This is a genomic window from Massilia sp. LjRoot122 (assembly GCF_964252725.1).
Classification (GTDB): Bacteria; Pseudomonadota; Gammaproteobacteria; order Burkholderiales; family Burkholderiaceae_D; genus Telluria.
The window spans coordinates 168748-225232 of sequence record NZ_CAXUPB020000001.1 but is presented as its reverse complement, the minus strand read 5'-3'; the positions used below and the strand labels follow the sequence as shown (position 1 = coordinate 225232).

The 56485-nt window shown below is 64.9% G+C and carries 48 protein-coding genes, 2 tRNA genes and 2 pseudogenes (2 of these 52 running past the window's edge); 21 read left to right on the top strand and 31 right to left on the bottom strand.

Annotated features, from left to right (window positions below; genetic code table 11):
* From ACSQ25_RS01015 to folE, 3 genes and pseudogenes are all read right to left on the bottom strand, one after another.
* A protein-coding gene (locus tag ACSQ25_RS01015; RefSeq protein WP_436103866.1) for a phosphatase PAP2 family protein crosses the window boundary here: on the bottom strand, nucleotides 1-149 show its start. Its footprint begins 460 nt before the window's first position; only the first 149 of its 609 coding nucleotides appear in the window; its start codon is at nucleotides 147-149; the stop codon falls past the left edge of the window.
* 174 nt (nucleotides 150-323) lie between these two features.
* A pseudogene (locus ACSQ25_RS01010) lies at nucleotides 324-599 on the bottom strand (transposase); the annotation flags it as partial.
* 105 nt (nucleotides 600-704) lie between these two features.
* Nucleotides 705-1271 carry a GTP cyclohydrolase I FolE gene (gene folE, locus ACSQ25_RS01005; RefSeq protein ID WP_436103865.1) on the bottom strand — a complete coding sequence of 189 codons (567 nt, stop codon included), beginning with the start codon at nucleotides 1269-1271 and terminating at the stop codon, nucleotides 705-707.
* Between the two features lie 144 nt (nucleotides 1272-1415).
* Between folE and ACSQ25_RS01000 the strand changes: the two genes are divergently transcribed.
* Nucleotides 1416-2279, top strand: coding sequence for a hypothetical protein (locus ACSQ25_RS01000; protein ID WP_436103864.1), 864 nt, complete (start codon nucleotides 1416-1418; stop codon nucleotides 2277-2279).
* A 3-nt stretch (nucleotides 2280-2282) separates the two neighbouring features.
* Here the strand turns inward: ACSQ25_RS01000 and nudC are convergent, their stop codons facing one another.
* On the bottom strand, nucleotides 2283-3104 hold the full coding sequence (nudC, locus tag ACSQ25_RS00995) for an NAD(+) diphosphatase (RefSeq protein WP_436103863.1): 822 nt from the start codon (nucleotides 3102-3104) through the stop codon (nucleotides 2283-2285).
* Between the two features lie 119 nt (nucleotides 3105-3223).
* Here nudC and ACSQ25_RS00990 point away from each other — a divergent pair.
* The 3 genes and pseudogenes from ACSQ25_RS00990 to ACSQ25_RS00980 all read left to right on the top strand — a co-directional run.
* Nucleotides 3224-3469, top strand: a pseudogene (locus ACSQ25_RS00990) (MerR family DNA-binding transcriptional regulator); the annotation flags it as partial.
* An 87-nt stretch (nucleotides 3470-3556) separates the two neighbouring features.
* Nucleotides 3557-4150: an RNA-guided endonuclease InsQ/TnpB family protein gene (locus ACSQ25_RS00985; protein ID WP_436108005.1), complete on the top strand. Its 594-nt coding sequence runs from the start codon at nucleotides 3557-3559 to the stop codon at nucleotides 4148-4150.
* 523 nt (nucleotides 4151-4673) lie between these two features.
* Nucleotides 4674-5726, top strand: coding sequence for a glycosyltransferase family 9 protein (locus tag ACSQ25_RS00980; protein WP_436103862.1), 1053 nt, complete (start codon nucleotides 4674-4676; stop codon nucleotides 5724-5726).
* Here the strand turns inward: ACSQ25_RS00980 and ACSQ25_RS00975 are convergent.
* The 5 genes from ACSQ25_RS00975 to ACSQ25_RS00955 form a co-directional block, all read right to left on the bottom strand.
* Nucleotides 5717-6841, bottom strand: coding sequence for a glycosyltransferase family 9 protein (locus ACSQ25_RS00975; RefSeq protein ID WP_436103861.1), 1125 nt, complete (start codon nucleotides 6839-6841; stop codon nucleotides 5717-5719). The genes ACSQ25_RS00980 and ACSQ25_RS00975 overlap by 10 nt on opposite strands.
* Nucleotides 6838-7683 carry a glycosyltransferase family 2 protein gene (locus tag ACSQ25_RS00970; RefSeq protein WP_436103860.1) on the bottom strand — a complete coding sequence of 282 codons (846 nt, stop codon included), beginning with the start codon at nucleotides 7681-7683 and terminating at the stop codon, nucleotides 6838-6840. The genes ACSQ25_RS00975 and ACSQ25_RS00970 overlap by 4 nt, the downstream gene beginning before the upstream one ends.
* Nucleotides 7684-8310: a DUF4254 domain-containing protein gene (locus tag ACSQ25_RS00965; protein WP_436103859.1), complete on the bottom strand. Its 627-nt coding sequence runs from the start codon at nucleotides 8308-8310 to the stop codon at nucleotides 7684-7686. It lies immediately after the preceding gene.
* Nucleotides 8311-8491: 181 nt separating this feature from the next.
* Nucleotides 8492-9646 (bottom strand): MFS transporter, encoded by a 1155-nt coding sequence (locus tag ACSQ25_RS00960; RefSeq protein ID WP_436103858.1) that lies wholly within the window; start codon nucleotides 9644-9646, stop codon nucleotides 8492-8494.
* Nucleotides 9647-10140: 494 nt separating this feature from the next.
* Entirely contained in the window at nucleotides 10141-10566 is a 426-nt protein-coding gene (locus tag ACSQ25_RS00955; RefSeq protein ID WP_436103857.1) for an organic hydroperoxide resistance protein, read from the bottom strand.
* Between the two features lie 177 nt (nucleotides 10567-10743).
* On the opposite strand from ACSQ25_RS00955, the gene ACSQ25_RS00950 reads away from it, so the two are divergent.
* Nucleotides 10744-11742: a Gfo/Idh/MocA family protein gene (locus ACSQ25_RS00950; protein WP_436103856.1), complete on the top strand. Its 999-nt coding sequence runs from the start codon at nucleotides 10744-10746 to the stop codon at nucleotides 11740-11742.
* A gap of 28 nt (nucleotides 11743-11770) precedes the next feature.
* On the opposite strand, the gene ACSQ25_RS00945 is transcribed toward ACSQ25_RS00950, so the two are convergent.
* The 4 genes from ACSQ25_RS00945 to ACSQ25_RS00930 all read right to left on the bottom strand — a co-directional run bounded on the left by ACSQ25_RS00945 (nucleotide 11771) and on the right by ACSQ25_RS00930 (nucleotide 17958).
* Complete coding sequence (locus ACSQ25_RS00945; protein ID WP_436103855.1) at nucleotides 11771-12613, bottom strand: hypothetical protein; 843 nt, start codon at nucleotides 12611-12613, stop codon at nucleotides 11771-11773.
* The gene (locus ACSQ25_RS00940; protein ID WP_436103854.1) at nucleotides 12610-14133 is read right to left on the bottom strand and encodes a hypothetical protein; all 1524 of its coding nucleotides are present in this window, start codon (nucleotides 14131-14133) and stop codon (nucleotides 12610-12612) included. Before ACSQ25_RS00940 ends, ACSQ25_RS00945 begins: the two co-directional genes overlap by 4 nt.
* A 77-nt stretch (nucleotides 14134-14210) precedes the next feature.
* Nucleotides 14211-15824 (bottom strand): OmpA family protein, encoded by a 1614-nt coding sequence (locus tag ACSQ25_RS00935; protein WP_436103853.1) that lies wholly within the window; start codon nucleotides 15822-15824, stop codon nucleotides 14211-14213.
* 367 nt (nucleotides 15825-16191) lie between these two features.
* Nucleotides 16192-17958, bottom strand: coding sequence for an ABC transporter ATP-binding protein (locus tag ACSQ25_RS00930; RefSeq protein ID WP_436103852.1), 1767 nt, complete (start codon nucleotides 17956-17958; stop codon nucleotides 16192-16194).
* 154 nt (nucleotides 17959-18112) lie between these two features.
* Between ACSQ25_RS00930 and ACSQ25_RS00925 the strand changes: the two genes are divergently transcribed.
* The 6 genes from ACSQ25_RS00925 to mnhG are packed head-to-tail and all read left to right on the top strand — an operon-like array spanning nucleotide 18113 to nucleotide 24178.
* Nucleotides 18113-21037 carry a monovalent cation/H+ antiporter subunit A gene (locus ACSQ25_RS00925; protein WP_436103851.1) on the top strand — a complete coding sequence of 975 codons (2925 nt, stop codon included), beginning with the start codon at nucleotides 18113-18115 and terminating at the stop codon, nucleotides 21035-21037.
* Complete coding sequence (locus ACSQ25_RS00920) at nucleotides 21037-21381, top strand: Na+/H+ antiporter subunit C (protein ID WP_436103850.1); 345 nt, start codon at nucleotides 21037-21039, stop codon at nucleotides 21379-21381. Before ACSQ25_RS00925 ends, ACSQ25_RS00920 begins: the two co-directional genes overlap by 1 nt.
* Nucleotides 21378-22991, top strand: a complete 1614-nt coding sequence (locus ACSQ25_RS00915) for a monovalent cation/H+ antiporter subunit D (protein ID WP_436103849.1) — start codon at nucleotides 21378-21380, stop codon at nucleotides 22989-22991. Before ACSQ25_RS00920 ends, ACSQ25_RS00915 begins: the two co-directional genes overlap by 4 nt.
* On the top strand, nucleotides 22988-23506 hold the full coding sequence (locus tag ACSQ25_RS00910) for a Na+/H+ antiporter subunit E (protein WP_436103848.1): 519 nt from the start codon (nucleotides 22988-22990) through the stop codon (nucleotides 23504-23506). The genes ACSQ25_RS00915 and ACSQ25_RS00910 overlap by 4 nt, the downstream gene beginning before the upstream one ends.
* Nucleotides 23490-23768, top strand: coding sequence for a K+/H+ antiporter subunit F (locus tag ACSQ25_RS00905; protein WP_436103847.1), 279 nt, complete (start codon nucleotides 23490-23492; stop codon nucleotides 23766-23768). Before ACSQ25_RS00910 ends, ACSQ25_RS00905 begins: the two co-directional genes overlap by 17 nt.
* Nucleotides 23765-24178, top strand: coding sequence for a monovalent cation/H(+) antiporter subunit G (gene mnhG / locus ACSQ25_RS00900; RefSeq protein WP_436103846.1), 414 nt, complete (start codon nucleotides 23765-23767; stop codon nucleotides 24176-24178). The genes ACSQ25_RS00905 and mnhG overlap by 4 nt, the downstream gene beginning before the upstream one ends.
* 3 nt (nucleotides 24179-24181) lie before the next feature.
* Here mnhG and ACSQ25_RS00895 read toward each other — a convergent pair whose 3' ends face one another.
* The 3 genes from ACSQ25_RS00895 to ACSQ25_RS00885 form a co-directional block, all read right to left on the bottom strand.
* The gene (locus ACSQ25_RS00895) at nucleotides 24182-25471 is read right to left on the bottom strand and encodes a type II toxin-antitoxin system HipA family toxin (RefSeq protein WP_436103845.1); all 1290 of its coding nucleotides are present in this window, start codon (nucleotides 25469-25471) and stop codon (nucleotides 24182-24184) included.
* Nucleotides 25472-25473: 2 nt separating this feature from the next.
* Complete coding sequence (locus ACSQ25_RS00890) at nucleotides 25474-25722, bottom strand: type II toxin-antitoxin system Y4mF family antitoxin (protein WP_436103844.1); 249 nt, start codon at nucleotides 25720-25722, stop codon at nucleotides 25474-25476.
* Nucleotides 25723-25872: 150 nt separating this feature from the next.
* Nucleotides 25873-26820, bottom strand: a complete 948-nt coding sequence (locus ACSQ25_RS00885; protein ID WP_436103843.1) for a LysR family transcriptional regulator — start codon at nucleotides 26818-26820, stop codon at nucleotides 25873-25875.
* 105 nt (nucleotides 26821-26925) lie between these two features.
* On the opposite strand from ACSQ25_RS00885, the gene ACSQ25_RS00880 reads away from it, so the two are divergent.
* Nucleotides 26926-27669: an SDR family oxidoreductase gene (locus tag ACSQ25_RS00880; protein WP_436103842.1), complete on the top strand. Its 744-nt coding sequence runs from the start codon at nucleotides 26926-26928 to the stop codon at nucleotides 27667-27669.
* Between the two features lie 77 nt (nucleotides 27670-27746).
* Here ACSQ25_RS00880 and ssb read toward each other — a convergent pair whose 3' ends face one another.
* On the bottom strand, nucleotides 27747-28244 hold the full coding sequence (gene ssb / locus ACSQ25_RS00875) for a single-stranded DNA-binding protein (RefSeq protein ID WP_436103841.1): 498 nt from the start codon (nucleotides 28242-28244) through the stop codon (nucleotides 27747-27749).
* A gap of 437 nt (nucleotides 28245-28681) precedes the next feature.
* Between ssb and uvrA the strand changes: the two genes are divergently transcribed.
* Both uvrA and ACSQ25_RS00865 read left to right on the top strand, forming a co-directional pair.
* A complete protein-coding gene (gene uvrA / locus ACSQ25_RS00870) occupies nucleotides 28682-31531 on the top strand; it encodes an excinuclease ABC subunit UvrA (protein WP_436103840.1) in 2850 nt (949 codons plus the stop codon).
* Between the two features lie 100 nt (nucleotides 31532-31631).
* The gene (locus ACSQ25_RS00865; RefSeq protein ID WP_436103839.1) at nucleotides 31632-32087 is read left to right on the top strand and encodes a DUF2214 family protein; all 456 of its coding nucleotides are present in this window, start codon (nucleotides 31632-31634) and stop codon (nucleotides 32085-32087) included.
* Here ACSQ25_RS00865 and ACSQ25_RS00860 read toward each other — a convergent pair.
* Both ACSQ25_RS00860 and ACSQ25_RS00855 read right to left on the bottom strand, forming a co-directional pair.
* Nucleotides 32084-32899 (bottom strand): lipid-binding SYLF domain-containing protein, encoded by an 816-nt coding sequence (locus tag ACSQ25_RS00860; RefSeq protein WP_436103838.1) that lies wholly within the window; start codon nucleotides 32897-32899, stop codon nucleotides 32084-32086. The genes ACSQ25_RS00865 and ACSQ25_RS00860 overlap by 4 nt on opposite strands.
* Nucleotides 32900-33070: 171 nt before the next feature.
* Nucleotides 33071-34933, bottom strand: a complete 1863-nt coding sequence (locus ACSQ25_RS00855) for a phosphoenolpyruvate carboxykinase (GTP) (RefSeq protein ID WP_436103837.1) — start codon at nucleotides 34931-34933, stop codon at nucleotides 33071-33073.
* 340 nt (nucleotides 34934-35273) lie between these two features.
* Here ACSQ25_RS00855 and ACSQ25_RS00850 point away from each other — a divergent pair, with 340 nt between their 5' ends.
* The gene (locus ACSQ25_RS00850; RefSeq protein ID WP_436103836.1) at nucleotides 35274-36266 is read left to right on the top strand and encodes a D-2-hydroxyacid dehydrogenase family protein; all 993 of its coding nucleotides are present in this window, start codon (nucleotides 35274-35276) and stop codon (nucleotides 36264-36266) included.
* Here ACSQ25_RS00850 and ACSQ25_RS00845 read toward each other — a convergent pair.
* Nucleotides 36263-37027: an L-asparaginase gene (locus tag ACSQ25_RS00845; protein ID WP_436103835.1), complete on the bottom strand. Its 765-nt coding sequence runs from the start codon at nucleotides 37025-37027 to the stop codon at nucleotides 36263-36265. The two genes, ACSQ25_RS00850 and ACSQ25_RS00845, sit on opposite strands and share 4 nt — an antisense overlap.
* Before the next feature lie 137 nt (nucleotides 37028-37164).
* Here ACSQ25_RS00845 and ACSQ25_RS00840 point away from each other — a divergent pair, with 137 nt between their 5' ends.
* Nucleotides 37165-37650: an asparaginase domain-containing protein gene (locus ACSQ25_RS00840; protein WP_436103834.1), complete on the top strand. Its 486-nt coding sequence runs from the start codon at nucleotides 37165-37167 to the stop codon at nucleotides 37648-37650.
* 82 nt (nucleotides 37651-37732) lie between these two features.
* Nucleotides 37733-39346, top strand: coding sequence for a catalase (locus ACSQ25_RS00835; protein ID WP_436103833.1), 1614 nt, complete (start codon nucleotides 37733-37735; stop codon nucleotides 39344-39346).
* Nucleotides 39347-39519: 173 nt separating this feature from the next.
* Here ACSQ25_RS00835 and ACSQ25_RS00830 read toward each other — a convergent pair whose 3' ends face one another.
* The 5 genes from ACSQ25_RS00830 to ACSQ25_RS00810 form a co-directional block, all read right to left on the bottom strand.
* Entirely contained in the window at nucleotides 39520-40416 is an 897-nt protein-coding gene (locus ACSQ25_RS00830) for a recombination-associated protein RdgC (protein WP_436103832.1), read from the bottom strand.
* Nucleotides 40417-40504: 88 nt separating this feature from the next.
* Entirely contained in the window at nucleotides 40505-41617 is a 1113-nt protein-coding gene (gene dinB / locus ACSQ25_RS00825; RefSeq protein ID WP_436103831.1) for a DNA polymerase IV, read from the bottom strand.
* A gap of 144 nt (nucleotides 41618-41761) precedes the next feature.
* Complete coding sequence (locus ACSQ25_RS00820; RefSeq protein WP_436103830.1) at nucleotides 41762-43546, bottom strand: S8 family peptidase; 1785 nt, start codon at nucleotides 43544-43546, stop codon at nucleotides 41762-41764.
* Between the two features lie 358 nt (nucleotides 43547-43904).
* A complete protein-coding gene (locus tag ACSQ25_RS00815) occupies nucleotides 43905-46109 on the bottom strand; it encodes a TonB-dependent receptor (RefSeq protein ID WP_436103829.1) in 2205 nt (734 codons plus the stop codon).
* 194 nt (nucleotides 46110-46303) lie between these two features.
* Nucleotides 46304-47575, bottom strand: a complete 1272-nt coding sequence (locus ACSQ25_RS00810) for a glycerate kinase type-2 family protein (RefSeq protein WP_436103828.1) — start codon at nucleotides 47573-47575, stop codon at nucleotides 46304-46306.
* Between the two features lie 190 nt (nucleotides 47576-47765).
* Here ACSQ25_RS00810 and ACSQ25_RS00805 point away from each other — a divergent pair.
* A tRNA-Val gene (locus ACSQ25_RS00805) sits at nucleotides 47766-47841 on the top strand.
* Nucleotides 47842-47882: 41 nt separating this feature from the next.
* Nucleotides 47883-47959, top strand: a tRNA-Asp gene (locus tag ACSQ25_RS00800).
* Between the two features lie 167 nt (nucleotides 47960-48126).
* On the opposite strand, the gene ACSQ25_RS00795 is transcribed toward ACSQ25_RS00800, so the two are convergent.
* Entirely contained in the window at nucleotides 48127-49281 is a 1155-nt protein-coding gene (locus ACSQ25_RS00795) for a GGDEF domain-containing protein (RefSeq protein ID WP_436103827.1), read from the bottom strand.
* Between the two features lie 252 nt (nucleotides 49282-49533).
* Between ACSQ25_RS00795 and ACSQ25_RS00790 the strand changes: the two genes are divergently transcribed.
* Nucleotides 49534-50019 (top strand): cyclic nucleotide-binding domain-containing protein, encoded by a 486-nt coding sequence (locus ACSQ25_RS00790; protein WP_436103826.1) that lies wholly within the window; start codon nucleotides 49534-49536, stop codon nucleotides 50017-50019.
* Entirely contained in the window at nucleotides 50016-51179 is a 1164-nt protein-coding gene (locus tag ACSQ25_RS00785; RefSeq protein WP_436103825.1) for an AI-2E family transporter, read from the top strand. The genes ACSQ25_RS00790 and ACSQ25_RS00785 overlap by 4 nt, the downstream gene beginning before the upstream one ends.
* A 33-nt stretch (nucleotides 51180-51212) precedes the next feature.
* Here the strand turns inward: ACSQ25_RS00785 and ACSQ25_RS00780 are convergent, their stop codons facing one another.
* The 5 genes from ACSQ25_RS00780 to ACSQ25_RS00760 all read right to left on the bottom strand — a co-directional run.
* Entirely contained in the window at nucleotides 51213-53453 is a 2241-nt protein-coding gene (locus tag ACSQ25_RS00780; RefSeq protein ID WP_436103824.1) for a YgiQ family radical SAM protein, read from the bottom strand.
* A 91-nt stretch (nucleotides 53454-53544) separates the two neighbouring features.
* A complete protein-coding gene (locus ACSQ25_RS00775) occupies nucleotides 53545-53847 on the bottom strand; it encodes a DUF4404 family protein (RefSeq protein ID WP_436103823.1) in 303 nt (100 codons plus the stop codon).
* Nucleotides 53848-53857: 10 nt separating this feature from the next.
* Nucleotides 53858-54070 (bottom strand): VF530 family DNA-binding protein, encoded by a 213-nt coding sequence (locus tag ACSQ25_RS00770; RefSeq protein ID WP_027866485.1) that lies wholly within the window; start codon nucleotides 54068-54070, stop codon nucleotides 53858-53860.
* Between the two features lie 81 nt (nucleotides 54071-54151).
* Nucleotides 54152-56278, bottom strand: a complete 2127-nt coding sequence (locus ACSQ25_RS00765) for a M3 family metallopeptidase (RefSeq protein ID WP_436103822.1) — start codon at nucleotides 56276-56278, stop codon at nucleotides 54152-54154.
* 33 nt (nucleotides 56279-56311) lie between these two features.
* On the bottom strand, nucleotides 56312-56485 hold the 3' end of the coding sequence (locus ACSQ25_RS00760) for a M3 family metallopeptidase (RefSeq protein WP_436103821.1). 1938 nt of this gene lie beyond the right edge of the window; only the last 174 of its 2112 coding nucleotides appear in the window; its start codon lies off the right edge, out of view; it ends in the stop codon at nucleotides 56312-56314.

The following is a 56485-nucleotide window of genomic DNA, read 5'->3' as shown; positions in this document are numbered from 1 at the left end:
GTGCCGCCGATCCACAGCATGACGAGGGACAGCGGCATCACGAAGATCAGCCACTGCGCGGCAAATATTGCGCCCAGCAATTGCCAGCCGGTCAATCCGGCATGGGCGTTGAGGGCGGAAAACAGGATGAGGTTGAGATGCTCGAACATGGCGCCGGCTCGAAGATAAAATATTGACAATTTTTCTTAGAGTAGCCGAGTCCGGATGGCGCACTTTTCAAGAAGTGCAACAGATTGTGACAATGTGTGCGCGATGTCGCACATAACTGCGACAGCTCAACGTCGGTTGAGCAAACGCCGCAATTGCGTCAGTTCCATCTCGCGCCCCGATTTCTCGAGCGCGCTTTCGAGCAGGGTCTGGTCGCCGTCGCGCAGCATGGTCCACTGCGTGAAATATTCGTGCACGGTACGCCAGGGCGGGAAACCCGGCGGCATGCTGCGCCAGGTGGCGCCGGTATGGAGAAAATAGAGGACGGCGCAGAACACGTCGTACAAGTCGTGCTTGCGCGGGCGGGTCTTGCGACGCGCCGCTTCCAGCATGCTGCGCACAGGCTCGAACTGTTCGCGAGAAATATCGCTGGGATAAGCCGGACGTTCCATGGCGCGCCCTCCGAAAATTACTTGGAGATCGGCGATCCGGAACAGGTTCCAAGGCGAGCCCGGCCACGAGGGCCGGCCGGAGGTCCGACTGTTACCAGCTTAGTCCTAGTCGCGCGCCAAAGCGAGGAATTCCGTGCGTAAGGCCAGGTTCGGCTGCAGTTCACCCAGCATGGCCGAGGTGATGGTCTCTTCGCCGATGGCGCGGATGCCACGGCTTTCCATGCACAGGTGGCGGCATTTCACCACCACGCCGACCGCCTTCGGTTCCAGCACTTCCATCAGCGCGTTGGCGATCTGGATCGTCATGCGTTCCTGCACCTGCAGGCGCTTGGAGAAGATGTCGACCAGGCGGGTCAGCTTCGAGAGGCCGACGATCTTCCCGTTCGGCAGGTAGCCGACGGTGGCCTTGCCGAAGAAGGGCGCCAGGTGGTGCTCGCAATGGCTGTAGACCGGGATGTTGCGCACCACGATCAGTTCGTTGTATTCCTCGGCGCCGTCCTCGAAGGCCTTGAGCACTTCGACCGGATCCTGGGCGTAGCCCGAGGTCCAGTGTTTCCAGGCTTTCGCCACGCGGTGCGGCGTTTCCTGCAGGCCCGGACGGTCGGGATCTTCGCCCAGGCTGGCCAGCAGGCGGCGCCAGTCTTGTTCGGTGAAAGCTTCTTTGTCAGACATGGTGAACCTTAAAAAATCGATTGCCGCAAGTATATAGAAAATGCGTGCAGGGCAGCGGCCACTGCCGGTTTATTGAGCAAAGTTAATGTGTCGACCTTGGGCCAGGCGTAGCGTCGAAGGTGGTTCCTCGCCTGGGAGATCGCCATGTTCGGCAGCACCGTCCTCGAAGTCGCCATCGGTTTGACGTTTTGCTACGGCATCCTGGCGCTGGTCGTCAGTACCGTGCAGGAAGCGCTGGCGGCGGCGTTCAGCCTGCGCGCCAACATGCTGCTCGACGCCGTCAAGCGCATGCTGGACGACCCGCGCTGCGAAGCGCTGGCGCAGAGCCTGTATGACCACCCACTGGTCAATCCTCACGGCGGCGGCAAGGCCCGGCGCCCCCTGTCCGTCAAACCATCCTACATCGAACCCGCCCACTTCGCGATCGCGCTGCTCGATTCGCTGCGCAGCAACCCGGCCATTCCGCTGCAGGCCGCAATCGACGCCCTGCCCGACGAGCAGGTGAAACGCGTGCTGCTGGCGCTGCACCGCCAGGCCGGCGGCGACCTGCAGCGTTTCCAGGACGGTATCGCCGGCTGGTTCAACAGCGCGATGGAGCGCCTGTCCGGCGTCTACAAGCGGCGCCAGCTGCTGATCTCCTTCCTGCTGGCCCTGCTGCTGACGATCATGCTGAATATCGACAGCATCCACCTGTTCCAGACCCTGTGGCAAAACCCGACGCTGGCGGCGCAGATCCAGGCGGCCCCCAGCGCGCTCGACGCCGAAGCGCTGCGCCAGCTGTGGGCGATGCCGATCGGCTGGAGCAGCTTCCCGCCGCAGCTCGATTCCGCCTTCGCGCTGCAGGTGGCCGGCTGGCTGATCACCGCCGGCACCACGCTGTTCGGCGCACCCTTCTGGTTCGACCTGCTGCAGCGTGCGATCCAGCTGCGTAGTACCGGGGCCAAGCCCCAGTCCCAGCCGCAGCCAGCTACCCGCAGCGCGCGGGACAGTGTGCCGGCCCAGACCTGAACGCTATCGTCCCGGTGGGCGGTGCGCGTCCACCAGCACGCTCGACACTGAAATGTGCGGCACCCGTTCGGGCCACTCGTCATCCGGCCCGAACCAGCGCGCTTCCGAAATCTCAGATGCATCGACCCGGATCTCGCCGTCCAGGTAGTCGGCCGTGAACGCCAGCATCAGCGAATGCGGGAAGGGCCAGGACTGGCTGGCGAAATAGCGCAGGTTCTGTACCCGCAATCCCACTTCCTCATATACCTCGCGGTGGATCGCCTCCTCCACCGACTCGCCCGCCTCCAGGAAGCCGGCCAGCGGCACGAAGCGTTTGGTGGGCGAAGCGACGTGCATCGCCAGCAGCACGCTGTCGCCCTTCTTGATCAGCACCATCATGGCCGGTGAGATGCGCGGATAGGCCATGTGCCCGCACTGCACGCACTTGTAGCAGCGCTCGCCGGCGGCGAGCACGGTGCCGCTGCCGCAGGCGCCGCAGAAGCGGTGGGTGCGCGCCCATTCGGCGACCTGGGCGGCGCGCGCCGCCAGTCCCAGCAGCGCTTCATCCATGTCCGCGAACAGCGCGCGCAGGCCGCGCAGGGCATAGCCCGGCGGCAGTGCGGGTTCGCTGTCGAACCAGCCGGTCTCGCAATAGCGTTCGCCATGCAGGCCGAGCGGCTGCAGGCGGGCGCGGTCCACCTCCAGCCGCTCCAGGGTCGCGGCGTCGGGCAGGGCGAGGTCGTGTTCGCGCACCAGCAGCCTGCCGCCGTGGAACAGGAAGCTCAGGGGCGCGGGATCGGGACGGGGTGCGAACAGCGGCGTGAAGGAAGCAGGTGTCTGGAGCATGGTCGGCCAGTAGGCAGGCGGGGCAATGCCTCGATCATACCGTCTTTCCAGGTGTCGCTCTTGCGCCCCGGTTAAGGCTTCGTCGCGGCCTGCCGGCAAGTCGCAAACGGCGTGAACCAATGCTGCTCATCAGGCTCCAAGTTGAGCCCTTCGCGGCATTGACTCGGATTCAGGAGCTCGACTCTAGCCGAACCAAATGTGAGCTGAAGTGTCCAAATATCATCATGAAAAGCACGATAGGGATCGGACAGGCCGCGAGGCTGGTGGGGGCCACGATGAAGACGCTGCAGCGTTGGGACCGGGATGGGCGGCTCGTCCCGGCAGCGCGCACCGCCAGCAACCGGCGTCGTTACACCGAGAGCCAGCTGCGTGCGTTCCTGCGCCTCGCACCGCCAGCGACACCGCGCCGGACAGTCGCCTACTGCCGGATCCCGAAGGGCGCGCGGCTACCTGTGTCGAACAACCAAACCAGGGCAATCCAGGCACTGGCGCACCTGCACGCGCGCATCGCGCGGGTGCGCCACGATTTCCTCTACAAGCTCACCACCCGTCTCTGCCGCGAAAACCAAGCGGTCGTGATCGAGGACCTGAACGTGAAGGGCATGCTGGCTAATGTCCGCCTGTCGCGCGCGATCGCCGACGTCGGTTTCTACGAAATCCGGCGCCAGCTGCAGTACAAGGCGCTGCGCTTCGGCACGGAGCTGGTGCTGGCGGACCGCTGGTACCCGTCCAGCAAGCTGTGCTCCAGGTGTGGCACGAAAAACGCCGGTCTCGCCCTCGGCCAGCGCAGCTGGACCTGCGGCGGGTACGACGCCGACCACGACCGCGACCTGAACGCCGCGATCAATCTGCAACGGCTCGCCACCGGCGCCCTCGCGGCGGCAAGGGCGCTACCCGTGGCGAGCCAGGCGGTAACGCCCGGCACTGCCGCCGGCCTGGTGCCGGCGGGAGGCGGGAAAGTCACGCCTGTCAGGTACGAGCTCGGTCAGCAGGACGGCTCGGGGCAGGAAGAGAACGGTGCACATTTGTGTCCACGTTTTCGATAGCAGAAGACGATGAACGACACTCCGATTATGCTTGCCATTAACCGGACCCAGGACGCCAGCATCTGCCTGATGCATGGTTCGCACTTGGCCTGGGCCATCCAGAAAGAACGCTTTACCCGCCGTAAGCACCACTGGGGCAAGCCCGGCGACCTGCGCGAGCACTACCTGCCGCGCCTGCCCGGCCTCGAGCGCCCGGTCGACATCGTGGTCGAGTGCTTCTCGGACGACGAAGAAATCCGCGGCCTGCCCGTCTACGAAGAAGAAGAACTGGCCGCCACGCTGACGCTGTCGCACGGGAGCCGGGCGCACGCATCTCGCACCACCTCGCGCACCTGTACAGCGCGTTCCGGCGGATGCCCCTGCATGCACTGGCGATCCCGCCCTTCCTGGTCACCAAGCGCAGCGAACCGGAGCTGCCGGTATGAGCTGGCGCCGGGACGATTGACTTATCCAATCCGGCTCTGCACCCGCCAAGTGTCCCTGGATCATAGAGCCTGCACGAAGCTAGACTATTGGAGAGCACATGAACCGGCGTTCGTTCCTGTACCGTCACGCTATTCGCAGCGTCATCGTATTCCGTGCCCTGCAACTGGGGGACATGCTCTGTGCGGTGCCCGCATTGCGCGCACTGCGCGCTGCCTTGCCGGATGCCCTGGTCGTCCTCACAGGCTTGCCATGGGCGGCGCAGTTCGCCCGGCGCTTCGACGCCTACGTCAACGAATTCATTCCCTTTCCGGGACATCCGCTGCTGCCGGAACAGGCAGTCCACCACGACGGGCTGCCTTCCTACTACGCAGCCATCTGCGATCGGGGCTTCGACCTGGCGCTGCAGCTGCATGGCAGCGGCGACGTGACGAACCATATCGTGGCCGGGTTCGGCGCCCGCGCGATGGCCGGCTTCACGCGCGGCGAAGCGAGCCAGACCGACCGGACACTGCTCCTGCCCTATCCCGAAGCAGGCGCGGAGCAGGAAAGACTCTTGACCCTGCTGGACCGGCTGGGCGCACCGGACGCGGGCACCCAGCTCGAGTTCCCGGTGCGGCGCGAGGACATCGACGAACTCGAAGCCAGCAATGCCGCGCCCGATCTCGAACCCGGCAACTACATCTGCATCCATCCCGGTGCACGTACGCGCGACAAGTGCTGGCCGCCGGAGCGGTTTGCCGAAGTGGCGGACCAGCTCAAGCAGGAATTCGGACTCGACACCGTGCTGACCGGTTCGGCTGCCGAAGCACCGCTGGCGCGTGCGGTGGCGCAGCACATGCGCACGCCGGCGATCGAAGCGGCGGCGCCGATCTCGATCGGTGCGATGGCGGCACTGATGAGCCGAGCCCGGCTGCTGATCTGCAACGATACCGGCGTGTCGCACATTGCAGCCGGCCTGGGACTCAGCAGCGTGGTGGTGTTCAGCAAGGCCGACATCGCCCGCTGGGCTCCGCTCGACCGGCAGCGCCACCGCTGCATCTGGGACCCTGCCGCCGAACGTGCCGCCGTGGTGCTCCAGCATGCACGCGCCCTGCTCACCGGAACGGCGCCGAGCGGGCAGCGCGCGGCGGGGATGTGGCCTTACTGGTGATCGACGCAGTGCTGCTGCGTGCGCAGCTGCGACAGCGCAAGACCAAGCACCTCGTCGACCGGGATGTCATCCACGAAGCTTTCCTGGTGCGGACACCGCGAGGCGCGGTTGTCGGCGCCGCACACGGGGCAGCTGACTTGTGCCGAGACGGCCGCCCGCAGCAAGCCGGGCCGCAAGGGTGCGCCGTCGACCAGGTTCGTATGCCAGAAGATGCCGACTGCCGGCGTGCCGATCGCCAGGGCCAGGTGCAGCGGCCCGGTATCGTTGGACACCACCAGCGCAGAACGCTCGAGCACGCCGCACAGGCCACCCAGACCCAGTTTCCCTGCAAGATTGAGGGCGGGGTGGCGCATGCCGTCGACGATACGCCGCACGAGACCGGCTTCCTGCGCCGTACCGTTGACGGCGACGAGCGCACCGGCCGCGGCAAGCGCATCGCCGAGCGCGGCGAACCGGCCTGCCGGCCAGCACCGGCGCGGATCGGACGATCCCGGCTGGAGCAGCACCAATGGGCGGGAAGGCTTGGACGGCTGGCCAGGCTGCGCCGCAGCCGGGTCCGGCGGGAGCTCCTGCGCCGCAGCCGCCCGGTCGGCCGGCGTGAGCTCCAGTTCACGCGGCAGCCATGGCGGCGTGCCCCCTGCCAGCGCGGCGATCTCCAGCAGGGCCAGCCGCCGGTTGCCCGGCTCGACATGCGGCACCCAGCGCTCGAGGGCCGGTGCGCCGTCCGCGCGGGCGCCGATGACCAGGCGCGCGCCGAGGCGCCCGGTAAAGGGATTCGAGTGCCGTCCCCCGCCATACATTTGCGCCACGATGTCGAAGCGCTCATCCCGCATGCGCTCGACGAAACGCTCGACCGCGCTGCCGTCGGCAGGCCTGTCCACCGGTGCGCCCACGCCGGGCACCGGCGGCATGACGACGACACGGTCGACCGGTCCCGGCCGTCCTTCCAAAAAATCTGCATGCCAGGCCTTGCCAAGGAAGACCAGTTCGGCATCGGGATAGGCATGCTTCAGCGCATGCAAGGCCGGGAGGGCAAAGACGAAATCACCTACCGCGTTCGGCCGCAGGACGGCGATCTTCGCCACCCCATCGAGGCGCGCTGCCGCCGGACTCATGGCCGCGCCTGTCCCTGCCCCGGCGGGTCGCCGTGCGGCAGCAGGGCCCAGGGTGCATCGACCTCACGCGCCTTCAGCGTGGTCGGCAACTCCATGTGATAAGCGCCCGAAGGCAGCATGCCGCAACCGCCGAAGCGCTCCATCACGCGTAACTGGGCGAGCACGTCTTCGCCGCAATGGCCCGGCGGCAGGGCCGGCCAGAAATCGAAGCCGCCCGCGGCGCGCAGCCTGGCGGTATCGAACATCACGCAACCGCCGACCCAGGCCACCCGGTAGGCGCGTGACTGCCCGGGAGGGACAGCCAGGCGCCGCTGCAGGTGGAACAGGTTGGCCGCGCTATGCAGGTGATGGCGTGCCCAGGCGCCACTGCCCGGCAAGACGGTTTCCGGCTCGACCCGGCCTTCCCAGAAGGTGAGCGCCTCCTGCGCCGGCCTGTGCTGCCCCAGGTAGCTCAGGCCGTGTACTGCGCTGCCCACGAAACCGCAGCCGTGCCGCACCAGCAGGCCATGCAGGCGCCCGATCAGATCCGGCTCGAGGATGACGTCGTCGTCCACGAACAGGCAACAAGGTGCATGGGCCTGGGCCAGCAGGAAGGCGCGCTGCTCCGCCATGCCGCGCCGCGGCAGGTGATGCCAGGTCTCGACCTGCCGGCCGCGTGCCCGCAGGTAGCGCAGCACGGCCACCACCTCGGCTTGCCCGAGGGCGCTGGTCCCTTCGGTCTGGTCGGACACGACGATGCGCAGCTCGGGGTAATCCTGGGCGCCGAGCGCGGTCAGCGTGACCGCCAGCGCCGCCGGCCTGTTGCAGGTAGGGACCAGGACGTCGATGCGCGGCAGGCTCATTCAGCTTCCCGCCGGCGCCGCGCCGCCCGCCGCACGCCCGTACAGGTAGGGATTCAGCGCGGGGTCGTTGTACATCTTGAACTGGCGGTAGACCTTGAAATAGGCCTGGCCCGCGCGGGCCTCGCGCAGCAGCTGGTCGAGGCAGGCGGCCAGGTCGTGGCGCTGGGTAATCAGGCGCTGCAGCCGGGCGCTGCATGACTGCACGTGCGCATGCCCGGCTTCGCTGCGCTCGGTCTGCAGGCGCATATGATGGATCTTGAGCGCCAGGATCGACAGCCGGTCGATCATCGCACCCGGCGTCTCGCTCGACAGGCGGGCCTCGGGACCGGGTTCGGCGCCGCCGAGGCCGGCAAGCAGCGCTTCGTCGATCGCTTCGACCGCATCGTTGCGCTGCTGGTTGTAGCGGTCGATCAGGCGCTTGCTGGTGGCGATCTCGGCGGCCGGCACGTCGAGCCGGCGCGCGCGGTCTTCTTCTTGCCACAGCAGGCAGTTGTAGCGGTGGTTCGCATCGATGGCGTGCCAGGCCCCGGGCAGCTCGGGCATGCGATGCAGGACTGGCCAGTCGGGCTGGGCCAGCTCACCATCGTGGAATTGCGTCACCGCGACCGCATCGACTTTGCTCGTCATGGCATCTCCCTGATCAGTGTCGTCAAAGACCTTGGAGACGGCGCGACAGGCGAAGTTCGGCCAGTGCCGGGCTGGCTTGGGCCAGCGCAAAAAAAACGCAGACGGCGCGGGCGCGGTCTGCGTTGGAAGCCGGCTTGCGCCGTGCGAGGATCGGGTGCCGGCCCCTGGGCCGGCGAACACATTACTTCAGCAGTTTGGTACGGCTGGCAACGAAGGCGATGACCAGCGACAGGCCGCCGACGTAGGCGATCGCTGCCTGCATGCCGACGAAGTGGGCGACGGCGCCGATCACCGGCGGGCCCATCAGGCTGCCGCTGTAGGCCATGCTGGCGACGGCGGCCAGAGCCATCGGGCCTTGTGCGCCGGCTGCGCTGAACACGAAGGGGAACAGCAGCGACAGGCCGAGGCCGGCAATCGCGAAGCCGCCCAGGGCGACGTAGGCGTTCGGGGCCACCACGGCGAAGAACAGGCCGGATGCCGACACCAGCGAGCCGATGGTGACAAGGCGCTGGGCGCCGAAGCGCACTTTCATCTTGTCGCCGACCATGCGCGACAGCAGCATCATGACCGAGAACGCCGACAGGGCCAGCGGCGCCAGGCCGTCCGAGGCACCGAAGTGCTCTTTCAGGAACACGCCGCTCCAGTCGGCGATGCTGCCTTCCGACATCGAACCGAGGAAGCCCAGCAGGCCCAGCAGCGCCAGCGGACCGCGCGGCAGCGAGAACGACTTCTTCTCGACCTTTTCGACGCTGTCGTCGGCGTCCATCATGGTGAACGCAGCCCACAGCACCAGGGCCAGCGGACCGGCCAGCATCAGGAAGTGGGTGGCCGGGGCGATCTTCATGCTGGCCATCAGGCTGCCGAGGGTCGCGCCCGCCAGGCCGCCGGCGCAGCCGATACCATGCAACATCGACAGTTCCGACTTGCCGGTCTGCTTTTCACGCCTGGTCGCGGCCGAGTTGATGGCGACGTCGAAGGTGCTGGCGGTGATGCCCAGCATCAGGACCGACAGCATCAGGCGCGGCACGGTCGGCGCCATGCCGATCGACACCAGCACGCACAACAGGGCCATGCCCGAGACCAGCAGCGACTTGCGGGCGCCGAAACGGCCCATCAGGAAGGAAGAGATCGGGTAGGAGACGACGGCGCCCAGGCCGCCGCACAGCAGGACCATCGACAGGGCCGAGTGGGACACCTGGACACGCTCGGCCAGGGCCGGGATGCGGCCGGCCCACGAGCCCATGATCAGGCCGAACAGCGCGAACAGGACCGGCAGCGCGTACTGCTGGGTCTGCGCAAAGGAAAGCGAACGTGGTGCAGAAACAGTGGTGTGCATTGAAAGAACCGAATTGTTAAATTTTTGAGGTAATTAAAAACTGCCAACTGACCCTGAAATGCAAACGCCAACCGGAATTAGTTGGCGTCAGGAAGCTGATGGGAGGCAATTTTAACGACCGGAAAAATTCTGTGTTTGCCGTACGGAAAAATATTTTCGCTTGTTGTTTTCCGTCGACGCAAACATGACAACTCTGTTAGTGAAGCATTATCAAACCATAGAGGAAGCACGGCAAATTGCCGCAAAAGCGTGCAGTTAGATGAATTTACTGTTGAGTTTTCTCTTTACCTTCCCTGTCGAGGCGACCGCGGAAAGGCATATTTTTTGATAAGGAATGGACAAAAAAATAGCGGAAAATACGGACTCGGCATTATTCCGAAAACGTATTTCCCGCTATAAGAATTCCCGCACCTAATTAATTACCGAATGCAGCCAATTGTGAAATATATGGCGTGCGAATATGTGGCATACACATGCCGCATTACTTCAGATCATTAAATCAGTTCCAGGCTCACGTCGATATTGCCGCGCGTCGCATTCGAATACGGGCAAACAAGATGTGCACGCTCGACCAGCAAACGCGCTTCCTCTTCCGGCACGCCCGGCAGGCTGATCTGTAACGTCACCTCGATGCCGAAGCCGGCCGGGATCGGACCGATGCCGACGCTGCCCTGCACCGACACGTCCGGCGAAATCTTCAGCTTGTCGCGCGCAGCCACGAACTTCATCGCGCCGAGGAAGCAGGCCGAGTAGCCGGCCGCGAACAGCTGCTCCGGATTGGTGCCCTCGCCGCCCGCGCCGCCGAGTTCTTTCGGGGTCGACAGCTTGACGTCGAGTGCGTTGTCGGACGAGACGGCACGGCCATCGCGGCCGCCGGTGGCTTTGGCGCTTGCACGGTAGAGGACTTTTTCGATTGCCATGGTGATGCTCCTTTGCTGGTCGGTGCCAGGTTTGCCTGGCGATTAGATAGTGCACGACCTAATAATATATAGCGCGCTATTTAATTGCAAGCGATTTTATTACTGGAGCCCGCGCCATTCCCAGCTCCGGCGTCCGGGAGTATCCTGCACATGGCGGTTCCTCAAGGGAGAACTCTGATGGACGACACGGTACGATGGGGCATCCTGGGCACGGGCGGCATCGCGCGCGCCTTCGCACTCGGACTGAAGCACGCGCCCGGCGCGGTGCTGGCGGCGGTGGGCTCGCGCACGCTGGACAGCGCCCAGGCCTTCGCGCGCGAACTCGGCGCCAAAGGTGTGGACACTGCGGCCTACGGCTCGTATGAGGAACTGGCCGGCGCGGACGGCGTCGACATCATCTATATCGCCACGCCGCACCCGATGCACGCGCCAAACACCTTGCTGGCGCTGGGCGGCGGCAAGGCCGTGCTGTGCGAAAAACCCTTTGCCATGAACCGGCGCGAGGCCGGTGAAATGGTGGCCCTGGCCCGCGCCAAGAACCTGTTCCTGATGGAAGCCATGTGGACGCGCTTCCTGCCGGCCCTGGCGGAGGTGAAGCGCATCATGGCCTCCGGCGACATCGGCACGGTCACGCAGGTGCATGCGGATTTCGGTTTCTCGGCCACCACCGATTCCGAGCACCGCATCAACAAGCGCGAACTGGGCGGTGGTGCGCTGCTCGACCTCGGCATCTACCCGCTGTCGATCGCCTGCGCCTTGCTGGGCAAGGCGGAAAGCGTCCATGCGGAGGCCATCGTGGGCGACAGCGGCGTCGACACCAGCACCGCCTTCATCATGAAGCACGGCGGCGGCACGCTCTCGGTCTGCAGCTGCTCGATCCGCGCACGCTCGGCTTCCGAGCTGATCGTCTCCGGCACGGGCGGCAGCATCCGCATGCACCGCCTGTTCCACCTGACCGATCGCATCACCGTCGAGCTGCAGGACGGCTCCTCGCGCACTATCCCGACGCCCTACCTCGGCAACGGCTACACCCATGAGGCCATCGAAGCCGGCCGCTGCCTGCGCGAGGGCCTGATCGAGCATCCGCTGATGACGCACGAGGACACGCTGTCGGTCATGACGGTGCTCGACCGGATCCGGGGGCAGATCGGCCTGCGTTATCCCTCGGACACCTGAGCTGTTTTCCGCCCTTTTCCTGGTCCGCTCAGCGGGACAGGGGCGTCAGGAGTGCGGGCTGGCCGATCTCGACCACCGTGGCATTCGATTTCTGAAAATAACTGTTCCAGAAATTGGTCAGCGCCCGCATCGTTTTAGGATCACGATACTTGCCGCCTTTCTTTCCTTCCTCAGCAAGCAAGCCGGCTCCGATCACGTAGATCCTGGCTCCGCCAAAATCCGCTATCAGCTCATGATCGACTGCGTCTCTCAGCTCCTTGGCAGGATCGATTTGCCGCACCGATTCGCCGCGTGCGCCATAAAAACTGGTGACGGATGAGTTCTCGAGCATGTCCGACGCCAGCAGGACGACCCTTTGCCGGGCTGGCGATTTCTTGACCCGCGCCGAGATCGCCTTCAGAGATGCCAGGACGTCGGATTTTCCGAGGCTGGCATTTGCGCCGCCGAAGCCGGCGCGCAAGGCATTGCCAATGGCCTGCATCGCGACGTTCGGCTGGCGCTTTGCGCAACTGTCGAATTTGGCCAGCGCTGCCTTCGGGATGTCGTCTCGCGCCGCGGGAGCGATCAAGGGCTCGATGGTCCCCGCACTCAGTACCTGCGCATACCGCCCCTGAGAAAACGCCGAAAAACTCAGGACCGAATATGCATGCCCAGCTGTCATGAAGGGGCGAATATTGTCGGCCACCTGTTGCTGCAGGGTAGGATCGAACACGGTGGTCTGGTCAATCAGGACGAACAGCTCGGTGCCGACAGACGCTGGAGCGACGCCGATCTTTGCGTCGTAGCAGCTCGGAACGGCATCTTCTACCCAGGCAGCGGCGGGGCCGCTCGCCAGGGCGGCCGCCAAGGTCAGCAAAACGGTTTTCTTCACAGCAGGTCCTCGATCTCGGCAGCACGCTGTTTCTTCGCGAGCTCCTTCGCTTCCTTCCGTTCCTGCAACACGATTTTCACTTCCGTGAACACGTGTTCCGGGAGCGTGTCGAGGTAGCTGCGCTTCGCTTGAATGTCGTCGCCAACGCGGTCCAGTTCGCGAATGGCGATCTCGACCTCACTAGCACGCGCGAGCTTCGGCTCCGGCGGCGTTTCCTCGTCCTGCGCCACCGGCGTGGCCGGGGCGGCGACCGTGGCGGCGGCCCTGTCGTGCTCGCGCGCCTTCCGGCGCTGGTGATCTTCCTTGGCGCGCTGCTGCTCCTGCTGAAGCGCTTCGCGCTTCTTGCTGCGATAGTCGGTTTCCTGCTTGTCGGTACTGTCCAGGAATTCAAGGAAGGACTTGGTCGGATGCACGGCCACGCCCGTTCCCTGTTCCGCATGGTGCTGAATCATGCGCTGCTGGAGGTTTTCCAGCTGGTTCTGCGCCTTGTCGATGAAATGCTGCGACGCCATGCGTACGTCGCCATACGTCAGGTACTTTCCTTTCCCCAAGGCCTTGAATGCCGCCTTGCTGTTCTCGCCGGCGAAACCCCAGCGGTAGCCGAACAGAACGCCCAGGCCCTGCAGGAAAACGAACAGCACCGCGAGGATGGCGAAGGTCACCCAGTAGCCGTGCAGGTCGTACTGCGCCGCTTCTTCGACTGCTTTGCCGTCGGCCTCCAGATTGGATTGCGCATCCGCATCGGGCAAGACGTTCTGCTGCGCCAGGTCGATACCGACGCTGGTGTTTTGCTGCTGCACCAGCTCGCTCTTCTGCATACGGACGGCATCGTCCATCAGTTTGTTCGCGCTCTGCACGCGGACGTAAGTTGCGCCGACCGCAATCATCAGCACGAAAGCGAGGGTAGCCCAGCTGACCACAAAGCTGGCATCGATCCCGACGCGGTTGGAGATCTGGGTGTACTCCGGCTCCTCATCGTCGAGATGCTGGGAAGTCGTCAAGGGCATGGAACGGGTCCGCAGCTTATGGCGGCGTCCATCCTCGATCCAGTCCTTGCGCGCGCGCTTGATCTTGAGCGAGCGGTACAGTTCCTGACCTGCCGCATGAGTCAGCAGCACACAGAGAGCGGAAACGATGAAGGCGATGCCGATGGCGGCGTATTTTTGCGTTGTTTCGCTTGCCCCCGGCACGGTATAACCGGCAAGCACATAGCTGAAACCCTGGGCTTCGACGAACACGAAACCGACGATCAGCACCCAGATGGCAAGCGGCGTCAACGTGCGTCCGTTGTCGCCGGCTTTCTGCAGGTAGCTCGTGCGTTCGTTGAAGTCGAATTCCGACTGCACCTGGACGAAGCCCTTGTAGTCCTGGCACAGCGCACGTTCGGATTTGAACCATCCGCTGCCATCCGTGGTCTGATGCAGGTCCTTGGACAGGCGGGCCGTCTTGCCGATAACCGGGAAGTTATACCAGGTATTGAGCCACCACCATTTCAGCTTGTCCCACATCAGGGAAAGCAAGATGGCTGCGACGGCCGTGTAGAGGATGGCCCATACCAGCGCGGGATATGTATGAAGGAAGTCGGAGAGCATGGCGTTTAATTGGCGATCACAGGTTTAAATGGGGAGACGTACAGTTGCTTGTCGTGGGCATACACGATGTTGCCGTCCTTGGCCGCTACACCGCCCTGGCGGCTGTAGAGGATGTCGATGCACTGCATGCCGGCCGCGCCGTTGGTGAAGATGCGGTACAGGATTCCGCCTTCGCCAAGATAGGTATTCACCTCCGGCCTCAGGGACACGTCCGGCTTCGGATTTCGGTTGCTCGCGGGGTCGTAACTCGCGTAGACCTTCAGTTCGGGGAACTGCGCCAGCGATGCTTCGCTTGCCAGTACCGCGACCTTGTTGATCACGACCTGGTGGCCATTGACACGCTGGGTCCACGTCTTGCCATACAGGCCAGGCACATGTTCATTTACCCTGTAGGTGGCGCCGTCCTTGAGTGCCTTGACCGCTCCGGAAACGCGGGGACGGTCTTGCGTGCATTCCGAAACGACCGGCGAGTCGCTGGCATAGGCGGTGCTGATCAAGCTGAACAGCGGGCGCTTTTGCTGGACTGCCCCGACGCCGGAGGCGGCAAGTTTCGTCTCCAGCAGCGGCGTGCCGCCGAAGTCGAGTGACTTGCCCACCACTTTCAGCGGAACGGCGTGGGCCATCGTGGCGGTGGCGGCGGTGATGGCAGGAGTACGATTGCCTGGGGGTACTGCCGGCGAAGTCCTGGCTGCTGCGGCCACCGGCTTGTCCGCTTGGGGGCGGGTGGTCGGCACCGCGCTGCGTCGTGCGGCCGGCCGCGGCGGAGTGGCCGCGGCGGGGCGTGCCGCCACACGCTGCGCGGTTTCCCTGGCCGGCACGGTGTCAGCGGGCGTACCGCGGTAATACTGGTAATTCGGGCGGCGGGCTTCGAGATACTTGCTGAAACTCTCTCCATTCGACAGTTCCACGATGTCGACCCGGCGATTCTGCAAACGGCCCGTTTCGCTATGATTGTCCGCCACCGGATAGACTTCGCCGGCCCCCTGGTAATACACCTGTTCACGCGGAATGCCGCGGCGCTCCAGATATTCGGCCACGGCGCGCGCACGGCGCTCCGACAAATCGGCATTCATGGCGGAAGAACCAGTATCGTCGGTATGGCCGACCAATAAGAGCTTGCGTCCGGCATTCGACGCTTGGGCGCCCCGGGTGGATTTTTCCAGGTTATAGACGTCCGCAATGGCCGAGAAATACTGTTCGGCGCGTCTCGTCAGCACCGCTGAATTACTTTCGAAATGTCCGCCTTGGGCGCTGCCATCCTGTAGCGAAACGATATGGCCGATCGCATTCTTCTTGATCGCATCGGCATTTCCCGCTCCATTCAATTCGGCGTCCGACACAACGGCGCCATTGCTGGCCACCGCTGCAAAACTCATCTGCAGATCGTACTGCCGCGCAACCTTGGCCAGTTCACAGCGCCGCTGATCAATGTCCGCCCCGATGAGGCCGCCTGCGGCAGAGCCGATGAGTGCTCCCGCCAGCACGGCGCCCTTGTCCTTGTTACCGAGCTTGGCCCCGATCAATGCACCAGCAAGCGCGCCGACGACCAAGCCCGTGTTACGGGCATTATTCGCGCATGGATCCGCGTTATTGAAGGTGTCGTTGAATGCCTGACCCATTCCCCCTTGGCCAGGCGCTGTCGCGCACCCGGTGATACTGATAGCGAGGGCCGCTACAGTTATTTTGGCTGGCACTTTTTTCATTGTTTAAGCAGTCAACTGGCTGAACTGCGATCTTGTTTCCGAATTTTAATGATAGTAGATACATATTCATCGGAGCAAGATTGTTGCACTGCGTTCAAGGCCAAAACAACAGAAAAAAGAAGATTACATCGCAGACTATCTGCCAGACCATAAATTCTCACGCATTATTTCAACGGCGTGAAATGCGACTCGGGTAAATTTTCAAAAATAAAATTATTGAAAGACGCTGACAAAGCCGCATTCATTTACTTATCGAAATCGCGAATTCGCGCATTTATTTACTTTAAATAATAGCGAAGCCGACCGGCACCGGCCGCTCCCCGATCTGCTGGCGCCACATCGCGTAGTACAGCCCCTTCTGCGCCACCAGCGCCTCGTGCGAACCGGTTTCGACGACGCGGCCCTTTTCCAGCACGTAGATGGTGTCCGCGTGCATCACGGTCGAGAGCCGGTGCGCGATCAGGATCGTGATCTGGCTGGCGCGCGCCGAGATGTCGCGCACGGTGTTGGTGATCTGCTCTTCCGTCAGCGAGTCCAGCGCCGACGTGGCTTCATCGAAGATCAGCAGGCGCGGCTCGCGCACCAGGGCGCGGGCGATCGACAGGCGCTGCTTCTCGCCGCCCGACAGCTTCATGCCGCGCTCGCCGATGACGGTGTCCAGCCCCTCGGGCGACCTGTTGACCAGACCGGCGCACGACGCCTGCTGCAGCGCCGCCATGATCTGCGCATCCGTCGCATCCGGCTTCACGAACAGCAGGTTGTCGCGGAGGGTGCCGGCGAACAGGTGGGTCTCCTGCGTGACGAAGCCGATCTGGCGGCGCGCCTCGTTGTAGCGCAGGTCTTCGGTCGAGATCTCGTTGTAGAACACCTTGCCGCGCGCCGGCGTGTACAGCCCCACCAGCAGCTTGACCAGGGTCGACTTGCCCGATCCGGACGGACCGACGAAGGCAACGGTCTGGCCCAGGGCCGCGCTGAACGAGATGTCCACCAGCGAATCCTCCAGCGCCCCCTTGTGGCGGAAGCCGACCTCGGCGAAGCGGATCTGCCCGAGCGGCCCGATCTCGACGAAGTCCTGCGGGCGGCGCTCGATCGGCTTGTCCATCAGCGTGCGGAAGTTCAGCAGCGAAGCCTCGACCTCGCGGTGCGCCAGGATGATGTTGCCCAGCTCCTGGAGCGGCGCGAAGATCGCCACCGAGATGAACTGCATCGCGATCAGCTCGCCGGTCGAGAGGACGTCGCGGAAAATCAGCCACAGCAGCGCGAACAGGATCGCCAGTTTCAACAGGCTCAGCGTGCTCCCCTGCAGGAAGGAGAGCAGCCGGATGCGCTTCACCTTCTCCATCTCGAGCGCGAAGATGCTGTCGGTCTGCGCCTTCAGGCGGCGGATCTCGGTAAAGGTCAGGCCCAGGCTCTTGATCAGTTCGATGTTGCGCAGCGACTCGGTGATGAAGCCGGAATTGCGGTTGGTCTCGCGCACGATCGAGCGCTGCTGGGTCTTGATCTCGCGGCTCAGCAGCCCGGTGAGCCCGCCCAGCACCAGCACCCCGACCAGGAAGACCGGCACCAGCAGCCAGTGCTTGGTGACCGCGTACCAGACCAGGAAGGAGACCCCGACCGTCGATGCAAACACCGTATTGATGAAGGTGTTGATGAAGCGCTCGCTGTCGGCGCGCACCTTCTGCAGCAGCGACAGGGTCTCGCCGCTGCGCAGGTCTTCGAATTCCTGGTACTTCAGGCGCAGCACCTGGCGCAGGCCGTCGTTGAAGATCGCCACGCCCAGCTTCTGCACCACCAGCCGCGTCACGTATTCCTGCAGCGCCTTGGCCAGGCGCGCCAGCAGGGCCACCAGCACCGCCAGGCCGAGCAGGCGCAGCACGCCCGCCACCAGTTCCTCATCGGTCTTGCCGCCGCGGTGGAGGGCATAGTCGTCGATGATCTTGCCGAAGATGATGGGGTCGACCAGGTTCAGTACCTGAGCGAGGCCGGCCAGCAGCAGGGCCAGTGCGGCCAGGCGCCAGTGCGGACGCAGGTAGCTCCAGAGGATGTGCATCCTGGCATGTTACCAATGCACGGGGCCAACGCGCGCACGGCCTGTCGCCGGGTGTTGCCTTGCCGACTGCCAAATATTCCCAAGGAAACGCGTTGCCGCGCTTTATTTAAAAACAGTACAGTTGACGCATTTGCCATTGCTTCAGCATGGAGACGTGATGCTGCTGGTCCTGCTCCTGCTCCCCTTCGCCGCCGCTTTTGTTGCAGCCTGCATGCCCGGCGACTCGCGCGACCGTCCCGCCGCGGTCGCCGGCATCGCCACCCTGGCAGCCCTGGCGCTGGCCGTCTCCCGTTTCGACCTCATCGCAGGCGGCGCCGTGCCGCAGGAACACTATGCCTGGCTGCCTGCTTTCGGGCTCGACATCGTGCTGCGCATGGACGGCCTGGCCTGGGTCTTCGCCATCATGGTGCTCGGCATCGGGGTGCTGGTGCTGCTGTATGCCCGCTATTACATGTCGCGGCGCGATCCGGTGCCCCGTTTCTATGCCTACATGATGGCCTTCATGGGCGCGATGCTCGGCGTGGTCCTGTCGGGGAACCTGATCCAGCTGGTCGTGTTCTGGGAGCTGACCAGCGTTACCTCCTTCCTCCTGATCGGCTACTGGCAGGAGCGCAATGACGCCCGACGCGGCGCCCGCATGGCCTTCACGGTCACCACCATCGGCGGCCTGTGCCTGCTGGCCGGGGTCCTGCTGCTCGGCCACATCGCGGGCAGCTACGCGCTGCAGGACGTGCTGGCGGCCGGCAACCGGATCCGCGCCCACGACTGGTATGTGCCGGCCCTGGTGCTGGTGCTGCTGGGAGCCCTGACCAAGAGCGCGCAGTTCCCCTTCCACTTCTGGCTGCCGCATGCGATGGCGGCGCCGACGCCGGTCTCCGCCTTCCTGCACTCGGCCACGATGGTCAAGGCCGGCGTGTTCCTCCTGATCCGCCTATGGCCGGCGCTGGCCGGCACCGAGGAGTGGACCTGGATCCTCGGCGCCGCCGGCGTCTGCACCCTGCTGCTGGGGTCCTTCTTTGCGATCTTCCAGTACGACATGAAGGGCCTGCTGGCCTATTCGACCATCAGCCACCTCGGGCTGATCACCGTCCTGCTGAGCATCGGGACGCCGCTGTCGGTGGTGGCCGCGATCTTCCACACCATGAACCACGCGGTGTTCAAGGCCTCGCTGTTCATGGCGGTCGGCATCGTCGACCACGAGAGCGGCACCCGCGACATGCGCCAGCTGCGCGGCCTGAAGCGCGCCATGCCGCACACCGCGGCCCTGGCCATCGTGGCCACCGCGGCCATGGCGGGGGTACCGCTGATGAACGGCTTCCTGTCGAAGGAGATGTTTTTTGCCGAGACCATGGTGGTGGGCGGCAGCGAGAACTGGTGGATGTCGGTGGCGGCCGGCATGATGGGGCTGTTCAGCGTGATCTACTCGCTGCGCTTCATCAGCGTCTTCTTCGGGCCGCTGGCGCACGACCTGCCGGACGAACCGCACGAGCCGCCGCGCTGGATGCGGGTACCGATCGAGTGCCTGGTCCTGCTGTGCATCGCGGTGGGCGTGATGCCCGAGCGCGTGGTGGGCGACGTGCTGGCGGTGGCCGCGCACTCGGTTCTCGGCCCCACCATGCCCGAATACAGCCTGGCGATCTGGCACGGAGTCAACCTGCCGCTCCTGATGAGCATGATCGCGCTGGCGGGCGGCCTGGTCGGCTACCTGGTGCTGCGCAACTGGTTCGAGCTGGCGCAGCGCGACCGGGTGCCGGTGCTGCACCGCCTGAAAGGCGCCCAGCTCTACGAGAACGTGCTGGTCGGCCTGTCGCAGGGCGCGGCCTGGCTGCTGCGCCTGGCCGGCACCCAGCGGCTGCAGCCGCAGCTGCTGGTGCTCATGGCGGCGATGGTGGTCGTGCCGCTGCTGCTCGCCGGGCCGGTCATCGATATCACGATGCCGCAGCCGGCCGGCGCCGATCCCCTGTTTGCCTTGCTGTGGCTGATCGGCGCGGGCTGCGCCGTGGCCGCGGCCTGGAAGGCCAAGTACCACCGGCTGGCGGCCCTGGCCCTGGTCGGCGGCACCGGGCTGGCCACCAGCGCCACCTTCCTGTGGCTGTCGGCGCCGGACCTGGCCCTGACCCAGCTGATGGTCGAGACGGTGACCACGGTCCTGATCCTGCTCGGCCTGCGCTGGCTGCCGCCGCGCTTCCGCCCCGCCTACCTGGCGGCGCGCGTCCCGCCGAGCGCCTGGCTGCGCCGCTCGCGCGACGCACTGATTGCGGCTGCCGGCGGCCTGGGACTGGCGGCGGCGAGCTATGCGGTCCTGACTTCCCCGCAGGCGGGCGGCACCAGCATCCGCGACTTCTTCGTGCTGCGCGCCCTGCCCGAAGGTGGCGGCGCCAACGTCGTCAACGTGCTGCTGGTGGACTTCCGCGGCTTCGACACGATGGGCGAGATCACCGTGCTGTCGGCGGTGGCACTCACTGTCTACGCCCTGCTGCGCCGCTTCCGCCCGGCGCCGGAGAGCATCGCCATCCCGGTGCAGCAGGCCAACGACGTCGACCCGGCGGTCGGCCAGAAGCCGGGCCAGCAGGCGCGCGACGGCTACCTGATGGTGCAGTCGGTCTACCTGCGCTTCCTGCTGCCGGTGATGGGCGTGGTCGCCGTGTACTTCTTCATGCGCGGCCACAACCTGCCGGGCGGCGGCTTCGTGGCGGGCCTGATCTTCGCCACCGCCCTCATCGTGCAGTACATGGTGGCCGGCACCGACTGGGTCGAATCGCACCTGCGCCTGCGGCCGCACCGCTGGATCGGCTGGGGCCTGGTCACCGCCTGCGGCACCGGCATCGGCGCCTGGCTGGCCGGCTATCCCTTCCTGACCAGCCACACCGCCCACCTCACGCTGCCGCTGCTCGGCGAGCTGCACCTGCCCTCGGCCTTCGTGTTCGACCTGGGCGTGTTCCTGGTGGTCGTCGGCACCACCATGCTGATCCTGGTGGCGCTCGCCCACCAGTCGCTGCGCAGCCGGCGCACGCCGCTGGCCGGCAAACCCAGCGCCGCCGCGCTGGCGGCGATCCCGCCCACCAAGGAGATCGGCTGATGGAGATCGTGCTGGCACTCGCGATCGGCATCGTGTTCGGCTCCGGCATCTGGCTGGTGCTGCGTCCGCGCAGCTTCCAGGTGCTGATCGGCCTGATGCTGATGTCCTACGCCGTCAACCTGTTCATCTTCGCCATGGGCCGCCTCAGCGTGGACCGGCCGCCGCTGACGCCGGCCGGCACGGCGCCCGACCCTGCCGCGCTGGCCGATCCGGTGCCGCAGGCACTGGTGCTCACCGCCATCGTGATCGGCTTCGCCACCACCGCGCTCTACCTGGTGGTGATGATCGGCGCGCGCGGCCTGACCGGCACCGACCACGTGGATGGGGAGGAACCAGAGGCATGACGCTGGACTGGATGCACCACCTCGTGATCGTCCCGGTGCTGCTGCCGCTGCTGTGCGGCGCCCTGCTCGCGCCGCTGACCGAAGGCCGCCACCGCCTGAAGTTCGCGGCCGGCTATGCCTCGGTGCTGGGCCTGCTCGCGAATGCGCTGGCGCTGGTGCTGCTCACGGATGGCGCATGGGCCGGTGGCGTGCGGGCCTATTTCGCCGCCAACTGGGCCGCGCCTTTCGGCATCTCCCTGGTGGCCGACCGCCTGTCGGCCATGATGCTGGTGCTCACCGCGGTGCTGGCCCTGGCCGCCCTGCATTACGCGCAGCCGCGCTGGGGCCGGATCGGCGTGCACTTCCATTCGCTGTTCCAGTTCCTGCTCATGGGGATCAACGGCGCCTTCCTGACCCACGACCTGTTCAACCTGTTCGTGTTCTTCGAGGTGATGCTGGCCGCCTCCTACGGCCTGGTCCTGCACGGCTACAACGTGGCGCGCCTGCGCGCCAGCATGCAGTACATCGCGGTCAACCTGGCCGCCGCCCTGCTGTTCCTGATCGGCGTCGCATTGATCTACGCCACCACCGGCACGCTCAACATGGCCGACCTGGCGCAGCGGGTCGGGACGCTGCCGCCGCAGGCCGCCGGCCTGCTCAAGGCGGGCGTGGCGGTGCTGGCGCTGGCCTTCCTGGTCAAGGGCGCCATGTGGCCGCTCGGCTTCTGGCTGCCGACCACCTATGCCGCGGCCTCGCCGCCGGTGGCCGCGATGCTGGTCCTGATGACCAAGGTCGGCGCCTACGTCATCCTGCGCATCTGGCTGCTGGTGTTCCCGGAAGGGAGCTCCGAGACGGCGCGCTTCGGCTACGACGCCCTGCTGTGGGGCGGGATGGCGACCATCGTGTTCGGCGCGGCCGGCATGCTGGCCACCGACAGCGCCGGGCGCCTGGCCGGCTATGCGGCGATCGTCTCCTCCGGCACGCTGCTGGCCGTGACCGGCTATGGCCAGCAGCCCCTCGTGACCGCCGGGCTGTACTACTTCGTCGCCTCCACGGTGGCGATTGCCGCCTTCGTGCTCCTGATCGAACTGGTCGACCGCATCCGCACGCCGGGCGCCGCGATGCTGGCGCTGACGATGGAGGTCTATGCCGTCGAGGACACGCCGGCCGAACCGAAGGGCCGCGGCGTGCCGGCCGCGATGGCCTTCCTGTCGCTGGCCTTCACCGCCTGCGCCCTGATGATCGCCGGCCTGCCGCCGCTGTCGGGCTTCGTCGCCAAATTCGGCATGTTCCATGCGCTGATCAACCCCGGGCCGGGCCTGCCCCCGATCGGCGCCGGCGGCTGGACCCTGATGGCGCTGGTGATCGTGTCCGGCCTGGTCGCCATCGTTTCGCTGATGCGCTTCGGCGTGCGCACCTTCTGGGCCGCGGAGACCCTCGGCCCGCCGCGCCTGCACGCTGCGGAAGCGCTGCCGGTGGCAGGGCTGCTGCTGGTGTCGGTGCTGCTGACGGTGCAGGCGCAGCCGGTCTACGACTACCTGGCGCGCGCCAGCGGCGATCTGCACCGTCCCGCCCTGTACATCGACCAGGTGCTGGGCACGCCGCCCGTACCCGGACCGGAGGCACCATGACGCCCTGGCTGCCCTTCCCCATCGTGTCGCTGTCCCTGTGTGCGCTGTGGCTGCTGCTGAACCAGACGCTCGACCCGGCCAACCTGCTGTTCGGCGCGGCGCTGGGCATCGCGGTGCCGCTGCTGACGCGCCGGCTGCAGCCCTTCGGCTATCCGCGCCTGCGCGCGCCGCTGACCATCCTGCGCCTGATCGGCATGGCCTCGGTCGAGATCATCCGCTCGAGCTTCAACGTGTGCCGCATCATCCTGTTCCGCGACCATGCAAGCGTGAATGCGCAGTTCATCCGCGTGCCGCTGACGCTGCGCGACCCCTACGGCCTGGCGATGCTGTCCTGCCTGATCAACATGACGCCGGGGACGGTGTGGGTGGAGATCTTCCCGGAGCAGCACGAGCTGTCGCTGCACGTGTTCGACCTGCACGACCGCCAGTGGTGGGTCGATACCATCAAGGGCCGTTACGAGCGGCCCCTCATCAAGATCTTCGAATCGGAGGATGACCATGCAAACCCTTCTTGAACTGGCGATCGGCTACGCGATGGTGTGCGTGCTGGTGGCGATGGGCTTCTGCGCGCTGCGCCTGCTGATCGGACCCTCGGGACACGACCGGGTGCTGGCGCTGGACACGCTGTGGATGTGCGGTATTTTGCTGGCCCTGGTGCTGGGCATCCGCTTCGGCACCCAGGTGTATTTCGAGGTGGCGATCCTGATCGCGCTGGTGGGCTTCGTGTCGACGGTGGCGATGGCGAAGTTCCTGATGCGTGGGGAGATTATCGAATGAACAGCGGAATGAGCGGCATCGAACACATCCCCGCCTGGGCGGCGTTGCCGGTGGCCCTGCTGCTGGTACTGGGCGCCAGCATCGTCCTGATCGGCGCGCTCGGCCTGCTGCGCCTGCCCACCTTCTACCAGCGCATCCACGGCCCGGCCGTCACCGTCACGCTCGGTGCCGGCTGCCTGCTGCTGGCCTCGATGCTCTACTTCACGGCGGCGCAGTCGCGGCCCGTGATCCACGAAGTCATCATCTCGGTGTTCATCCTGCTGACGGCCCCGGTGGTGTCGATGACGATCATGCGCGCCGCCGTGTACCGCGACCTGCGGGCGCGCAGGCTTGATGCCGGGGCAACGGCAGGGGATGTCTATGCGATCGCCGACAGTCCGAAGCCGCGCCGGCCCGGTGAGCCCGACTGAGGATCACGCGCCGACGATCCGCTGTCGCATCCTGCGCGTGATGGAGGCCACCTTGTCGACGATACGCTCCGCCAGTACACGCTGGCCGGCGTCCAGCGAGGGCATGACATCGGCCGCCGCAGCCGGGACCGCGACGTCGACCGCAAGGGCCATCTCTCTTGCGAGTTTCAGGAGGTACTTCGACCCAATTCCGAGGGTGTTAGCCAATACAAGGAAATGTTCCTGCGTCATCTTTCCTGGATCGGTTTCGCCGCCAATCGACAAGGCGAAGTGCGTTCCAAGGCCGGTGTAGGCCCGCGTGCACATCAGGTCATAGAAGGGCGCAAGCCGCATGCCGCGTCCTGCCGCGATCATGGACAGGTTCTTGGCGTGCGAATCGTTATTTCCCGTATAAAGATTGAAGAACAGCCAGCGTAGCAGGTGACGCTGGTCCACGCCGGGCTGGGTGGACTGCTTCAGGAGTGCGAAACATTCCGGAAAGCCGGGTCCGCCGTCGTGTTCGTATTTGACGTCGGACGGCTTGCCGAGCAATTGGCAAAAATCCGCCTGCCAAAGCCTCCGCAGCGCATGGTCTTCCCCGGGCTGCCGGTCATAGCGCTCCACCAGGCATGCCCGGGTCTCTGGCTGGTAGCTCACTGCCGCCGTCGGCAGGCCGCAGCGTCGTGCGGCGAGCATCATGATGGTTTCGTTCGCAGCCGATGCGAAGACCTTGATGTCGGAGCGGACGATATCGGGCTTGAGGATATGGGTCGACGGCGAACTTCCCATTGGGCGGCATGGCGTTCCGTCATCGTCGATATACAGCAGGATCTTGTGCTGCGCACCCGAGATCGACATACGGGGTTCCGGCATGCCTTTCGCAGCCTTGTCGATGGCCTTGCGTTCGGCCGTTCCCGCCCCCCGGTGAACCAGGGCATCCACCTGTTCCCAGTCCAGGCGCTGGTAGATCGGCCGCTGCGGCTCCTCTCCTTCCGGCAGCAGGACGACCGAACCGGCACATTCTCCCCCGATGCGGGACAACAGGCCAAATACGGTCGAGACCTGCTCCCTCATCATGACGAGCGTGCGCTGGTCTCCTTCCGGAAGCAGGTTTTCGAAGAATGCGTTGACGAATTCGGAGTCGAGCGCTTCGGGGCCCCGGGGCAATGCAGGATGCAGGGCTTGCGCATCGGGCTTGTCCAGCCAGGTGGAGCTGTAGCGGAAGCTCAGTGGGTCTGTCGGATACAGGCTGCCGATCAGGCCATCCGGCCCGAATACCGCCAAGGCCGGTGGTAATGGCTTGTGCTTTGCCATGATCAGGCTTTCCGGATGACCAGTTCCAGCCCAAGCAAACCGAGCACGTCGATCACTTTTTGCATCTGAACAGTTTCCTTGCCATGTTCAAGGTCGATGATGAAGCGATTGCCGAACCCGGCCAGCCCCGATACATCCTGCTGGGTCATGCCCTGGCCCTTCCGCACCTCACGGACTGCGATCCCGAGTTCGTGTACGGAAGTGATGGCCTTTTCGTTCCAGGCGCTTGGAGAAACAGCTGTCTTTTCCATGGTGGTTTCTGATATGCGCGATCGGTAAGATTATAGTCCTAAAAAGCTTGATCAGAACAGAAACTGATAGATCGGTAATTTTTTGGCCAAGCTGCGCCTGATCGGAACAATACATACCGATCGGTAAGCCAGGGGCCATCGGGGGAATTGTCAGGCGCTCCAGCTCCCCGCCTGGCCGGAAAAACGCCGGGCGATCCCGCGTGCCCTGAACTGTTCGACGACATACTCGACGAAGACCCGGACCTTGGCCGGCACCAGCTTGCGGCTCGCGTAATAGATGAACAGTGGCCGGGTGTTCGCATGCCAGCGCGGCAGGATGCGCACCAGTTCCCCGCTCTCGAGCAGGGGCAGCGCATGCGGCAGCGGCAGCAGCGCGATGCCCAGTCCGCAGGCAGCGGCGCGCGCCATCGCTTCCGGATCGTCGAACACGGCGGCCGGGCGGATCTCGGCCACCACCTGCTCGCCGCTGTCGCTGTGCAGTTCCCAGCTGACCAGGCGCCGCGACACGATCGAACGGCGCAACAGGCCGCGGTGCGAGGCCAGTGCGGACGGCGTGTCGGGCGTGCCATGGCGTTCGAGATAGGCGGGCGAAGCCACCGGCACGATCCGCACCTGTGACAGTTCGCGCGCGACCAGGCCCTCGGTCAGTTCGATGCCGCCGCCGATGGCGACGTCGAAGCCTTCCGCCACCAGGTCGACCTGGCGGTTGTCGAACCAGATGTCGGGGACGATATCCGGGTACTGCGCCAGGAAGTCCTCGAGCAGCGGCACGAAGTACAGGCGCCCGACCGCCGGGGCCATCGATATCTTGAGGTTTCCCGCCGGTTTGCCGGCTCCCTGGCGCAGCTCGCCGAAGGCATCGCCGATGTCGCGCCAGGGCAGGCCCACCTGGCGGTAGAGCAGCTCCCCTTCGGCCGTCAGGCCCAGGCTGCGCGTGCTGCGCTGGAACAGGCGTACGCCCAATCCGGCCTCGAGGCGGGCCACGCTCTTGCTGACGGCGGCCGGGGTGACGCCGAGCCGGCGCGCCGCCGCCGAGAAGCCGGCTTCCTCGACCGAGGCGATGAAGGCGTCGAGATGGATGGCAAGTTCATTCTGCATGAAGACTTTATATCATGGGTTGAAACTGAAATGCCTGAGCTATGACTACCGGTATCAATCTACTGCGCCGATACTTGGTCCCATCCACTTACGAAAGGGACCACCATGAACACCAGGCTCGAAGGAAAAGTAGCATTCGTCAGCGGCGGCTCGCGCGGCATCGGCGCGGCGATCGCACAGCGTCTTGCCCGCGAAGGCGCGCAGGTCGTGATCGGCTACGGGGCGTCGAGCGCCGCAGCGCTGGCGCTGGCCGACAGCATCAAGGACAGCGGCGGCAAGGCCGTCGCCGTGCAAGCCGACGCCGCGAATCCCGCGGCACTGACCCAGGCGATCGACGCTGCGGCGGACCGCTTCGGCCGCCTCGACATCCTGGTCAACAATGCCGGCGTCCTGCTGCTCGGGCCGCTCGATGAATTCACGCTCGAGGATTTCGACCGCACCCTGGCGGTCAACGTGCGCGCCGTCTTCGTCGCGGCGAAAGCGGCGGCGGCGCACATGCGCGACGGCGGCCGGATCATCAACATCAGCAGTACCAACGCCTTGCGCATGCCGTTCACCGGCGGCGCCGCCTACGCGATGAGCAAGTCGGCCCTGACCGGACTGGCCAAGGGACTGGCGCGCGACCTGGGCCCGCGCAACATCACGGTCAACAACGTCCAGCCCGGCCCGGTCGATACCGACATGAATCCTGCCGAAGGCGAGTTCGCCACTTTCCTGCATGGCTTGATGGCCGTACCGCGCCACGGGCACGCCGACGAGATCGCGGGCATGGTGGCCTACCTGGCGAGTCCGGAAGCGGCCTTCGTGACCGGGGCCGACCTGCTGATCGATGGCGGTTTCGCCGCCTGAGCCGGAGCGCCGCGCAATAAAAAAACGGATGGGCCTCGCGGCCCATCCGTTTTTAGCTGTGCTGAAACGCTGCGCGATCAGAACGGAATGTCGTCGTCCATGTCCGAGAAGTTCGGTGCCGGTTTCGGCTGCGGACGGGCTGCCGGTGCCGGTGGGGCCTGGCGCGGGGCCGGGCGCTGCTGCGGCTCGTAGCCGCCGCCGTCATCCATGCCACCCATGCCGGCGTCGCCGCCCATGCCCTGGCGGCCGCCCAGCATCTGCATGTTCTCGGCGATGATGTCGGTCGCGTAGCGCTCGATGCCGTCCTTGTCGGTGTACTTGCGGGTCTGCAGGCGGCCTTCGACGTAGACCGACGAGCCCTTCTTGAGGTACTGGCCCACGATCTCGGCCAGGCGGCCGAAGAACGAGATGCGGTGCCACTCGGTCAGCTCTTTCTGTTCGCCGGTGTTGCGGTCCTTCGACTTGTACGAGGTGGCGACCGCGATGTTCGCGATTGCGTCGCCGCTCGGCATGTAGCGGATTTCCGGATCGCGGCCCAGGTTGCCGACGATGATGACCTTGTTAACTGATGCCATGTTGATACTCCAGTAAATTTTGTAGAGCCCTGACTCTGCACGTGACTAAGCGTCAGGGAACGTGGTGCTGCAGCCGACTATTATGGGGCCGATGAGCAGCGAAAAAAAGGGATTTTTTACACGCCCGGCCAGCACACGATTGAGCCTGATTGACAAGCCCGCCGGGGGATTGTCCCGCCCTCCGGTAAAAATTCCCGGGTTTCTGAACGCTTTGCCATTGAAGAGAAGGGCGAGCGGCCCACATACGGACAATCCCCCGGCATGATCCGTTCCAGATTGCTATGGAAACGTATCCTGACGGCACAAAAGTGCTGGATGCATGTACAGCACTTCCAAAAACCAGCTACACTACTAGGTTCTCCCTGATTGGCCCGCTCACCGCGACCATTTATCGTGCGCCGGCCCTGCAAACTTACTGAAAGCCTGCAAAAAAACTAATGGAAGAAATTCGAATCCGCGGCGCGCGCACGCACAACCTCAAGAACATCAACCTCGACCTTCCGCGTAACAAGCTGATCGTCATCACCGGCCTCTCAGGTTCGGGCAAGTCCTCGCTCGCCTTCGACACCCTGTATGCCGAAGGCCAGCGCCGCTACGTCGAGTCGCTGTCGGCCTACGCGCGCCAGTTCCTGCAGCTGATGGAAAAGCCGGACGTCGACCTGATCGAAGGCCTGTCGCCGGCGATCTCGATCGAGCAGAAAGCCACCTCGCACAACCCGCGTTCGACCGTCGGCACCGTCACCGAGATCCACGACTACCTGCGCCTGCTGTACGCGCGCGTCGGCACGCCCTACTGCCCGGACCACCCGCAGGAGCCGCTTGCGGCCCAGACCGTGTCGCAGATGGTCGACAGCGTGCTGGCCATGCCGGAAGGCACCAAGCTGATGATCCTGGCGCCGGTCGTGGCCAACCGCAAGGGCGAGCACGGCGACCTGTTCCAGGCCATGCAGGCCCAGGGCTTCGTACGCTTCCGCGTCGCCAGCGGCGTCAACGCGGCCAAGATCTATGAGATCGACGAGCTGCCCAAGCTCAAGAAGACCGAAAAACACACCATCGATGTCGTGATCGACCGCGTCAAGGTCAATCCCGAGATCAAGCAGCGCCTGGCCGAAAGCTTCGAGACCGCGCTGCGCCTGGCCGATGGCCGCGCCGTGGCCTATGAGATGGACACCGAGAAGGAAACGGTGTTCTCGAACAAGTTCGCCTGTAACGTCTGCGGCTATTCGCTGCAGGAGCTCGAGCCGCGCCTGTTCTCCTTCAACAACCCGATGGGCGCCTGCCAGGAGTGCGACGGCCTCGGCCACATCGAGTTCTTCGATCCGAAGCGCATCGTCGCCTTCCCGCACCTGTCGCTGGCCTCCGGCGCCGTGAAGGGCTGGGACCGCCGCAACCAGTTCTACTACCAGATGCTGCAGAGCCTGGCGGCCCACTATGACTTCGACCTCGACAAGCCCTTCGAGACCCTGCCGAAGACGGCGCAGGAAGCCGTGCTGTTCGGCTCCGGCAAGACCTCGATCCCGTTCAGCTACGTCAACGAGCGTGGCCGCACCGTGATCCGCGAACACACCTTCGAAGGCGTGGTCAACAACCTGCAGCGGCGCTACCGCGAGACCGACTCGATGGCGGTCAAGGAAGAGCTGGCCAAGTTCATCAACGAGAAGAAGTGCCCGGCCTGCGAAGGCGCGCGCCTGCGCACCGAAGCGCGCTATGTGAAGATCGGCCAGGGCGCCCAGCAACGCGCCATCTATGAAGTGTCCGACAAGCCGCTGCGCGATACGCTGGACTTCTTCGAGACCCTGGAACTGACCGGCGCCAAGAAGGACATCGCCGAGCGCGTCATCAAGGAAATCACGGCCCGCCTGAAGTTCCTGAACAACGTCGGCCTCGATTACCTGTCGCTCGACCGCAGTGCCGACACCCTGTCCGGCGGCGAAGCCCAGCGCATCCGCCTGGCCTCGCAGATCGGCTCGGGCCTGACCGGCGTCATGTACGTGCTGGACGAACCTTCGATCGGCCTGCACCAGCGCGACAACGACCGCCTGATCGCGACCCTGAAGCACCTGCGCGACATCGGCAACAGCGTGCTGGTGGTGGAGCACGACGAGGACGCGATCCGTACCGCCGACTACATCGTCGACATGGGTCCGGGCGCCGGCGTGCATGGCGGCCAGATCATCGCCGAAGGCACGCTCGAGCAGATCATGAAGAACGAGCACTCGGTGACCGCCCAGTACCTGGACGGCCGCCGCAAGATCGCCGTGCCGAAAAAGCGCACCAAGGCCGACCCGGCGCGCCAGCTGGTGATTACCGGCGCCAGGGGCAACAACCTGAAGAACGTGTCGCTGACGCTGCCGGTGGGCCTGATGACCTGCATCGCCGGTGTCTCGGGCTCGGGCAAGTCGACCCTGATCAACGACACCCTGTATCCGGCCCTGTCGCGCCACCTGTATGGTTCGCAGACCGAACCTGCAGAGCACGATTCGATCCACGGCCTGGAACACTTCGACAAGGTGATCTCGGTCGACCAGGCGCCGATCGGCCGCACCCCGCGTTCGAATCCGGCGACCTACACCGGCCTGTTCACGCCGATCCGCGACCTGTTCGCGACGGTGCCGACCGCGAAGGAACGCGGCTACTCGGCGGGCCGCTTCTCGTTCAACGTGAAGGGCGGCCGCTGTGAAGCCTGCCAGGGTGACGGCGTGATCAAGGTCGAGATGCACTTCCTGCCGGACGTGTACGTTCCCTGCGACGTTTGCCACGGCAAGCGCTACAACCGCGAGACGCTCGAGGTGCAGTACAAGGGCAAGAACATCACCGAAGTGCTGGAGATGACGGTCGAGGACGCGCACGAGTTCTTCAAGCCGGTGCCGGTCATCGCGCGCAAGCTGCAGACCCTGCTGGACGTCGGCCTCGGCTACATCAAGCTGGGCCAGAGCGCGACCACGCTGTCGGGCGGCGAGGCGCAGCGCGTCAAGCTGTCGCTGGAACTGTCCAAGCGCGATACCGGACGTACCCTGTACATCCTGGATGAACCGACCACCGGCCTGCACTTCGCCGATATCGACCTGCTGCTGAAGGTGATCCACCGCCTGCGCGACCAGGGCAATACCCTGGCCATCATCGAGCACAACCTCGACGTGATCAAGACGGCCGACTGGATCGTCGACCTGGGTCCGGAAGGCGGCGCGGGCGGCGGCCAGATCGTCGCCAGCGGTACGCCGGAAGAGGTGGCGAAGAACAAGGCCAGCGTCACCGGCAAGTATCTGAAACCGCTGCTGAAGCAGTGATGCCGGAACGGTAACAAAGGGAAGAGGCTTCGGCCTCTTCTTTTTTTGCCGGTCGCAGCCGTGATACATTGGGCGCACCTCAACAGCCCAGTTCCGCATCATGAGCGACCTCGTGCTTGCCAGCCTCCACCACCTGATCGTGTTCGGTCTTGCGGCCGTGCTGGCCGCCGAGCTGGCCCTGATGCGGCCCGCCGCCATGTCGCCCGGCACGGTCAGGCTGCTGGGGCGCTTCGATGCCGCCTACGGCATGCTGTCGCTGGCCATCCTGGCCGTCGGCGGCGTCCGCGTCTGGCACGGCGCCAAGGGGGCCGACTTCTACCTGCAGAATCCCATGTTCTGGGCCAAGATCGCCGCCTTCGGCGCGGTCGGGCTGCTCTCGATCCGGCCGACCATGCGCATCGCGGCCTGGCAAAAAGCGCTCAAGGCCGATGCGGCCTTCGTGCCGCAGCAGGAGGACGTCGGCAAGCTGCGCCGCATCATGCTTGCCGAGGTCCACGTGTTCGCACTGATTCCCATCTTTGCGGCCGCAATGGCGCGCGGGGTCGGCTTCAGCTAGCGGTCGCGGCTGCGCTCGTTTTCCATCTTGTCGTTCCTGGCCTTGGTGCCCGAGCCGGTGGTGCCGGCCGCGCTGCTGCCCATGCTGGCCGCGCCCTTGCCGCTGGTGATGTTGGCCAGGGCCTGGCGCAAGGCATCGGCCTGCGGATTGCGGATCTTCCCGCTCAGGACATCGCGTGCCGCCACCTGGCGCCCGTAATAGGCTGCGGTTTCGTCTTCGTCGTAATCGACATCGGCCACGCTGACCGCCGCACCGCCGAACAGGCCTTCGGTATCGGACCACACGGTGATGTTGCCCCAGCCGGCCGATCCCACGCCCTGCTTCGACCAGTTCACCAGCGTCAGGCCGGCGTCGGCATTCAGGGCGAATTTATTGTTCTGCATGAAGCTGTTCATCGCCTTCTGGTCATTCAGGACGAAGGCGATGGCGCCGGCCTCCACGCCGGCCTGCAAGCCGGCGCTGACCCCGCCGAAGTTATAGAAGGCCGGGTTGCCCCAGCTGTTGCCGACTTTCACCAGCAGCACGCCGGCGCCGCCGCGCGCACCGACACCCAGGGCTGCCTGGCCGTAATCCGGCACGACGAACACGCCGCGCGCACGCTGCAGTTGCGCGCGCATGTCCGGTGTCGCCTGCATCTGGCCGATGACTTCGATGGCCTTGTTGATGTGCGTGGTCGCATCCCGCATCTCTTCCCTGTTGCGCTCTGTGCCCGGGGTCGCCGCCTGCCGCGCCGCCCCCACCTGGGCGGCGGCGCTTCCTGCCAGCAGTGCGGCAAGCAAAGCCGCAACGAGCTGCTTCATGGTCGCATTCATGGTCTCTCCTTTTTTGCATGGCGGTGGAAAACCAAAAGCCTAATCCGCACGCCGTTCGGGGAGCGCCAGTTTGAAACTGGAAAAAAGACCACGTGCAAGATGCAAACGGCCAATAAAAACAGGGGTGGCGCCAAGCGGCACCACCCCTGTCATCTCAGCAGTTCAGGTCGCTCAAGCAGCCAGCTGCTTCTCCAGCTTGGCCTTGGTATCCACCAGCTCTTGCGGCAGGTGGTAAGCCAGCTTTTCGAACAGCTCGCTGTGCAGCTTCAGCTCTTCGTTCCAGGCGGCCTTGTCGATCGAGGTGATCTGGGTGAACTGCTGCTCGGTGAAGTCGATGCCTTCCCAGTTCAGGTCGCCGTAGTTCGGCGAAGTGCCGAACAGGTGCTGCTGGCCGCCCTGGGCGCCGCCTTCGGCGCGGTCGAGGATCCACTTCAGCACGCGCATGTTGTCGCCGTAGCCCGGCCACACGAAGCCGCCGTCTTCGCCGGTGCGGAACCAGTTGACGCAGAAGATCTTCGGTACGCTGCCCTTGGCTTCGACTTTCTTGCCCAGGTCCAGCCAGTGCTGGAAGTAGTCGCTCATGTTGTAGCCGATGAAGGGCAGCATCGCGAACGGATCGCGGCGCACGATGCCCATCTGGCCGGCAGCGGCGGCGGTGGTTTCCGAGCCCATGGTGGCGGCCATGTACACGCCTTCCACCCAGTTATTGGCTTCGGTCACCAGCGGCACGGTGGTCGAGCGGCGGCCGCCGAAGATGAAGGCCGAGATCGGCACGCCGGCCGGGTCGTCCCAGGCGGCGTCGATGACCGGGTTCTGGGTCGCGGCGACGGTGAAGCGCGCGTTCGGGTGGGCGGCCTTGGTGCCCGATGCCGGGGTCCAGTCCTTGCCCTGCCAGTCGATCAAATGATCCGGCGCCTGCTTGCTCATGCCTTCCCACCACACGTCGCCGTCGTCGGTCAGCGCCACGTTGGTGAAGATGACGTTCTCGCGCAGCGAGGCCATGCAGTTCGGATTGGTCTTGTCATTGGTGCCCGGGGCCACGCCGAAGTAGCCGGCTTCCGGGTTGATGGCGTACAGCTTGCCGTCCTGGCCCGGCTTGATCCAGGCGATGTCGTCGCCGATGGTGGTCACCTTCCAGCCGTCGAAGGCTTTCGGCGGGATCAGCATAGCGAAGTTGGTCTTGCCGCAGGCCGAAGGGAAGGCGGCGGCCACGTATTTCTTCTCACCCTTGGGCGATTCGACGCCCAGGATCAGCATGTGCTCGGCCAGCCAGCCGGTGCCGCCCTGTTGGGCTTCCTGGTGGCCCATGTTCGAGGCGATGCGCAGTGCGAAGCATTTCTTGCCCAGCAGCGCGTTGCCGCCGTAGCCCGAACCGAAGGACCAGATCTCGCGGGTTTCCGGGTAGTGGACGATGTACTTGGTGCTGTTGCACGGCCATGGCACGTCCTTCTGGCCGGCGGCCAGCGGCATGCCGACGGTGTGCACGCAGGGCACGAAGTCGCCATCGGTACCGAGCACGTCGAACACGGCCTTGCCCATGCGCGTCATGATGCGCATGTTGACGGCGACATAAGGCGAGTCGGACAGTTCCACGCCGATGTGGGCGATCGGCGAACCCAGCGGGCCCATCGAGAACGGCACCACGTACAGGGTGCGGCCGGCCATGCAGCCGTCGAACAGGCCGTTCAGGGTGCGGCGCATCTCGGCCGGGTCCATCCAGTTGTTAGTCGGGCCAGCCTGCTCCTTGGTGGCCGAGCAGATATAGGTGCGGTCTTCGACGCGGGCGACGTCCGACGGGTCGGACCAGGCCAGGTAGGAATTCGGGCGCTTTGCCGGATTCAGCTTTTTCATGGTGCCGGCTTCGACCATCTGTGCGCACAGGCGGTCGTACTCTTCCTCGGAACCGTCGCACCAGTAGATGCTGTCAGGCTTCGTCAGGGCGGCGATGTCCGCGACCCAATTGATGAGCTGCTGGTGTTTGACGTGAGCGGGAACGTTCAAAGCGGCGACGCCGCCCATCACGGGCTGGTTCATAGATACCTCCAATGCCAATTAAGAATGCTGTCTGTTCCAGGCACGGCAGGATCGTCGTCTGGCCGTGCCTTAAAATGGCGTGTCGCTCCAGCGGAGCGCGGCGGTTTACGGCGGTCGTGTCGACGGTCTCTAGAGAGAGACCGGGAACGGTGCTGCCGGGTTCGATACGAGCGTGTCAAACCCTCAAGAATTGGCCGATTGTACACCCGGAAAACCCCGATTTACGCTCAGCTACTACAAAAAAGTAGCAGAAATGCCCGAGTAATGTAGTAGGCTATTCGGCAGCTTTTTGGAACCTGTTATTTCGCTACGCGACAAACGTTTATTGGAAGAAACTCTCATGCGAATAGCTGTTTTGGACGATTACCAGGACGCGGTGCGCGGCCTTTCCTGCTTCCGCCTGCTGGACGGGTACGAGGTCAAGGTCTTCAGTCATGCGGCGCGCGGACTGGGTCAGCTGGCGATCCGGCTGGCCCCTTACGACGCGGTCGTGCTGATCCGCGAGCGCACCGCCTTCCCGGCTGCGTTGCTGGCACGCCTGCCGAACCTGAAGCTGATCTCGCAGACCGGCAAGGTCAGCGGGCACATCGACGTCGCGGCGGCAACCGAACACGGCATCGCGATCGCCGAAGGCATCGGCTCGCCGGTGGCGCCGTCCGAACTCACCTGGGCCCTGATCATGGCGGCCAGCCGCAAGATCGTGCCGTATGCGAATAACCTGAAGGACGGCCTGTGGCAGACGGCCTCGACCAACCCAGTGCTGAATGGCCTGGGGCGCTCGCTGCGTGGGCGTACCTTGGCGATCTGGGGCTACGGCAAGATCGGCCAGCTGGTGGCCGGGTATGCGCGCGCCTTCGGCATGCGCGTGCTGGTCTGGGGAAGCGAGGGCAGCCGGCAGGCGGCCGTGGGCGATGGCTTCGAGGCGGCGGTGTCGCGCGAGGCGCTGTTCGCGCAGGCGGACGTGCTCACCGTACACCTGCGCCTTTCGGAGGCAACACGCGGCATCGTGAAGGCCGAGGATTTCGCGCGCATGAAGCCGGATGCCCTGTTCGTCAACACGAGCCGGGCCGAGCTGGTCGACGAAGGCGCGCTGGAGCAGGCCCTGCGCGCGGGGCGGCCGGGCTATGCGGCGCTGGACGTGTTCAGCAATGAACCCCTGCGTGGGGATTCGCCCTTGCTGCGCATCCCGACGGTACTGGCGACGCCGCACCTGGGCTACGTGGAGCAGGACAGCTACGAAATCTATTTCCAGACGGCCTTCGAGAACGTGCTGCGCTTCGCGGCGGGGCGGCCGGACAATATCCTGAATCCGGAAGCGCTGGGCAAGCGTTAACTTTCCTGCTTCAGCTCAGGCGTGCCGGTGAAACTGGGGCGCCGCACCGGCATCACGTGGGTGCCGGTCCACAGGCCGGCCCAGCCCGGCGGCCAGCCGATCGCCGGCCCGGCATAAGGCTGGAGCCCTGCGCGCACCGGCACCACCGGCACCGGCGGCGCCTCCACCAGCCCGCCACCGACCGGGCGCTCCATATTGAGGCTGTACATGTAGCCCGGCAGCAGCAGTTCGCACACCTGGTCGAACCAGGCCGTGTGGTCTTCGTCGCGGCCCAGCGCCTGCGCCAGCCCCTGGGGATCGAACTTCGCCAGCGCATGGATCAGCTCGTCCGTGCTGGCGCCCGGCGTATCGCCCCAGCCCATCACCGGATTATTGTTGTAGTCCGCGCCCGAGCCATACCAGCCTTCGCGCCAGGTGCGCTGCATCCAGTTGCGCGGGCCGGTGAACAGATGCCAGCGCCAGTGCAGTCCGGACGGCTTGGGCCAGGAGTACAGGTAGAGTTTCTGGTAGCCCGCCTTGTGCAGTGCGCGCACCACCTCCATCAGGCGCGCATGCGGCATGCGGTCCGGCGGCGTGCGGCGGAACAGGATCGGTTCGCCATCCGCGTGCTGCACCTCGTCGCTCGACAGGTTCAGGTCGAGCGTGCGCTGCTCGCTGCCGAAGCGCGCCGAGATCCAGCCGGTCAGCAGGTTGACGTGGGTGATCACGCCATAGCCTCGATGGCGGTGGAAGATGACGGTGCCTGGTGCGACGGCTTTCATGGGAGTAAGTGAAGAAGAGAAAGGAGATAGGAGAATGTACTCATCCGATCCGGACGATTCTAGCGCAGTAACACACGGATACATACCCATTTGCGGCTATCATTAGCCACCTTTTTTCTGCACGTGGACAAACCAACATGACTTTGCGAATCATCGCCACCGGTGGCACTTTCGACAAACACTATAATGAACTGAACGGCATCCTCGGCTTTGCCGACAGCCATCTGCCGGCGGTGATCGCGCGCTCGCGCATGACCGTTCCCGTCGAGCTGGAGGTGCTGCCGCTGCTCGACTCGCTCGACATGCAGGACCCCGACCGCCAGCGCGTGCTGGCTTCCTGCCAGGCCGCAAAAGAGAAAGCCATCGTCATCATCCACGGCACCGACACCATGCGCGAAACCGCGGCCGTCCTCGGTGCGGCAGACCTGGGCCAGACCATCGTGCTGACCGGCGCCATGATCCCCTACGAGATCGCAAATTCCGACGCCCTGTTCAACCTCGGCTTCGCCTGCGGCGTCGCCCAGACCCTGCCGGCCGGTGTCTACGTCGCCATGAACGGCCAGGTGTTCCCGTGGGATAACGTCACCAAGAACCGCGCCGCCGGCGTGTTCCAGCAGCTCTAATTCCTGCAGGCAGGCGCGCGCTACCCATGCGCGTGCCTGCCTATACTGCGCTCTCTGATCGAATCGTACGAGGAGAGGTGCAATGAACGAGCAGCGTCCCATCCTGACCACGCGCCAGGGCCACCCGGTCCGCGACAACCAGTCGCTGCGCTCGGTGGGTGAACGTGGTCCGGCCACGCTCGAGAATTACCAGTTCATCGAAAAGATCACCCATTTCGACCGCGAGCGCATTCCGGAGCGCGTCGTGCACGCGCGCGGCACCGGCGCCCACGGTTTCTTCGAGCCCTACGGGACCATCGGCGGCGAAGCCGCCGGCAAGTACACGCGCGCCCGCGTATTGAACGAACTCGGCGTGCAGACACCGATCTTCGTGCGTTTCTCCACCGTGATCGGCGGCAAGGAGTCGCCCGAGACGGCGCGCGACCCGCGCGGCTTCGCGATCAAGTTCAAGACCGTCGACGGCAACTGGGACCTGGTCGGCAACAACCTCAAGGTCTTCTTCATCCGCGATGCGATCAAGTTCCCGGACATGATCCACGCGTTCAAGCCGGACCCGGTCACCAACCAGCAGGAGCCGTGGCGCTTCTACGACTTCATCTGCAGCCACCCGGAGGCCTTGCACATGGTTACCTGGGTCAAGAGCCCATGGGGCATTCCAGCCAGCTACCGCGAGATGGAAGGCTCGGGCGTGAACACCTATAAATTGGTCAACGACCAGGGCGTGGCCCACCTGGTGAAGTTCCACTTCGAGCCGAAACAGGGCGTGCGCAATCTGACTGCGCAACAGGCCGCCGAGATCCAGGCCCACGATACCAGCCACGCCACGCGCGACCTGTACGAGGCGATCGAGCGCGGCGACTATCCGGAATGGGAATTCTGCGTGCAGATGATGAGCGACGGCGAGCATCCGGAACTCGATTTCGACCCGCTCGACGATACCAAGCGCTGGCCGGAAGACCGCTTCCCGCTGCTGCCGGTGGGCCGCATCGTGCTCAACAAGAACCCGGACAACGTCTTCGCGGAGACCGAGCAGTCAGCCTTCGGCACCGGCGTGCTGGTGGACGGCATCGACTTCTCGGACGACAAGATGCTGCAGGGCCGCACCCTGTCCTATTCCGACACCCAGCGCTACCGCGTGGGCCCGAACTACCTGCAGCTGCCGATCAACCAGCCGCAGGAAGGGGCGGCCGCGCGCACCAACCAGCGCGACGGCCAGATGACCTATTACGTGGACGGCCGCGGCGAGGACAAGCACATCAACTACGAGCCGAGCCTGATGGGGGGCTACAGCGAGGCGCCCAAGCCGGAGAGGGAGTACCACCAGCACGTGGAAGGCCACCTGGGCCGCTACCAGACCACCCGCACGATGGACGACTACGCCCAGGCCGGCGCGCGCTACCGCAGTTTCGAAGATTGGGAACGCGACGACCTGGTCAGCAACGTCGGTGGCGACCTCAGGAAATGCCCGGCGCCGATCCAGCTGCGCATGGTGTGGCACCTGTGGCATTGCGACGAGGATTACGGACGGCGCGTGGCGGAAATGGCAGGGATCGACCTGGAACAGGCCAAGGCCTTGCCGCCGCTGCCGGGCAAGCCGGCCCCGCACCAGAACCGGGCGGGGCCGACCTATTCGAATGGCCGGGCGGAACAGGGAGATGAGCCGTCGACCAGTGAGGAGATGGTGGGGGAGAAGTAGTTCAGAAGACTTTGAACCGCTACTAAAACTACACTTGCCTGTAACCTAAAGACCGTCATCCCGGCGAAGGCCGGGATCCAATTTTGCATGCGCTATCGAAACGCATGCAAACTTGGGTTCCGGCCTTCGCCGGAACGACGTGCTAACTCAAATAATGAGCGCTGGTGGCCTGCTTAGGCCTTGGCTTCGCCACCCAAGGCTTCAACCACATCCGCCATCAGCTTGGCCAGTTCACCCGTCATCAGCATGATGTCGTTATCGAAACGCTCATCATCGCTATAGGTGACGGCTTCGCCTTCCTTGATCACGTCCAGCGGCTTGATGCCCTTGATCGCCAGCGACTCGGTCAGCACGAAGCTGATGCGGTCGGTCCAGGTCATGGCCAGGCGGGTGCACTGCTTGCCGGCGGCGATGTGGCGGCGGATGTCGTCCGGTTCCAGGGTGTGCTTCACGTAGCGCACGGCCGCGCGGCTTTCGCCGGTGGCGCGCAGTTCGGTGTCCTGGTCGATCGTGAAGCCGTAAGGCGCTTCGTCCGCTTCCAGCCAGCCGGTCATCACGGCCACCGGCGAACGCTGCACGCGCAGCGATTCGAGCGGCAGGCGGTCGACCGCCTTGAGCAGCAGCTTGATGACGTCGTCCGCCTTCGACGGGCTGGCGGCATCGACCACCAGCCAGCCGTTGACCGGGTCGATCCAGACCCAGACATTGCTGCGGATCGAGAAGGCGCGCGGCAGCAGTTCGTCGGCCACGCGTTCCTTCAGTTCCTTCATCGCCTTCTTGCCCGGCGGGAAGCCCTGCTGCTCTTCCAGCTCGGCGGCCTTGGCCTTGGCGACCTGGTTGATGACCGAGCTCGGCAGCAGCTTCTTCTCGGTGCCCAGCATCATCAGCATCTGCTTGTTGACGACGTGCACCAGCTTGCCATTGCCGCGTGGCGAATCCCAGCCCTGGCGCAGCAGCTCATTGCTGCTCGCGGGCGTGAAAGCCTGCGACTGCAGTGCTTCTTCCATCTGTTCAGGGTTGAATGCCCAAGGAGCGGGCAGGCGGTAAATCTGGAGATTCTTGAACCACATACGCTGTTATCCGATTGTTTCAGTATTTCAAGGGAACGACATTCTACGCTGCCAGAGAGCAATTGCAGCCAGCCGTTAAGGGAAAAAATTAATCTGTTGCCGAGTCGCCAACTGCCTCGACGATCGCCGCCGGCATGGCGTCATCGAACAGGCGCAGTTGCTCGACCGTCTCGGTGTCGCCCAGCCGCACGCCGACGCCCAGCAGCCGCACCGGACGGCTATGACGGGCCCAGCCGGTTTCCATCAGGCGCGCATAGGTCGGGATATGTGGCGCATAGCCAACACACTCGACCGTGGTCTGCTGGAAGTCCGAGAACTTGATCTTCACGAAGAGCTTGTTGATGAATTTTTCAGCACCGTTGCGCTTGATGCGGCCCAGCAGGTGCTCGTATAAATCCGGCAGCAGCTTCAGGCAGGCGTCCAGGTTCGGCACGTCGGGCGTGTAGGTTTCCTCGGTGCTGATCGACTTGCGCTCGCGCGAGGTGTTGACTTCACGGTCATCGATGCCGCGGCAGAGCTTGTGCAGGCGGTAACCGAAGCTGCCGAAGTGCTCGGTCAGGCGTTCGATGCTCCAGCTGCGCATGTCGGCGCAGGTCTGCAGCCCGAGCCGGCTCATCTTCTCGGCCGTCACCTTGCCGACGCCATACAGCTTCTTGACCGGCAAGGCGGCAACGAAGGCGTCCACCTCTTCCGGCCGCACCAGGAACAGCCCGTCCGGCTTGTTCCAGTCGCTGGCGATCTTGGCCACGAACTTGTTCGGCGCCACCCCGGCCGAGGCGGTGATGCCGACGGTCTCGAAGATGCGTTGCCGGATTTCCTGGGCGATCAGGGTGGCGCTGCCCTTGCAATGGGGCGAATCGCTGACGTCGAGGTAGGCCTCGTCGAGCGAGAGCGGTTCCACCAGCTCGGTGTAGTCGCGGTAGATGTCCATGATCTGGCGCGAGGCGATGCGGTACTTTTCCATTGCCGGCGGAATCACCAGCAGCTGCGGGCACAGCTTCATGGCCTGGGCCGTCGCCATGGCCGAGTGGATGCCGAAGCGGCGCGCTTCGTAATTGCAGGTCGCGATCACCCCGCGCTGGTCGGGACGGCCGCCGACGGCGAGCGGGCGCCCGCGCAGCGAGGGGTCGTCGCGCATTTCGACCGATGCGTAGAAACAGTCGCAATCGCAGTGGATGATTTTACGGAGCGGGGGATTCACGTGACGGCGGAGCCGACTACTGTCATTCCATACAGTATCCGTCGAAAGTCGAGTTATTGCAAGGCGCCAAAAAAGAACGCGCGGCAAGCCGCGCGTTCCCCGGATGAAGCCGGCGCAGGGGAGTGCGCCGCTTCGTCCTATGACTTACCAGCTCGCCTTCAGGGTGTACTTGCCGCTGGTCGCGCCGGTGCCGCCGCTGTAGTACACCACGCGCACGTAGCGGCTCGCAGTGGTGGTGCCGGTGTTGGCCGAAGTAGCGCTGTCGACCGCGCCGGTACCGTTCTCGCTACGGCTGAGCAGGGTGCCCGCGCTGTTGTAGATGTACAGGTCGTAGTCCGAGGTGCTGTTCGGGGTCATGGTCGCGCTCAGGGTCTTGCCTGCAGGCAGATCGACACGGAAGTAATCCGTATCGGTCGAGGTCGACATGACGCCGTTCACGGTGGTGCCGCTGGTCGAGATCAGGTTGGCGGTGCTGAGCGTGTTGTTCGACTCGGTTTCAGCGATGGTCGGAGCGGGCGGCGGGGTGACGCCGCCGATCGCAGCGTCCACTGCCGCGGTCGCGTCCACGATGCCGGTGCCGCAGCCCGAGCAGGTTGCCGGGAAGGCGCGCGCGGTCGACTTCAGCATGCTCTCGACCTGGTCCACGGTCAGGGTCGACTTGGCCGCGAACATCAGCGCAGCCACGCCGGCCACGTGCGGGGTCGCCATCGAGGTGCCCTGGTAGCCGGCATAGTTGTCGGCGCCCGGCGAGCTGGTGCCCGCGTTCAGGGTCGAGATTACGCTGTAGCTGCCGTCGCCGCCAGGGGCCGCCACGTCGACCAGGGTGCCGTAGTTCGAGTACGAAGCACGGCCGCCGGTCTTGCCGGTGGCTGCCACGGCGATCACGCCCGAGCAGTTCGCCGGGCTGGCGTTGCTGACGTTCATGTTGTCGTTGCCGGCCGCCACGACGACGACCGAACCGCGCGAACGGGCGCCGTTGATCGCGGTCTGGGTGGTGGCGTCGCAGGCACCGGTGCCGCCCAGCGACATGTTCAGCACCTTCGCCTTGTTGGCGTTGGCCGGCACGCCGGTCACGGTGCCGCCCGACGACCAGGTGATGGCGTCGGCGATGTCCGAGGTGTAGCCGCCGCACTTGCCGAGCACGCGCACCGGCACGATCTTGGCGTTGTATGCGACACCGGCCACGCCCAGGCTGTTGTTGGTCTTGGCGGCCACGGTGCCGGCCACGTGGGTACCGTGCCAGCTCGAGCCCGACGCCGGCGAGCCGGTGCCGCATTCGCCCGCGGCCACCCAGTCGCCCGGATCGCTCGCATCGCTGTCGCGGCCGTTACCGTCGTTGCCGACAGCGGCGGTGCTGATGAAGTCATAGCCTGCCAGGAACTGGCCGCTCAGGTCGGCGTGCGGACGGTAGCCGGTGTCGATCACGGCCACGACCACGCCGGTGCCGGTCGACTTGTCCCAGGCGGTCGGCAGGCGCAGGCCGCCGGTGGCGTCGGTGTAGTGCCACTGCTGGGCGTAGTACGGGTCATTCGCCGTCGCCATGTGGCTCATGATGCGGTCCGGCTCGGCGTATTCGATGTTCGGGTCGCGTGCCATCATTTCGGCAGCCAGCTTCTGCACCTCGTCGAGGTGCTTGCGGCCGTTCAGCTTGAACACGTGGGCGCCGGTCGAAATGGCGTGGCTTTCGCTGACGGTCATGCCGAATTCCTGGCCTGCACGGTCCAGTTTGGCCTTGCGGTCGGCGGTCACTGCCGCGGCGCGGGCCTGGCCCTTGGCTGCAGGCTGCGAGTCCTTGTACTTCACAATGATACGGTCTGTCTCCACGATGAATTTCTGCTCGGCCGCGCCGGCCGAAGCCGCCACCAGCGCCAGCGAGATTGCAGCGCACATCTTCAACATTGCAGGATGAATCGAATGCGTTTGCTTCATGTTTCTTCCTTGTTAGTGTTTTCCGTCAAGCGAAATGACCCTCGCCTGTGTCATTGATTTCCGGTCATTGCCGGTGCCGTCTGATTGCAGCGAAAAGCAGCGTAATACGAAAGGAAGAGCTTGTGAGTGACAATTCGATACAATTTCGGTGTATTAACAACACTGTGACAATGAACTATTGCAAAAACACGTTTTCTTCGGCGAAACGTTAATTTTGGCAAATAACGTATGCCACAATTGTGTTGACATATCTCAAAGCGCTTTACCTTGGGATAATGTAAAGGAGCTCATTTTGTTCAGTCTCAAGGACAAAAAAAAGGCCGCGCAAGCGCGGCCTTTCTCATAGGGTGGGAACAGCTCAGAAGTTGCCCTTGAACTGCACGCCCCACTGGCGCGGCTCGTTGGTGAAGCCGGTCAGGTTGTTGAAGTCGATGGCGCCGGTGATGCGACGCTGGTCGAGCACGTTACGGCCGAAGGCCGCCACTTCATACTTGCCGCCACCGAAGATGTAGCCCAGACGCACGCCGCCTTCCGTCAGCGGCGCGCCGACGAACTCGGCCGCTTCATACAGGAAGAAGTTGATCTTGCTGCGGTAGGACCAGTCGGTGAAGAAGTACAGCTCGCCGTCGCGGAAAGGCACGCCGTAGCGGGCGGTCGCGTTGACGGTCCAGCGCGGCGCCTGCGGCAGCGAGTTGCCGTCGATGACGACGCGGCCGGCGGCGTTCACCGGATCGGTCACGGTGCACGAACCGCAACGGTTCACCGACAGGCTGGCGTCGCGGATCTGGGTGTAGTTGTAGCTCGCGCCGGCGCTCACGCGCAGGGCGGTGCTGACGGCCGCTTCGAAGTCGAACTCGGCGCCCTTGCCCTTGGTGCGGTCGGCATTGATCAGGCGGTTGACGTTCGAATTGCCGCCCACCACGGTCAGCTGCTGGTCCTTGACGGTGTAGTCATACACCGAGAACGAGGTGCGCGCACGGCGCTCGAACAGGTCGGCCTTCAGGCCCAGCTCGTAGGAGGTGATGGTTTCCGAATCGGCCACCGTGATCGGCACCGCGGCTGAGGCGGCGGCGATACTCGGGGCGCGGAAGCCGGTGGCGACGCGGCCGTAGACGTTCACGGTCGGGCTCAGCTTGTACGTTGCCGACAGGTCCCAGTTGAACTTGTCCTGGCTGGTGCTCACCGAACGCGGGCCGATCTGGGTGACGTTTTCGTTCACCAGGGTGCCGAATTCCTTCTCGTCCTTGGTGTAGCGCAGGCCGCCGCGGACGGTCCAGTCCGGGCTGATGCTGTAGTTCACCGAGGCGAATGCGGCCCAGGCGTCGTTCTTCTGGTTGCTGACCAGGCGCGAGGTGCGCGTGCCGGCATCGTTGAAGTTGTCGCTGCCGCCGGTCGCATCTTCGTCGAAGAAGTAGAGGCCGGTCTGCCAGTTCAGCGGGCCGGCATTCTTCGATTCGACGCGGAATTCCTGGGTGTACTGGTCGAGGTCGCTGATGTAGCCGCCGGTCTGGACCTGGAAGGGGATGAAGCCCGGGCCGGCCGGGGTGCCGCCGTCGATGTCGCCGCGGCTGTAGTAGTCGCTGACGTGCTCGTAGCCGGTGATCGAGAACAGGCGCACGCTGCCCAGGTCCCAGCTCAGGCGCAGGTTGGCGCCGTTGGTCTTCAGGCGCTGCCAGTTGTCGGCGTTGGTGACGATGCTGTCGAGGTCGTAACCCGGGACGATCTTGTTCGTGCCCTTCCCGATCAGGTTCGCGCGGAACAGGCGGGCGCTGCCGTTGGTGTTGCGCTGATGCAGGTTCAGCAGGGCGTTGAAGCTGCTGTCCGGGCTGTACAGGAACTGGACGCGCTCGGCGTGCTCGTTGTAGCCGTCGAGTTCGTTGCGCTTCTGGGTTTTCGCCACGTCGGCGAAGTTGTCGACGTAGTCGTCGCGGTGCTGGCCGACGGCCGACACACGCATCGCCCACTTGTCGGACAGCGGCACGTTGACCGCGCCTTCGACGTTGGCGGTCTGGCGGCTCGCCAGCGACAGGTTGTAATAGCCCTCGGTCTTGCCCAGCTTCGGACGCTCCGATTCGAACTTGACCACGCCGGCCGGGGTGTTGCGGCCGAACAGCGTGCCCTGCGGGCCGCGCAGCACTTCGACGCTGGCCAGGTCGAAGATCGGGAAGCCCTTCAGGATCGGGTTTTCCTGCACCACGTCGTCATACACCAGCGACACCGGCTGCGAGGCGAAGGTATTGAAATCGGTGTTGCCGTAGCCGCGGATGTAGAAGCGCGGGAAGGTACGGCCGTTGGAGGATTCGACGTTCAGGCTCGGCACCTTGCCGGCCAGCAGGCGGATGTCTTCGCCGCCGGAGATCAGGACGTCGAGCTTTTCGCCCTTGAGCGCGGTGACGGACACCGGTACTTCACGGATGTTTTCGGTGCGGCGCTGCGCGGTCACGGTGACGGTCTGCAGTTCCGGGGCCTGGCTGGCCGCGGTGGTCTGGGCCTGGACCGGCATGGCGGCGCTCAGTGCCAGTGCGGCGAGCACGCGCCTGTGCATCTTGGACATCTTCATCATGGAGTTTTTCCTATGGATTGATAAAAGAACCGATGTCCCCGTTCTCTCTTGTCGTCGCAGCGGTATGCTCCGCCTGCCGGCAGTGCATCTTGTGGATGTCTTAAGCTTGCCGGTTCGATAAAGCGCGTATTGTCATTGATGAATACGTGCAATAGCAAGGAGAAACGGAACGTTTGGCGCTTTTTGCAACCTGGTTACAACACATCCGTTTCGATGACGATGGCGCGGAAATCGTTGACATTGGTGCGGGTCGGGCCGGTGACCACCAGCTGGCCGAGCGCGCCGAAGAAGCCGTAGCCGTCGTTGTCCAGCAGGCGCGCCCGCGCATCCAGGCCCTGTGCGCGGGCCCGGGCCAGCGTGCCCGGCGCCAGCCAGGCGCCGGCATTGTCCTCGGTGCCGTCGATGCCGTCGGTGTCGGCGGCGATCGCATGCACGCCCGGCAGGCCGTCGAGCGCGACGGCAAGGGCCAGCAGGAATTCGACGTTGCGCCCGCCCCTTCCCTGTCCGCGCACGGTGACGCTGGTCTCGCCGCCGGACAGGATGACGCAGGGCGCGGGCAAGGGCTGCCCATGCTGCAGGACCTGGCGCGCGATACCGGCATGCACCAGCGCGACCTCGCGCGCCTCCCCTTCCATGCTCGAGGACAGGATCAGCGGCGCATAGCCGGCGGCGCGCGCGGCACTTGCCGCGGCATCGAGCGCTTGCTGGGCGGTGACGATGACATGGGTCTCGTTGCGCGCCAGGCGCGGGTCGCCCGGCAGCGGCGCAGCCAGCTGTGGATCGGCCAGCACCGCACGGACCTTGTCGGAGATGGCGATGCCGTATTTCTCGAGGATGGCAAGGGCATCGGCGCCGGTACTGCCGTCGGGGACGGTCGGCCCCGAGGCGACCACGGCCGGATCGTCACCCGGCACGTCCGACACCACCAGCGTCACCACGCGCGCCGGATGGCAGGCCAGCGCCAGCCGCCCGCCCTTGATCGCCGACAGGTGGCGCCGCACGCGGTTCATCTCGCCGATCGGCGCGCCGCAGCGCAGCAGCTCGCGGTTCAGCGCGCGCTTCTCCTCGAAGCTGATGCCGGGCGCGGGCAGCGACATCAGGGCCGAGCCGCCGCCGGACACCAGGCACAGCACCAGGTCGTCCGGTCCCAGTCCCGCGGCCGCTTCCAGCATGCGCCGCGCCGCTTCCTCGCCGGCGGCGTCCGGCACCGGATGGCCGGCTTCGATCACCTCGATGTGACGGGTCGGCGCGCCATGGCCGTAGCGCGTAACCACCAGTCCTTCAAGCGGACCCTGCCAGTGGCGCTCGACCGCCTCGGCCATGCGCGCGGCCGCCTTGCCGGCGCCCAGCACCAGGGTCCGTCCCTTGGGCGGCGGCGGCAGATGCGGTGCGATCAGGTGATAGGGATCGGCGGCGGCCATGGCGGCATCGAACAGGTGCTGCAGCAGCGGGTGGGCGGTGAGCATGGTCGGTTCTCGTCTCGGAGCGAAGCAATGATCTTTACACAAAAGCGCCGGGACGGTGAAAACGCGCTCAATCGATGGGTTTTCAATTTTTTTTCAAAAACCCTTGCACACCTCGAATTCCAACCTCTATAATTCGGGCCTCTTCGGACGCAATGACAAGCGTCAGACAGAAACCTCTGAATAGAGAGCCGGGCGCTTAGCTCAGTTGGTAGAGCGGATCCCTTACAAGGATTAGGTCGGGAGTTCGAGCCTCTCAGCGCCCACCACGCAATTCAGATGGTTGATCGAAGTAATGATCAGAGTAAACGGAGCGGTAGTTCAGTTGGTTAGAATACCGGCCTGTCACGCCGGGGGTCGCGGGTTCGAGCCCCGTCCGCTCCGCCAGCATCAAGGAAAAAGGGTCCGAGAAATCGGACCCTTTTTCTTTTTCCGTTTTCGTTCGATTTTCGTAGGGTGGTCGGCTCCGCCGGCCGCGCGTTCAACCAACATATGAATGAGCGCGCAGGCAGCATTTCCGTAGTTTGAACGCGCGTACGGCAAAGCCGTACACCCTACGCCCGCTGTTGCTGCGGCCTGCCCACCTCAACCCGGTCTCGCCCCCCACTCTTCGCCGCATACAGCGCATGATCCGCCCGCGCCAGCCCCATCCCCAGCGTCTCGTTCGGATCCAGCACCACCACCCCGATACTGACCGTCATCGTGTACGGTGTGACGCTGGTAATCACCATCGCCTCCCGCACCGCCTGCCTTAGCCGTTCCGCAGCCTGCACGGCCCCACTCAAGTCCGTCCCCGGCAGCACCATCGCAAACTCTTCCCCGCCCAGCCGCCCGACGGTCTCATGCGCGCGCAGGGTCTCGCGCAAGGTCCGGGCAAACACGACCAGGGCTTCATCACCGGTGGCATGCCCGAAGCGGTCGTTGATCTGCTTGAAGTGGTCGATGTCCATCATCGCCAGCGCCAGCGGCTGGCGCTGGCGCAGCGCGGCCTGGCGCGCATGTTCGGCACGCTCGAGGAAGGCATGGCGGTTCGGCAGGCCGGTCAGGCTGTCGGTGGTGGCCAGGCGCGCCATCTCGGCATCGTCCTTCTCCTTGCACAGCAACAGGAAACCGAAGCCGTTCACGATCATCAGGAGGTAGCCGGCCATGTAGGCGTATTCCTGTGCGGTGCACTGCCCGGGGGGGCCCTCGCTGTCGAGGCAACCGACGGCCCACACGACCACCGATACCGCGAACACGGCGTCGTTGACGCCGATGATCCGCTGCAGCAGCGATGCACGGCGGCGCGGGCGCAGCAGGATCGAGGCCATCGCCGCGGCGAACAGGGCAACCACGCCGGCCACCAGCGCGGTCAGGTAGGGGACCGGTGCGCCGGCGCTGCCGGCCGCCAGCACGACGGCCAAGGCCAGCGCCGACACCGGCACCAGGACGCGTTGCCAGCGTTCGAAGCCGAAGAAGATGCAGTAAGCGGCCACCTCCAGCGAAATCGCGAGGATCCAGCTGGCGCCCTCGACGCCGTTCAGCGCCGGCATGTCCAGGTAGGGCCGGCTCCATCCCAGCAGCTGGCACAGGCCGATGCCGAAGCGTGCCCACATCCACAGGCGCAAGCCCGGACTGGGCGCGGCGCCATGTGTGTAGCCGGCCATGAGCACGGCGAATGCAATGTTGCCGACGCCAAGCGCCAATACAAAGGAAGGGATGTCGATCACGACGGTTCCCGGAGCTCAGGCGGCGATGCCAACACTACCATCATATTAAATGTACAACATATATTTCCACAGAGAATTAATGTTACACGGTTTTGCGTCACGGGTCCGCATAATTGAACAGACAAGAGACCAACATGAGCAAAGCGCAACACTTTTTACCGAGACACTTCCGCGACACAGTTTTTGATGCACGGCAGCACTTGATAGCGGATAATCATCCGACAACAAACAACGCACCATTCCGGAGCAATCGTGATTTTCGGTTTCCTCAAGCCGCCCAAGATGTCGCCGCGCCTGCATCGCCTCAAGAACACCTCGCTGTTCTCGACGCTGACGCCCCTGGAACTGAAAATCGTCGACGGCCTGCTGCACGAGCGCCGCTACCTGACCGATGAAATCGTCTTCGACGAAGGCGAAGAAGGCCAGGCCCTGTACCTGATCATGAGCGGCCGGGTGGTGATCAACAAGCTCCACCAGGGCAGCAACCAGGTCGTGGCCGAGCTCGAGCCGGGCAGCTTCTTCGGCGACCTGGCCCTGCTCGACAATTCGCCGCGCAATGCCCAGGCGCGCGCCGTCGAGCCCTGCGAGATGGCGGTGTTCTTCCGCGCCGACTTCCTCGGACTGCTCGAGACCGACGCCGTGATCGGCTACAAGATCTCGCTGGCGCTGGCGCGCCACATCGGCCTGCGCCTGCGCGAATGGATGGGCACCGGCCGTCCCCAGCTGGAAGCGCTATGAACAGCAGCGAGCGCGCCGGTCCGGTGGTCTGGACCGGCATCATCGCCGCCACCTGCGTGCTGCTGCTGGTCGTGCAGCAGATGCTGTGGCTGGCCCTGCCCTTCCTCTTCGGCGGGGTGCTGCATTACATCCTGGTCGGGCCGATGCAGCGTCTGGTGCGCGCCGGCCATAGCCGCAATGCCGCCGCGATGCTGGTCTGCCTGATGTTCTTCGCCTTCCTCACGCTGGCCCTGACCGCCGCCTTCTCATGGAGCCGCGGGCCGGAAGAAGATTCGTGGGAAAAGACGGTCGGCCTCTACCTCGACGGCGGGATCGCCTTCGTGCACAACACCATGACCCTGCTGGAGAAGAGGTTCCCGCTGCTGGCCGAGATGCACCTGACCTCGACCGTCAACGCGATCTTCCGCACCCACACCGACAACTTCGCGGAGAAGCACCTGGGCGAGATCCTGGTGGCGCTGGCGACCTGGGTGCCCTCGCTGCTGCTGGCGCCCTTCCTCACCTTCTTCTTGCTGCGCGACGGCCTGCGCTTCAAGAAGTTCCTGGCGCGTGCGGTGCCGAACGCCTACTTCGAGCGCGCCTTGTACCTGCTGCACGAAGTCGACCAGACCGCGCGCCGCTATTTCGACGGCCTGCTCAAGCTGACCGTGCTCGACACCGCGGTGCTGGCGCTGGGCCTGTGGACCATCGGCGTGTCTTCACCGCTGCTGCTCGGCCTGATGTCGGCGGTCTTGGCCTGGGTGCCCTTCGTGGGTTCGGTGGTCGGCTGCGTGCTGGTGGTGATCGTGGCCTCGACCGATGCACCCAGCAATCCCTTCATCGCCTACGGCGCGATCGGCGTGTTCGTGCTGGTGCGCCTGCTCGACGACTTCGTGTTCATGCCGCTGACCCTGGGGCGCAGCATCCGCGTGCATCCGCTGGTGACGGTGCTGATGATCTTCATCGGCGGCGCGCTGGCCGGCGTGGTCGGGCTGATGCTGGTGCTGCCGCTGCTGGGCGTGGTGATGGTGGTGGGCGAGACCCTGGGCCGGCTGGTGACCAATCCGCGCCTGCGCGCGCGGCACCGCTATGCGCGCGCGCTGCGCACGCGCCAGGCCAGCGTGGACCTGGACATCGCGCGCGAACGGCGCGGGGCGCCGACGCCGAACGCGGGCTTGTGACGAAAAAAAACCGGAGCATGCTCCGGTTTTCCTTTAACGTTTGTTGCTGCCCGCCTTGGGCTTGGTCTTGATGGTCGACAGGATCGATGCCTTCACCTTGCCCGGCGGCGGCATGGACGGCGCGCCGGCCGCCTTGCGCTTCGGCGCCACCTCGATCACACGGCCCTTCGGCACGCCGCCCGGCACGCGCCGGTCTTCGCGCACCATCGTCGCGCCCTCGTCGGTCGCCGGCACCAGGTGGCGCTCGCCGTTGCCGATCAGGTCGCCGCGGCCCATGCGGCGCAGGCCCTCGCGGATGACCGGCCAGTTCTCCGGGTCGTAGTAGCGCAGGAAGGCCTTGTGCAGCTTGCGCGTCTTGCCGCTCTTCGCGGTCTCGACGACTTCCGAATCCTCGGTCACCTTCGCCAGCGGGTTCTTGCCCGAGTGGTACATGGTGGTGGCCATCGCCATCGGGGTCGGCGTGAAGGTCTGCACCTGGTCGAGCTTGAAGTTGTTCTTCTTCAGCCACAGGGCCAGGTTCAGCATGTCCTCGTCGGTCGAACCCGGATGCGCCGCGATGAAGTAAGGGATCAGGTACTGCTTCTTGCCGGCCTCGATCGAGTACTTGTCGAACAGGCGCTTGAACTCGTCGTAGGCGCCGATACCCGGCTTCATCATCTTCGACAAGGTGCCCTGCTCGGTGTGCTCAGGCGCGATCTTCAGCAGGCCGCCCACGTGGTGGGTGACGAGTTCCTTGACGTACTCGGGCGAGCGCACCGCCAGGTCGTAGCGCAGGCCGGAGCCGATCAGGATCTTCTTGATGCCCGGGATCGCGCGCGCCTTGCGGTACAGCGAGATCAGCTTGCTGTGGTCGGTGCCGAGGTTGCTGCAGATGGTCGGGTACACGCACGACAGGCGGCGGCAGGATTCCTCGATCTTCTTGTCCTTGCAGGCCAGGCGGTACATGTTGGCCGTCGGGCCGCCCAGGTCGGTGATGGTGCCGGCGAAGTTCTTGGTGGTGTCGCGAATCAGTTCGATCTCGCGCAGGATCGAGGGCTCCGAGCGGCTCTGGATGATGCGGCCTTCGTGCTCGGTGATCGAGCAGAAGGTGCAGCCGCCGAAGCAGCCGCGCATGATGTTGACCGAATAGCGGATCATTTCCCAGGCCGGGATGTGGGCCTTGCCGTAGCTCGGGTGCGGGGCGCGCGCATACGGCAGGTCGTAGACGTTGTCCATCTCGTCCATGGCCAGCGGCAGCGGCGGCGCGTTCAGCCAGACGTCGCGGTCGCCGTGCTGCTGCACCAGCGCGCGCGCATTGCCCGGGTTCGACTCGAGGTGGAACACGCGCGAGGCATGCGCGTACATCACCGGGTCGGTGCTGACGGTCTCGAAGGACGGCAGGCGCACCACGGTCTTTCTCGCCTTTTCGCGGGCGGCGGCCTGGCGCTCTTCGCGCGTCATGATCACCACCGGTTTCACCACCGGTTCCGGCTGCGCGTTCTCGGTGGCGCAGGCGGTGGTGTCTTCCTGGGCCATCGCGTAGGGGCTCGGATGCGGATCGACGCGGCCCGGCACGTCGACGCGGGTCGAGTTGTGCACGCTCCACTCTTCGTCCGGCAGCCAGCCGTGCGGCACCAGGAAGGCGGTGCCGCGCAGGTCGCGGATGTTCTTGATGTTCTCGCCGGCGGCGATGCGGCGCGTCACGTCCACCAGGGCGCGTTCGGCGTTGCCGAAGATGAGCAGGTCGGCCTTCGATTCGAACAGCACCGAGCGGCGCACCTTGTCCGACCAGTAGTCGTAGTGGGCGATGCGGCGCAGCGAGGCTTCGATGCTGCCGGCGATCACCGGCACGCCCGGGAAGGCTTCGCGGGCGCGCTGGCAGTAGACGGTGACGGCGCGGTCCGGACGCTTGTTCGGCTCGGCGTTCGGGGTGTAGGCGTCGTCGGAACGGATCTTGCGGTCGGCCGTGTAGCGGTTGACCATCGAGTCCATGTTGCCGGCGGTAATGCCCCAGTAGAGGTTCGGCTTGCCGAGCGCGCGGAAGGGCTCGACCGAGGTCCAGTCCGGCTGGCTGATGATGCCGACGCGGTAGCCCTGCGCTTCCAGCAGGCGGCCGACCAGCGCCATCCCGAAGCTCGGGTGGTCGATGTAGGCGTCGCCGGTGACCAGGATGATGTCGCACGAATCCCACCCGAGCTTGTCCATTTCTGCACGGGACATCGGGAGGAAAGGCGCAGCGGCAGCGCGGCTGGAGCGCTTCGGGACGCTCGCAAAGAGATTTACTGGGGAGTTCATTGGCCGGTATTGTACCGGAAAACCGTTTTCGGGTCGCCCCATCGACCCAAAAATGGCTTACTTATCAATGACTTGCTGCACGGCAGTAGGCTCAGATACCCATATTGGACAGCATATTGCCCAGCTGGCGCAGCCCGGCCGAGACGGTCGGGTGGTTCGCATTGAAGCGGGCCGCCAGCTCCTGGGTGCGCGAAGACAGCCCGTAGGTGTTCAGGTCGAGCTCGCTCTCCGCCCGGCGCGCCAGGGCCCGGTCGATGTCGCCGTCGAGCTGGCGCAGCAGGGTTTCCAGTTCCGGATCGACGTTGTCGGTTTCCTGCAACTGCCGGTGCAGGGCTTTCAGGTGCGCCTTCAGGTTCGTATTGCGCTCATTCAGGTTCTCGTTCTCGTTCAGCATGTCGCTCTCGCTAGTTGGTGAAGCGGGTCTCGAGGTACAGCGCCTCGACCTGCTCGCGCGCCCATGGGGTGCGACGCAAAAACTTCAGGCTCGACTTGATGCTCGGGTCTTTCTGGAAACAATTAATGTCGATCCGGCGGCCGAGGCCTTCCCAGCCGTAATGCTCGACGAGGCGGGTTAACAGGGATTCTAAGGTAATACCGTGGAGAGACTGAACACTCATCGCTTGCTGCCATAGGCCATAAGAAAAGGGGACCCATGCCAGCGGCACGGGTCCCCCGATTTTACGCGATGAAGCAGCGGTTTATTCGCCCGTCAGCCCACGGCGTTCCAGCAGCGGACGCACCTGCGCATCGCGCCCGCTGAAGTTGCGGTACATCTTCATCGCATCGATGGTGCCGCCACGCGACAGCAGGGTCTTGCGGAAGTGGTCGCCGTTCTTGCGGGTCAGGCCGCCATTTTCCTTGAACCAGTTGACGGTGTCCGCGTCCAGCTTCTCGGCCCACAGGTAGCCGTAGTAGCCGGCCGAGTAGCCGCCCGCGAAGGTGTGCGAGAAGTAGGTGGTGCGGTAGCGCGGCGGCACCAGGGCGAAGTCCACGCCCGCCTTCTTCAGCGCGTCACCCTCGAAGGCCAGTACATCTAGCGGGATCTCCTTCGGCGACAGCTGGTGCCAGGCCTGGTCGAGCAGGGACGCCGCCAGGTACTCGGTGGTGCGGAAGCCTTCGTTGAACTGCTGCGAGGCCTGCACCTTGTCCAGCAACTCCTTCGGCATCGGCGCGCCGGTCTGGTAGTGCTTCGCGTAATTGGCCAGCACCTCCGGCCAGGTCATCCACATCTCGTTCACCTGCGACGGGAACTCGACGTAGTCGCGCGGCACGCGCGAGCCCGAGAAGCGCGGGTACTTCACATCCGAGAACATGCCGTGCAGCGCGTGGCCGAACTCGTGGAAGGTGGTGCGCACTTCGTCATAGGTCAGCAGGGTCGGCTCGCCCGCCGCCGGCTTGGCGATGTTCAGGTTGTTGGCGATGACCGGCTTGGTTCCCATCAGCTTGGATTGCGGGACCCAGGCATTGGCCCAGGCGCCGCCGCGCTTGGTGGAGCGTGCGTAGGGGTCGAAGGTGAAGATCGCGAGCTGCTTGCCGTCGTGGTCGAACACGTCGAACACGCGCACGTCCGGGTCGTAGGTCGGCAGGTCCTTGCGCTCCTTGAAGCTGATGCCGAATTCCTTGTTCGCTGCGAAGAACACGCCGTCGACCAGCACGCGGTTCAGTTCAAAGTAAGGCTTCAGCTGGCTGCCGTCGAAGGCGTACTTGGCGGCGCGTACCTTGTCGCTGTAGAAGGCCCAGTCGTGGGCGGCGGCCTGGAAGCCACCCTTCTCCTGGTCGATCACCTTCTGGATTTCGGCCGCTTCCTTGCGTGCGTTGCTCACCGCCGGCTTGGCGAAGTCGGCCAGCAGCTGGTTGACGGCCTTGGTATTCTTGGCGGTCTGGTCTTCCAGGTTGTAGGCCGCATGGTTCGGGTAGCCCAGCAGCACGGCGCGCTCGGCGCGCAGCTTGGCGAGCTTCAGCACGACCTCGCGGTTGTCGTAGTCGCCGCCGCGCGAGCCGCGCGCCAGCGAGGCCGCCAGCAGTTTTTCGCGGGTGGCACGGTTGGTCAGCACCGACAGGCCGGCCTGCTGGGTGGTGTTCACGACCGGGATCACGAACTTGCCGTCCAGGCCACGCTTCTTGCCTTCCGCGGCGGCGGCGTCGATCGCCTTGTCGGACATGCCGGCCAGTTCGGCGCGGCTCTCCACCACCAGGGCCGAGGCATTCGCTTCCTTCAGCACGTTCTGGGCGAACTGGGTCGACAGCGCGGCCAGCTGGCCGTTCATTTCCTTCAGCTTCTGCTTGTCGGCATCGGACAGCTTGGCGCCGGCGCGCACGAAGTCGGTGTGGTAGCGCTCGATCAGGTATTTCGACTCGGCGTCCAGGCCCAGCTTGTTGCGCTTGTCGTACAGCGACTTGATGCGCGCGTACAGTTTCGGGTTCAGGCGGATCGCGTCATTGTGAGCCGACAGCTTCGGCGCCAGGTCCTTTGCGAGGGCGATCAGGGTGTCGTTGGTATAGGAACCGGTCAGGGTGCCGAAGGCGGCGCCGACCCGGTTCATGAGCTGGCCCGAGCGCTCCATCGCGACGATGGTGTTTTCGAGGGTCGGAGCGGCCTTGTTGTTGGCGATCGCTTCCATCTCGAGCGTTTCCTGGCGCATCGCTTCGGCAAAGGCCGGGGCGAAATGCTCGTTCTTGATCTTGTCCCAGGCCGGGTACTGGAACGGCAGGGTGCTCGGCTTGGCGAAGGGGTTCGAGGCTTCGAGCATCGAAGCCGGGGCGGCATAGGCCAAGGTCGAAGCAACACTGGCAGCGGCGACGAGCAGGATGTGTGGACGGATCATGTTGTCCTCTTTATGGTTGTAGTAAATAGCAGATCAGTTCAGGCCGCGGCGCTCGAGCAGCGGCTCGATGACCGGGTCACGGCCGCGGAAGCTGCGGTACATCTGCACCGCGTCCATGGTGCCGCCCTTCGACAGCACCATCTTGCGGAAGCGCTCGCCGTTCTTGCGGTTCAAGCCGCCGTTCTCCTTGAACCACTCGCCGGCGTC

Excerpts from the sequence above, each read along its gene's own strand:
- folE (WP_436103865.1), bottom strand. The coding sequence starts at position 1,271 with ATGTCTGACAAAGAAGCTTTCACCGAACAAGACTGGCGCCGCCTGCTG.
- ACSQ25_RS01000 (WP_436103864.1), top strand. The coding sequence starts at position 1,416 with ATGTTCGGCAGCACCGTCCTCGAAGTCGCCATCGGTTTGACGTTTTGC.
- nudC (WP_436103863.1), bottom strand. The coding sequence starts at position 3,104 with ATGCTCCAGACACCTGCTTCCTTCACGCCGCTGTTCGCACCCCGTCCC.
- ACSQ25_RS00980 (WP_436103862.1), top strand. The coding sequence starts at position 4,674 with ATGAACCGGCGTTCGTTCCTGTACCGTCACGCTATTCGCAGCGTCATC.
- ACSQ25_RS00975 (WP_436103861.1), bottom strand. The coding sequence starts at position 6,841 with ATGAGTCCGGCGGCAGCGCGCCTCGATGGGGTGGCGAAGATCGCCGTC.
- ACSQ25_RS00970 (WP_436103860.1), bottom strand. The coding sequence starts at position 7,683 with ATGAGCCTGCCGCGCATCGACGTCCTGGTCCCTACCTGCAACAGGCCG.
- ACSQ25_RS00965 (WP_436103859.1), bottom strand. The coding sequence starts at position 8,310 with ATGACGAGCAAAGTCGATGCGGTCGCGGTGACGCAATTCCACGATGGT.
- ACSQ25_RS00960 (WP_436103858.1), bottom strand. The coding sequence starts at position 9,646 with ATGCACACCACTGTTTCTGCACCACGTTCGCTTTCCTTTGCGCAGACC.
- ACSQ25_RS00955 (WP_436103857.1), bottom strand. The coding sequence starts at position 10,566 with ATGGCAATCGAAAAAGTCCTCTACCGTGCAAGCGCCAAAGCCACCGGC.
- ACSQ25_RS00950 (WP_436103856.1), top strand. The coding sequence starts at position 10,744 with ATGGACGACACGGTACGATGGGGCATCCTGGGCACGGGCGGCATCGCG.
- ACSQ25_RS00935 (WP_436103853.1), bottom strand. The coding sequence starts at position 15,824 with ATGGGTCAGGCATTCAACGACACCTTCAATAACGCGGATCCATGCGCG.
- ACSQ25_RS00930 (WP_436103852.1), bottom strand. The coding sequence starts at position 17,958 with ATGCACATCCTCTGGAGCTACCTGCGTCCGCACTGGCGCCTGGCCGCA.
- ACSQ25_RS00920 (WP_436103850.1), top strand. The coding sequence starts at position 21,037 with ATGGAGATCGTGCTGGCACTCGCGATCGGCATCGTGTTCGGCTCCGGC.
- ACSQ25_RS00915 (WP_436103849.1), top strand. The coding sequence starts at position 21,378 with ATGACGCTGGACTGGATGCACCACCTCGTGATCGTCCCGGTGCTGCTG.
- ACSQ25_RS00910 (WP_436103848.1), top strand. The coding sequence starts at position 22,988 with ATGACGCCCTGGCTGCCCTTCCCCATCGTGTCGCTGTCCCTGTGTGCG.
- ACSQ25_RS00905 (WP_436103847.1), top strand. The coding sequence starts at position 23,490 with ATGCAAACCCTTCTTGAACTGGCGATCGGCTACGCGATGGTGTGCGTG.
- mnhG (WP_436103846.1), top strand. The coding sequence starts at position 23,765 with ATGAACAGCGGAATGAGCGGCATCGAACACATCCCCGCCTGGGCGGCG.
- ACSQ25_RS00895 (WP_436103845.1), bottom strand. The coding sequence starts at position 25,471 with ATGGCAAAGCACAAGCCATTACCACCGGCCTTGGCGGTATTCGGGCCG.
- ACSQ25_RS00890 (WP_436103844.1), bottom strand. The coding sequence starts at position 25,722 with ATGGAAAAGACAGCTGTTTCTCCAAGCGCCTGGAACGAAAAGGCCATC.
- ACSQ25_RS00885 (WP_436103843.1), bottom strand. The coding sequence starts at position 26,820 with ATGCAGAATGAACTTGCCATCCATCTCGACGCCTTCATCGCCTCGGTC.
- ACSQ25_RS00880 (WP_436103842.1), top strand. The coding sequence starts at position 26,926 with ATGAACACCAGGCTCGAAGGAAAAGTAGCATTCGTCAGCGGCGGCTCG.
- ssb (WP_436103841.1), bottom strand. The coding sequence starts at position 28,244 with ATGGCATCAGTTAACAAGGTCATCATCGTCGGCAACCTGGGCCGCGAT.
- uvrA (WP_436103840.1), top strand. The coding sequence starts at position 28,682 with ATGGAAGAAATTCGAATCCGCGGCGCGCGCACGCACAACCTCAAGAAC.
- ACSQ25_RS00865 (WP_436103839.1), top strand. The coding sequence starts at position 31,632 with ATGAGCGACCTCGTGCTTGCCAGCCTCCACCACCTGATCGTGTTCGGT.
- ACSQ25_RS00860 (WP_436103838.1), bottom strand. The coding sequence starts at position 32,899 with ATGAATGCGACCATGAAGCAGCTCGTTGCGGCTTTGCTTGCCGCACTG.
- ACSQ25_RS00855 (WP_436103837.1), bottom strand. The coding sequence starts at position 34,933 with ATGAACCAGCCCGTGATGGGCGGCGTCGCCGCTTTGAACGTTCCCGCT.
- ACSQ25_RS00850 (WP_436103836.1), top strand. The coding sequence starts at position 35,274 with ATGCGAATAGCTGTTTTGGACGATTACCAGGACGCGGTGCGCGGCCTT.
- ACSQ25_RS00845 (WP_436103835.1), bottom strand. The coding sequence starts at position 37,027 with ATGAAAGCCGTCGCACCAGGCACCGTCATCTTCCACCGCCATCGAGGC.
- ACSQ25_RS00840 (WP_436103834.1), top strand. The coding sequence starts at position 37,165 with ATGACTTTGCGAATCATCGCCACCGGTGGCACTTTCGACAAACACTAT.
- ACSQ25_RS00835 (WP_436103833.1), top strand. The coding sequence starts at position 37,733 with ATGAACGAGCAGCGTCCCATCCTGACCACGCGCCAGGGCCACCCGGTC.
- ACSQ25_RS00830 (WP_436103832.1), bottom strand. The coding sequence starts at position 40,416 with ATGTGGTTCAAGAATCTCCAGATTTACCGCCTGCCCGCTCCTTGGGCA.
- ACSQ25_RS00820 (WP_436103830.1), bottom strand. The coding sequence starts at position 43,546 with ATGAAGCAAACGCATTCGATTCATCCTGCAATGTTGAAGATGTGCGCT.
- ACSQ25_RS00815 (WP_436103829.1), bottom strand. The coding sequence starts at position 46,109 with ATGATGAAGATGTCCAAGATGCACAGGCGCGTGCTCGCCGCACTGGCA.
- ACSQ25_RS00810 (WP_436103828.1), bottom strand. The coding sequence starts at position 47,575 with ATGCTCACCGCCCACCCGCTGCTGCAGCACCTGTTCGATGCCGCCATG.
- ACSQ25_RS00785 (WP_436103825.1), top strand. The coding sequence starts at position 50,016 with ATGAACAGCAGCGAGCGCGCCGGTCCGGTGGTCTGGACCGGCATCATC.
- ACSQ25_RS00780 (WP_436103824.1), bottom strand. The coding sequence starts at position 53,453 with ATGAACTCCCCAGTAAATCTCTTTGCGAGCGTCCCGAAGCGCTCCAGC.
- ACSQ25_RS00775 (WP_436103823.1), bottom strand. The coding sequence starts at position 53,847 with ATGCTGAACGAGAACGAGAACCTGAATGAGCGCAATACGAACCTGAAG.
- ACSQ25_RS00770 (WP_027866485.1), bottom strand. The coding sequence starts at position 54,070 with ATGAGTGTTCAGTCTCTCCACGGTATTACCTTAGAATCCCTGTTAACC.
- ACSQ25_RS00765 (WP_436103822.1), bottom strand. The coding sequence starts at position 56,278 with ATGATCCGTCCACACATCCTGCTCGTCGCCGCTGCCAGTGTTGCTTCG.